Origin of the sequence: Waltera sp. (assembly GCF_046969025.1) — a bacterium.
GTDB classification, from domain to species: Bacteria; Bacillota; Clostridia; order Lachnospirales; family Lachnospiraceae; genus Acetatifactor; species Acetatifactor acetigignens.
Window position 1 is genome coordinate 1 of the sequence record NZ_JBKVQF010000017.1, and the last position, 57,671, is coordinate 57,671.

A 57,671-nucleotide genomic window follows, 5' to 3' on the forward strand; every position below is an offset into this window, starting at 1 on the left:
TTGCCAAGGGCTACGGGGATTTGATAGCATTTCTTTACTAACTTTCCAGTTAATTCATAATTGCTTGCATCCTGCATATACATATAACACCAATGGCAGGAGGTATTTTTATGGACTATGCAGTGAATACATACGATCTGTATCGGGATATACAACAAAGGACGGGAGGGGAAATCTACATAGGGGTACTGGGACCGGTGAGGACCGGAAAGTCTACATTTATCAAGCGCTTTATGGATGAAATGGTGCTGCCCTATATGGAGGATGAACATGCCAGAATGCGGGCGCAGGATGAACTGCCTCAGAGCGCGGGAGGTAAGACCATTACCACTACGGAGCCAAAGTTTATTCCCAACGAAGCGGCAAAGGTGCGACTGAACGATGATATTGAAGTATCGGTACGGCTGATCGACTGTGTGGGATATATGATCGACGGTGCGGCGGGACACATGGAAGAAGATGCGGAGCGCATGGTGAAGACTCCCTGGTCGGAGGAAGAGATTCCGTTTACCCAGGCGGCAGAGATCGGCACGGATAAAGTCATGCGGGATCATTCCACCATCGGTCTTGTGATCACTACGGACGGCAGTATCGGGGAACTTCCCAGAAGCAATTATCTGGGAGCGGAAGAGAAGACGATCCTGGCGCTGAAAAAGTCCGGAAAACCCTTCCTTGTGCTGGTGAACAGCCAGAAACCTTATTCCGAGGAGACCAGACAGGTAGCGGAGGAAATCGGTAAGAAATACGATGTGGCCGTGATGCCGGTGAACTGCGAGCAACTGAAAAAGGAAGATATTAATCGCCTTCTGGAAAAAATCCTGTATGAATTTCCTTTGACAGCAGTGGAATTTTATTTCCCGAAATGGATGGATATGCTTCCGGTGGATCATGCGGTAAAACAGGACCTGTTAAGACAGATCCGGGAATTGATGAACAGCTATGACCGGATTCGGGATGTGGCGGGACACCCTGTGGAATTGCAGGGAGATTATATTCAAAGCTGCAAGATGGAGCCGGTGCAGTTGTGGAACGGTATTGTTCCGGTACAGGTAGGAATCGACGACAGGTATTATTACGAAATGCTTTCCGGAATGTTAGGAGAGAACGTAGAGGATGAATACCAACTGTTGAATAAACTAAAAGAGTTGGCAGAAATGAAAAAGGAATATATGAAGGTGCAGGATGCATTGTCCATGGTGAAGATCAAAGGCTATGGCGTTGTGACTCCGGACAGAGAAGACATTGCACTGGAGAAGCCGGAATTGATCCGCCATGGCAACAAGTTTGGTGTCAAAATCAAGGCCAGCAGCCCCTCCATACATATGATCCGCGCAAATATCGAGACAGAGATCGCTCCCATCGTGGGCACAGAACAGCAGGCTCAGGATCTGATCCATTTTATCGATCAGGCGGAGGCGGAGCACGGTATCTGGGAGACTAATATCTTCGGCAAGACTGTGGAACAGCTGGTGGATGACGGCATCACCACGAAAGTTGCTTCCATCGGAGAAGAGAGCCAGTTGAAACTCCAGGATACCATGCAGAAGATCGTCAACGACAGCAACGGTGGCATGGTTTGTATTATTATATGATTCCATAACCCACCAATGGAAAGTCTGCGAGACTGCCTGCAGGCAAAGCAGACTTTCTATGAGGGGAGTAAACACACATGAGCAGGGAGGACGATAGTCCGAAATGCGAATGTGGGATAGTCCGAAATGCGAATGTGGGTTACAATTTCGAGAGTGCGAAGCACGGAGAAATTGTATGGAATGTTAGCTTTCCATTGCTTTTTTCCCGTGCATTTTGTATAATACCTTTGTTGACTTTGCTTTATTTTTCTGAAAAACAGGAAGAATATTTGCTAAATTGCATGAAAATACGGCTAAACGGAGGATATAGATGAATCAGGTATATGCAAAATTACAGAACTGTTATGAGTGTGTGAGAAAAAAGACGGATTTTGTACCTAAGGTGGCGATCGTTTTGGGATCGGGCCTGGGCGATTATGCGGAACAGATCCGTGTGGTGACAGAGATCCCTTATGCGGAGATCAAGGGATTTCCTGTTTCCACCGTACCGGGGCATGCCGGTAAATTTATCTTCGGTTATCTCGATGAGATTCCTGTGGTGTGCATGAAGGGAAGAGTACATTACTACGAAGGTTATGATGTGACGGATGTGGTACTGCCCACCAGACTGATGAAACTGTTAGGCGCTGAGATTCTGTTTCTGACCAATGCGGCAGGCGGTGTGAATACTTCTTTCCATGCCGGTGACCTGATGCTGATCAGAGATCATATTTCCGTGTTTGCCCCCAATCCTCTGATCGGTGCCAACATGGATGAACTGGGACTGCGTTTCCCGGATATGAGCCATGTGTATGACAAGGACTTACAGCAGATCATCCGTGAGACCGCGAAGGAGAACGGTATCTATTTACAGGAGGGTATTTATACCCAGCTGACCGGCCCGTCCTTCGAATCTCCGGCAGAGATCCGTATGCTCCGGACACTTGGCTGTGACGCGGTAGGCATGAGTACAGTGGTGGAAGCAATTGCTGCCAACCACATGGGAATGCGGATCTGTGGCATCTCCTGTATCAGTAATCTGGCGGCGGGAATGACAGATCAGCCTCTGAATCATGAGGAAGTACAGGAAGCTGCGGATATGGCAGCTCCCAGATTCAAGAAGCTGGTAACGGAATCTGTGAAGAAATTTGTATAGACACAGAGAAAAAGGAGATGCGGATGATCCAGGAGACAGAAGAAAAGGCATTGGTCAGCCAGGCATTGGAAGCCAGAAAACTGGCATATGCTCCTTATTCCGGTTATACGGTGGGAGCGGCACTACTGACTGCGGATGGACACAGATACCTTGGCGGTAATATTGAAAACGCTTCTTACGGAGCTACGAACTGTGCGGAGCGTACCGCCTTTTTCAAGGCGGTCAGCGAGGGAGAACGGGAATTTACAGCCATTGCCATTGCCGGAGGAATATCCGGAGAGGCACCGGTGGAATATGCGTATCCATGCGGTATCTGCAGACAGGTGATGCAGGAATTTTGCAGGGATGATTTTGTGATCTACGTGGTAAATAGTGAACAGGATTATCAACGATATACCTTAAAAGAATTACTTCCCTTTGGATTTGGAGGAGATGCAATCAGATGAATATCAGATTATATAATGCACGAATTCTCACCATGGAACCCGGCAGAGAAGTCTTCTATGGTGAAGTATGGGTAAAAAACGACAAGATCGCCTATGTGGCGGAACAGAAAGAACTTGCGGAGGAATGGGACAAATCCCAGTTCCCCAGAATTGCGTGGGATATCGAACTGGATTGCAAGGGAAACCTTCTGATGCCCGGATTTAAAAATGCACATACACATTCCGGTATGACTTTCCTGCGCTCCATGGCAGATGACCTGCCTCTGGATCAGTGGCTGAACAAGCAGGTATTTCCTCTGGAAGCAAAACTGACAGGTGAGGACATCTATGAACTGACCAGACTGGCAGTGCTGGAATACTTGACCTCAGGAGTGACTTCCATTTTCGATATGTACCTGACACCGGATACTATTGCTGAGGCCTGTCTGGACACCGGAATGCGTTGTGTACTGGTATCCGGACTGAACAATTTCAGCTCTTCTCCAAAACAGGTAGAAGAGGAGTTTTTAAAATGGAATAAGAAGAATTCCCTGATCAGTTACCAGCTGGGATTTCATGCGGAATATACCTGTTCCAAGGAATTGCTCTGGAAAGTGTCGGAAATGGCACATCATTACCGGACACCGGTATATGCCCATATCTCCGAGACGGAGAAGGAAGTGGAAGAGTGTAAGGCTCGCTACGGAATGACACCGCCCATGTTCTTAGACTCTCTGGGAATGTTTGATTTTGGCGGAGGAGGTTTCCACTGCGTTCATGTGACGGAACAGGATATGGATGTCTTCCGCAGACATCGGATGTATGTGATCACGAATCCCGGCTCCAACACGAAACTGGCCAGCGGCATTGCACCCATTGCCGACTATGTGCGGCACAAGATCCCGGTAGCCATTGGAACCGATGGACCGGCCAGCAATAACTGTCTGGACATGTTCCGGGAGATGTTCTTAGTCACCGGCTTAAGCAAACTGTTAGAGAAGGATGCGTCCAGCATGGATGCCGTGGAGGTACTGAAGATGGCAACGGTGAACGGTGCCAAGGCAATGCGCCTGAACCGCGCAGATGTTCTTGCAAAGGGAAAATATGCAGATCTTATTATGATCGATCTGCACCAGCCCAATATGCATCCCATTCACAACATCCCCAAGAATCTGGTTTACAGCGGCAGCAAGTCCAATGTCTGCATGACCATGATCGGCGGCAAGATTTTGTATCGTAACGGAGAATTTAATGTGGGAGAGAATCCGGAACGTATTTACACAAAATGCGAGAAGATCGTAAAGAGACTGTTGACTGAGTAAGAAAAATAACTCAGAAGACATAGAACGGAGTTCCCCGCATGGCTCCCAGAATACTTAGGAGGGAAAAGATGTTAGAAAAAATCTTCAAACTGAAGGAAAACAACACCACCGCAAGGACAGAGATCATTGCCGGACTGACCACGTTCATGACCATGGCTTATATCATAGCCCTGAATCCGAACCTGCTGACCGGTTTTGGCAAGGATACCATGCCGGAGCTGTGGAACGGTGTTTTCCTGGCAACCTGTATTGCATCCGCCATCGGTACCATCGTAATGGCATTTCTGGCAAACAAGCCTTTTGCCATGGCACCCGGCATGGGACTGAACAGCTTTTTTGCAGTCGTAGTAACCAATATCGTAGCCCTGACCGGCATGACCTATGTGGCATCCTTCCAGGCTGCCCTGTGTATTGTTCTGGTGGAAGGTATTGTATTCCTGATCCTCTCCGTGCTGAATATCCGTGAGAAGATCGTGGATGCCATTCCTTTGGGCGTACGTCTCGGTATCGCACCGGCCATCGGTCTGATGCTGTTAAACATCGGCGTCGGTTCCAATGCAGGAATCTATTCCGAGAACGGCGGACCTTTCTATGCTATGAGAGACTTCTTCGGTGCACTGACTCCTTCACTGGCTAAGACCAATATGGGATCCGGATATTCCGCAATGGTGTTGTCGGTTGTTACCATGTTCGTAGGTCTGTTTGCCATTGTTGTTCTGGCACAGAGAGGTGTCAAGGGTGCTGTTTTACTGGGGATGCTGATCGCCAGCATCATCTACTGGGCAGGAGAGGCCATTTTCCTGGGAACCAATCCCTTTGCTTCTCTGGCAACTGCATCCTTCGTACCGGCCTTCGGAGATATGGCGTCCACTACACTGTTTAAGTTTAACTTCCAGGGATTTGCACAGATTGGCTGGTTTACTGCAATTACTCTGATCGTTACATTCTGTATCATTGATATGTTTGATACTATCGGTACTCTGGTAGGAACCGCAAGCCGTGCGGGAATGCTGGATAAGGATGGAAAAATGCCTAACATGAAGCAGGCACTTTTGTCTGATGCAGTAGGCACTCTGGCAGGTTCCGTAACCGGTACTTCCACCGTTACCACCTTCGTAGAGTCTGCCTCCGGTGTGGAAGCAGGCGGACGCACCGGTCTGACCGCACTGACCACCGGTATTATGTTCCTTGCATGTATCTTCATCGCACCCATCGCCGGTATCATTCCTGCGGCAGCTACTTCTTCCGCATTGATCTATGTGGGTGTCCTTATGGTAGCAGGTCTTAAGAATGTAGATTTTGATGACATCTGCCAGGCGCTTCCCGTGGCTCTGATGATGATCGCCATGCCGATCTCCGGATCTATCGGACATGCCATCGGTATCGGTCTGATCACCTATACCGTTATCAAGGTATTTACCGGTAAAGCTAAGGACGTATCCGTACTTACCTATGTATTATCCTTGATCTTCCTGTTAAAGTTCTTTATTGTCGCATAAAGAATTTTACAAATAAGAAATATAAAAAACAGGTCAGAATATGGGGGCGGGCACTGCACAGCGCGGTGCCTGCCTTCTTATATCCGGAAAAGTGAGAAAAAATATGGAATTTGTTGTATTTGCGGGCGTATTGCTTTTGCTTTTTATATTTATGATAGTGCAGGAGCTGATACAGACGAAAAATCAGGAAAAACTTTTCAAGAAGTATCTTCGTGAAAATTACGGAAAAGAACCACCGAAGGAATATTCACTGGAGAGGTTTGCAAGACTGGGCAGCTATCTGGAACGGCATAAGGAAGAGAAGCAGCTGGATGATATCACATGGAACGATCTGGGAATGGACGAGGTCTTTCGCCGGATCGACCGGACCTATTCTGCGGCGGGAGAGGAATATCTGTACTATACGCTCCGGAATATTTCCTGCGGGAGAGAGGCACTGGAACATCTGGAAGAAGTGGTTAACTGGCTGCAGGAGCAGGAGAATATAAAAGTAAGGATCCAGCTGTTGATGAAACGGCTGGGACATCTGGGAAAATATTCTCTCTACGATTATCTGGATAACCTGGATTATCTGGGGGAGCGTTCCAACCGTAAGATTGTGCTGGGAAATCTGCTGTACCTTCCATTTCTCCTGTTATTGTTCGTACAGCCTGCGATGGGTACCATAGGAATCGTCTTGTGTATGCTCTGGCATATCATGACATATTTTCGGGAGAAAAAAGTGATCGAACCGTATATTATCAGCTTCGCTTATGTATTACGGCTGATCGATGTATGTGAAGAACTGGAGAAGCAGAAAATACCGGCATACAGGAGAGAACTGGATGAACTTCGGGAGGCACTGAAGAGCCTGCGGGAGTTGAGGCGGGGAGCCTATTGGGTCATGGCTGGAAATCAGGGAAAGATTGGTGGAAATCCTCTGGATATCCTTGCGGATTATCTGCGGATGATATTGCATCTGGATATCTTTCAGTTTAACCGGATGCTGGAAAAGCTGCGGAAAAAGACCGGACAAGTGGAAAACATGCTTGCAATCACCGGGTACCTGGATATGGCCATATCCGTAGGCGGATTTCGGAAATCTCTGGAAGGGTACTGTATTCCGGAACTGGAAGAAGATACGGAGAAAGCTTTTCTGCATATGAAGAAGGGTTGGCATCCGCTGTTGTCACAGCCGGTGAAAAACAGTATCCGGGCGGACAGAGGAATTCTGCTTACGGGGTCCAATGCTTCCGGTAAATCCACGTTCTTAAAAATGGTGGCGGTGAATGCCGTTCTGGCACAGACGATCCATACCTGCGCGGCGGAAAGTTATCATGCACCGATATTTCAGATCTTTTCCTCCATGGCCCTGCGGGACAGCATGGAAAACGGGGAGAGCTATTATATTGTGGAGATCCGGTCATTGAAACGAATCCTGGATGCGGCCGGGGAACGGAGAACTCCGGTGCTTTGTTTTGTGGATGAGGTGCTTCGGGGAACCAATACGGTGGAGCGGATCGCCGCGGCAACGCAGATCCTGATCCGTCTGGCGGAGAGCGGAACGCTTGGTTTTGCCGCTACCCATGATATTGAAATGACGGAGCTTTTGAAGGAATACTATGACAACTATCATTTTGAGGAAGTGATCCGGGACGGTGATATCCTGTTCCCCTATCAGCTACTGCCGGGAAAAGCATCCACCAGAAATGCGATCCGTCTGCTTCAGATGATGGGGTATGAGGAACAGATCATAAAGAAGGCTTCCGGACAGGCGGAAAATTTTCTTAAGACAGGAAAATGGATAAATACACCGGCGGCCATATCCGAAGGGAACACTTGACGATACGGGGATTTCGTTGGTATACTTCTAATACATGCAATAGTTTCGGGATACAAAGATATCGGGAAAAGGAGAAGACATTATGGCAGTAAGCTTTTTGAATTCATTTTTATCTTATCTGGTAGTACTGGTAGTCATTGCGGTTGTAGGTGCAGTGGCCATTACGTTGGGAATCACTCTGCGCAAGAAAAAGAATGCAGCAGAGGAAAAGAAACAGACAGAAGAATAATCCATGGCAAAATCTTCGGGACAGAAATTAAAACTTTTATATCTGATCAAGATGCTGCGGGAGAACACGGATGAAAACCATCCAATGAGCACACCGGATATCATCAAATATCTGGAAAATCAGGGAATCCATGCAGAGCGCAAGAGTATCTACAACGATATGGAATGTCTTGCGGATTTCGGCTATGATGTGGTGCAGGTGCAGAGCAGACTGGGAGGCGGATATTATCTGGGCAGCCGGGAGTTTGAACTTCCGGAATTAAAGCTGCTGGTGGACGCGGTACAGTCTTCCCGGTTTATCACCACGAAAAAATCCAGAGAACTGATCCGGAAGCTGGAGCAGATCGCCGGGAAAAACGATGCCGGTAAACTGCAGCGACAGGTCTATGTGGCCGGAAGAGTCAAGACGGAGAATGAGAGCATTTATTACAGCATTGATGCGATCCACCGGGCTATTCAGGAAAATAAGCAGATCTCTTTCGTCTACCTGGACTGGAATCTTAAAAAGCAGCTGGTGCCCAGACCAAACGGCAACAAATGCGTCAGTCCCTGGGCCCTGATCTGGCGGGAGGAAAATTATTATCTGGCCGCCTACGACAGTGAAGACAGAGTGATCAAGCATTACCGTGTGGACAAGATGGGACAGGCGGAAGTGACGGATCTGCCCAGAGAAGGAGTGGAACAGTTTTCACAGATCGATGTGACCTCCTATACGAACCAGACCTTCGGCATGTTTGCCGGAGAGGAGAGCGTGGTGACCATGGAGTTTCCGGTGCGCCTGACCGGCGTGGTACTGGACCGCTTCGGAAGGGAGACGGATATCCGTCCCATGTCGGAGGAAGTGTTCCGGATCCGGGCAAAGGTGGCGGTCAGCGGACAGTTCTTCGGATGGCTGGCCGGTATCGGACAGGGGGCCCGTATCGTAGCGCCGGAAGCGGTACAAAAGCGCTATGTACAGTGGCTTTCAGATATTTTACGGGAACAGTCACAGGAGGCGGAATAAAAAGTTACCCAAAATTTGAAAATCTTTTTTGTATAGTTTTCTAAGAGATCCCTCGTTGACAAGCCAGGGATTCTTTTTTATACTGGTACATAGTACCCACAATATATTGCTTTTTGATGACTACAGATACCATATATGGTATCTACAAACGTTATCGTAAGTGAGGGGAATACAGTAAATCCGGGCAACAGCCGGGGATTATCGGATGAAGGGAAGAGAAAGATGAGCAGTAATTTTGAACATGCCCATGAAGAAAATGAAGATTATGGCAAAAAGTTCAGACCGGACAGAGAGATCTACGTCGTTAAAAAGGACGGGAGCAAAGAGCTTTTTAATGTACAGAAGGTGATCAGCGCTGTAGGCAAGAGTGCGTACCGTGCCCTGACAAAATTCACCAGAGAAGAAAAAGAGCAGATCTGCCGGCATGTGGTAGAAAAAGTAAATGAACTGGAAGTGGATGAAGTACCCATTCCCATTATGCACAATATTGTGGAAAGTGCCTTAGAGCAGGTAAAACCGGTCGTTGCAAAAAGCTACCGCGATTATCGTAACTATAAGCAGGATTTTGTACGGATGCTGGATGATGTCTACAAAAAGAGCCAGTCCATCATGTACATCGGAGACAAGGAAAATGCCAACACGGATTCCGCACTGGTATCCACCAAGCGCAGCCTGATCTTCAATCAGCTGAACAAGGAATTGTACCAGAAGTTCTTCCTGACCACGGAAGAGATCCAGGCCTGCCGGGACGGTTATATTTATGTCCATGACATGTCCGCCAGAAGAGATACCATGAATTGTTGTCTGTTCGACGTGCAGAGTGTACTGACCGGCGGATTTGAGATGGGCAATATCTGGTACAATGAGCCGAAGACACTGGATGTGGCGTTTGATGTTATCGGCGATATCGTTTTAAGTGCAGCCAGCCAGCAGTACGGCGGATTCACCGTACCCAGCGTGGATCTGATCCTGGAGCCGTATGCGGAGAAGTCTTATAACAGAGCGCTGGCAAAATATGAGCGTCTGGGTATTGCCGCAGATGTGGCGGAAGCAGAGGCACTGGCAGATGTCCAGAAAGAATTTGAACAGGGTTTCCAGGGGTGGGAGTACAAGTTCAATACTGTGGCCAGCAGCCGTGGTGATTATCCGTTTATTACCGTGACCGCAGGAACCGGCACCGGTAAATTTGCAAAGATGGCGACTATTACCATGCTGGATGTCCGCAGAAAGGGACAGGGCAAAAAGGACCACAAGAAGCCTGTATTGTTCCCTAAGATCGTATTCTTATATGATGAGAATCTGCACGGCCCCGGAAAGCCGCTGGAGGATGTTTTCGAGGCAGGTGTGGAATGCTCTGCCAAGACCATGTATCCCGACTGGCTGAGTCTTACCGGCAAGGGCTATGTGGCAAGCATGTACAAGCAGTATGGCAAGATCGTATCTCCCATGGGATGCAGAGCATTTCTGTCTCCATGGTATGAGAGAGGCGGCATGCATCCTGCAGATGACAAGGACCAGCCGGTATTTGTGGGACGTTTCAATATCGGTGCGGTATCCCTGCATCTGCCTATGATTCTGGCCAAGGCAAGAAAAGAAAGCAAAGACTTTTATGAAGTGCTGGATTATTATCTGGAACTGATCCGTCAGCTGCATATCCGGACCTATGCTTATCTGGGAGAAATGCGTGCGTCCACGAATCCTCTGGCATATTGCGAGGGCGGTTTCCTGGGTGGACATCTGAAGCTGACAGACAAGATCAAACCGTTACTGAAATCCGCTACGGCCAGCTTCGGCATTACGGCATTAAATGAACTGCAGGAACTGTACAACGGCAAATCACTGGTGGAAGACGGTGCATTTGCGGTAGAAGTTCTGGAGCATATCAACCAGAAGATCTCCGAGTACAAGGAAGAGGACGGCAATCTGTATGCCATCTACGGAACCCCAGCGGAGAATCTGTGCGGTCTTCAGGTCAAGCAGTTCCGTGAAAAATACGGTATTATCGAGGGTGTATCCGACCGAGAATATGTCAGCAACAGCTTCCATTGCCATGTGACAGAGGATATTACGCCGATCCAGAAACAGGATCTGGAGAACCGTTTCTGGGATCTGAGCAACGGCGGTAAGATCCAGTATGTAAAATATCCAATTGATTACAATACCGAAGCCATCAAGACACTGATCCACAGAGCCATGGATATGGGCTTCTACGAGGGTGTCAATCTGTCTCTGGCTTACTGCGACGACTGTGGCCATCAGGAACTGGAAATGGATGTATGTCCTGTCTGCGGCAGCCGGAATCTGACCAAGATCGACCGTATGAACGGCTATCTGTCTTACTCCAGAGTACATGGAGATACAAGACTGAACGATGCCAAGATGGCGGAGATCGCAGAGCGGAAAAGTATGTAGAGACAGGATGGACAGATAAATGAGATATCATAATATAACCAAGGACGATATGCTGAACGGCGATGGTCTGCGGGTCGTACTGTGGGTGGCAGGCTGCAACCATTGCTGCAAGGAATGCCAGAATCCTATTACCTGGGATCCTGACGGAGGACTCTTATTTGACGAAAGCGCAAAACAGGAGATCTTCGAACAGTTGGAAAAGCCGTACATTTCCGGTATTACCTTTTCCGGCGGAGATCCGATGCATCCCGTGAACCGGGCGGATGTCAGAGACCTCATGAGTGAAATCCGGGAAAAATATCCCACGAAAACGATCTGGATGTACACCGGGGACAGCTGGGAAGACATCTGTGATCTGCCGGTGATGCAGTATGTGGATGTGGTAGTAGACGGTGAATTCCATGTGGAGGAAAAAGATGTAAAGCTCCTGTGGAAGGGCAGTAAGAACCAGCGGGTGATCGATGTGAAGAAGACCCTGGCCAGTGACCATAGACGGGTGCCGGTATTGCACTGCGGGGATTACGCATAGGAAGCGGCTGGTTTCAACCGGTAATGTAAGAAGAAAAAGGAAAGAACAGACAATGCACAGAATAGCAAAATTTCATTTTGTAAGTCCGGGGCAGTTTTTGACTGCCATGCAGGAGGGATATCCTCAGTATACGGAAGCACAGATCAAGGAAATGTATGAAAATTTAAAACTTCCCAGGAGAGCCACGAAAGGAAGCGCAGGCTATGATTTCTTCGCACCGTTTGCCTTTACCCTGGCCCCGGGAGAGACCATCAAGATTCCTACCGGCATTCGTGCTGAAATGAAGGAGGACTGGGTATTACAGATTTATCCGAGAAGCGGACTGGGCTTTAAATACCGTTTGCAGATGAACAATACCGTGGGCATCATTGACAGTGACTATTTCTTTTCAGATAATGAAGGACATATCTTCATGAAGATTACCAATGATTCCAATGAAGGCAAGACCGTGGAGGTTCCTGCGGGAACCGGATTTGCACAGGGAATCTTTATGCAGTATGGCATCACGGAAGATGATGATGCGGAAGGAATCCGTAACGGCGGCTTCGGAAGCACCACGAAGTAACAGGTAAAACAACAAAATAGCAGAATAAAATCCCCCGAATGGGACATGATGAAATTTAGATCATAGACCCAAGGGGGATTTTTTATGCCACAGAACAAACAACCAAAGCTCGTCAGAATATCGGAAAAGCTTCAGCAGAATATGCAGTATGTGGATGAACTGATGGGACTGGAAACCAATTTCGATATTATTCACCGGGTGATTCGTCTCGGTGACACCGATGCCTGCATGTATCTGATCGATGGTTTCTGCAAGGACGAACTGATGCAGAAAATATTACAGTATCTGATGGATCTGAAGGCGGAGGACTTCCCAAAGGATGCCCATGAGATGTCCAAAATCGCGATTCCCTACGTGGAGGTGGATCTGGACGATACCTGGGAGAAAATACTGGGAGCTTTGCTGTCCGGCGTCTTTGTCCTGTTATTGGACGGTTATGAAAAGGCGGTGTTGATCGATGCCAGAACCTATCCCACCAGAGGGGTGGAGGAGCCGGACAAGGACAAGGTACTCCGGGGATCCAAGGACGGCTTCGTGGAGACAGTGGTATTCAATACAGCATTGATCCGCCGCAGGATCCGTAGTACGGATCTTCATATGGAAATGCTTAATGCCGGGGAGAATTCCAGAACAGATATCGTACTGTGTTATATGGAGAGCCGTGTGGATCCGAAACTTCTTACGCAGATCCGGGAACGGATCCGTTCCATTCAGGTGGATGCTCTGGCCATGAATCAGGAAAGCCTGGCGGAATGTCTGTACCAGCGGAAGTGGTACAATCCGTTTCCGAAGTTCAAATACACGGAGCGGCCGGATACGGCGGCAGCCCAGGTGCTGGAAGGCAATCTGGTGATCCTGGTGGACAATTCCCCTTCTGCCATGATCCTGCCCACCACGATCTTTGATGTGGTGGAAGAGGCGGATGATTATTACTTTCCGCCGGTCACCGGAACGTATCTGCGTCTGACCCGTTTCCTGATCGCACTGCTCACGTATTTCGTGACACCCACATATCTGCTCCTTATGAATCATCGGATGTGGATCCCAGAGAATCTGGAATTTATTATTCTGAAAGAGGATCCCAATGTGCCTCTGATCCTGCAGTTTTTACTGTTGGAGCTGGCCATTGACGGACTGCGGCTGGCGGCGGTCAACACACCGAATATGCTGAGTACTCCCTTGAGTGTCATGGCGGCGCTGGTGCTGGGAGAATTTTCGGTGGAGAGTGGGTGGTTCTCCAGTGAGGTTATGCTTGCCATGGCATTTGTGGCCATTGCTAATTACACGCAGGCTAATTATGAATTGGGTTATGCCTTGAAATTTATGCGGATCCTCAATCTGATTTTGACACAGCTTTTCGGAATATTGGGTTATATTGCCGGACTGATTATATTTGCGCTGGCGCTCCTTACGAATAAGACAATCTCCGGACAAAGCTATCTGTATCCGCTGATTCCTTTTGACAGAGCAAAAATGAGAAATCGTTTCTTCCGTGGAAGAATGCCAGGAACCAGAAAAATGTGACAAAATGTATCACTTTTGTCAGCGAAAATTGAAATGGGTGCCCTTTTGATGTATGCTTAGGAAAAATTGATAGCATCAGGAGGGTAACCAATGTTTAAAATCGTTACAGACAGTACTGCTGATCTGCCGGTAGAGTATCTGAAGGAACATGATCTTGGATGCATGAACCTTAGCTATATCATGGATGGTGTGACTTATGGACAAGGACAGGAACTTCCCGAAAAAGAATTCTATGCATTGATGAGACAGGGCAAGATGCCGACTACATCCCAGGTCAACCCTGAGGAGGCAAAGGCTCATTTTACGGAATATCTGAAAGAAAATAAAGAGATCCTCTGTATCGCTTTTTCCTCCGGACTGAGCGGTACTTACAACAGCATGCGGATCGCGGCGGATGAGATCATGGAGGAACAGCCCGATTGCAAGATCATCGTGATCGACAGTCTGTGCGCTTCTCTGGGAGAGGGACTGCTGGTCCACAAGGCAGTGACTTTGAGAGATCAGGGCAAATCCATGGAAGAAGTGGCAGAGTGGGTGAAGAATAATCGTCTGCATCTGGTACATGTATTTACCGTGGATGATCTGTATCACCTCTACCGCGGCGGACGTGTCAGCAAGGCTACGGCGTTTGTAGGAACACTGGCCGGTATCAAACCCAAGCTTCATGTAGATAACGATGGACATCTGATTGTCATCGGTAAGGTAAGAGGACGTAAGAAATCTCTGCATGCACTGGTGGATTACATGGAGGAGAAGATGGGATCCTACCGTGACCAGAACGATATTGTTTTCATCAGCCACGGTGATGATCTGCCTGCGGCGGAACTGGTGAGAGACTTGGTAAAGGCGCGTTTTGGCATGGACAGCTTCCTCATCAACTATGTGGGCCCCACCATTGGTTCTCATTCTGGCCCCGGAACACTGGCATTGTTCTTCATGGGTGAAGAGAGATAATACCTGGCGAAAAGAGATAATTCTGAAAATTGAAAAAAGGCTGCCAGTTTCGAAGCGGAAATTATAGGATTCGGAACCGGCAGCCTTTTCTAAATTGTTTTGATACAAAATTGGATTCTGGAAGCGTGCATGGTAAAAAAGTTATCAGGTCTCGCAGGAATCACAGCGGTCAAATCCGGGATTGAATGCATAGAAGTTCCTGGAGTTCAGGTGATCCTGGGCAATGCGCAAGGCTTCACCGAAGCGCTGGTAGTGGACGATCTCCCGGGCTCTGAGGAACTTGATGGGGTCACAGACATCCGGATCCTTGATCAGGCGCAGAATGTTGTCGTAGGTGGAGCGGGCTTTCTGTTCTGCAGCCATACTTTCGTGCAGATCTGTGATGATGTCTCCTTTTACCTGAAATTCACAGGCATTGAAGGGCACACCGCCTGCTGCCTGAGGCCAGACACCAATGGTGTGATCCACATAATAATTGGCAAATCCGCTTTTCTCGATCTCTTCCATGGAGAGGTCACGGGTCAGCTGGTGAACGATGGTGGCAACCATTTCCAAATGTCCAAGCTCTTCAGTTCCGATATCCGTCAACAGTCCTGCCACTTCCTTAAAGGGCATGGAATAACGCTGGGACAGATAACGCATGCTGGCACCCATTTCCCCGTCGGGGCCACCGTACTGGGAGATGATGACCTGGGCCAGTTTGGCATTGGGTTCCTTGATATTTACAGGGAACTGTAATCTTTTCTCATAACTCCACATCAGTTACATCCTCCTTCCCAGGGTAAGGGAGCGTTGCCCCAGCGCCACTCCTTGTTACTTTCTGCCAGATCTTTCCGCAGGGGGTAATATTCTCTGGAGAATTCCCGCTCCATCTGTGTCTTGATTCTGGCATAATGGTTGAAATACTCCATGGCATTCCGGTCTGTGGGGTGAGTGTCCAGATACAGCATCAGATCCGTCAGAACGAAGTCGGCAATGCCGATGTCGTGCAGCATTTTTTCTTCACTGTTCATTTTACGCATCTCCTTCCGGTAAAAGGTTTGTCAAGCTCCGGAAAAATGGTACCCGCCTGGTAGCCTTTTTCCAGATTCTCATACATTTTGGTGAAATGCTGCCAGGGAACATAGGCCATGGCCAGTGGATATTTTTCAAAATGTTCTTCAAAAGAATAGTCTTTCATAGCAATCCTTTCCAATAATTCATTTAATATATGGTATGATCGGACGAAAAAATAGTGCCAAATAAATAGATGATACAAATTGGATACAAAGATGAGATATGCTATAATAAACTCACCCATAGAAAGTCCACATGACTGCTTGCAGGCAAGGTGTACTTTCTATGAGGGGAGTAAACAGACATGAACAAGTAGGACGGTAGTCCGGATTGTGAATGTCTGTTACGATTTCGAGAGTGCGATAGCACGGAGAAATCGTATTATAAAACAAGCGGCTGCGAAGCAGGATGCAGAGTGCGATAGCACGAATTCGTGAGCTTGGGAAGCGTGGTCGAAGGACAGCGGATTGTGAATGTCTGTTACGATTTCGAGAGTGCGATAGCACGGAGAAATCGTATTATAAAACAAGCGGCTGCGAAGCAGGATGCAGAGTGCGATAGCACGAATTCGTGAGCTTATGAAATGTGGTCGAGGGACAGGGAAATGCTTAGAATATTAATTGCAGAAGATGAGGAGCCCATTGCCAATCTGATCCGGATCAATCTGACGAGAGCCGGGTACCAGTGCACCTGGGCACCGGACGGACAGACCGCAGCGGATCTTATGGAGCGGGAGAAATTCGATCTGGCACTTTTGGATATCATGCTGCCGGGAATCAATGGTTATGAACTGATGGATTATGCGAAAGCCTGTGAGCTTCCGGTGATCTTTCTGACAGCCTTGGGTTCTACGGAACATAAAGTAAAAGGGCTTCGCATGGGCGCAGATGATTATCTGCCGAAGCCTTTCGAGATCGTGGAGCTTCTGGCCAGAGTAGAGGCAGTGCTGCGCAGATATCATAAGACGGAGACGATGATACAGGTCAACAATGTAACTATAGATACGGCATCCCACAGAGTGACACTGGATGGAGAAGAAATCTATCTGACACCGAAGGAATTTGATCTTCTGTTATTGTTTGCAAGAAATAAAAACAGGGCTTTGTACCGGGAGACTATATACGAGACCGTATGGGGCGGTGAATATATGGGACAGAGCCGCACGGTGGACCTGCATGTACAGCGGCTGAAGAAAAAGCTACATTGGGAAAATATTATTATAGCGGTATATAAAGTGGGGTATCGGTTGAATGAAGTTCGCTCATAAATTGTTTTTTTCAGTGATTGCGCTTCTTACAGTGATTTTTCTGCTCTTTGGAACTTTCATGCTGTCTTCCTATTTTGACCGGATGCTGGAACGGGAGACAGAACAGGGAAAACGGGAAAATCTTTTGTTTCAGACCATATATGATATGGTGTATCAGAACATGGAAAAATACGGAGCGGAATTTGCTGGGATACAGGCAGGAAATTCCGCAACAGAACGGATGACCGGTCAGAGCGGTACGGAATGTATGATCCTTGAAACAGATGGCACGATCACTCTGGAGGGCAGCCTGAAGCTGCCGCAGGATGAGATCAGGAGGCTTGCGGAGGAAATGCTCCGGACTATGGATCCCGGTGCAGATCAGGTCTACGGTGTCCGCAAGGTAGGAACGTGTTATTATCTGCTCAGCATTATCACAGATCAGGCGACGGATTCGGCAGATACGGTATATCTAGGGATCCTGAAGGATCTGAGCGGCATTTATGAAGAACGGAGTAGTATGATGCGACAATATGGTATTGCGCTGGCAGGTCTGTTGGTGATCGGTGGTCTGGCAGCTTTTTTGCTGTCCAGATATCTGACCCGCCCCATAGAGCAGTTAAACCGCACTGCGGGAAGGATTGCAGGAGGGGATTTTGAGAAGAGAGCTGTCTATCAGGGCACAGATGAGATCGGAGAACTGTCCAGGAGCTTTAACCGGATGACGGACAGACTGGTACGTCAGATGGAAGAAAAAGAGCTGGAAGCGAAACAGAAGGAGGACTTTACAGCGGCATTTGCCCATGAACTGAAGACACCGCTGACCTCCATCATCGGCTATGCAGATATGTTGAATTCTTATGAACTGACGGAACAGGAACGGGGGGAGGCCACGTATTATATTTTCAGTCAGGGGAAACGTCTGGAGAGTCTGTCCCATAAATTACTGGAGCTGGTAGGAATGGACAGACAGGAGATGGAATTTAAAAGAATACTTACCAGGGATCTGGAAGAAAATATCCGGGATACTATGCGGATTCCTTTTGAGCGGAAAGGAATTCGTGGGAAGATCAATCTGGAAAAAGGAGTGATCTGGGGAGACCGGGATCTGTTACTGTCACTGTTATATAATCTGTTGGACAATGCCGTGAAGGCAGTGGAAGAGGGCGGATTTATTCTTATGAAGGGAAGAAAACTTCCACAAGGGTATGAAATAAAAGTTGTGGACAACGGAAGAGGAATTCCGCAGGAAGAGATCGCACGGATCACGGAAGCTTTCTATATGGTAGATAAGTCCAGGTCCCGCAAAGAAGGCGGCGCCGGAATCGGAATGGCTCTCTGCCAGAAAATCATTACCCTGCATCAGGGGGAACTTAAAATCGACAGCAAGCTTGGAGAAGGCACGGTAATACGGTTATATTTTCCCGGGAAAATGCAGGCTGTAAAAAATAAAAGCAACAGGGGAGCAAAAGGCGGAATATGAAAAAACAGGAGAATAAGAACCGGCGCAATTTCCTACTATGTATGGGTGGACTGTTTGTGCTGATCGTATTTGCATTCGCAGGACCGGAAGGGCTGTTACGATTGCAGGATAAAAGCAGGCTGACCAGGTCAGTCAGTATATCAAATACAGGAACGGATTATACCGTCTGGAAGGAAGAGTATGAGACAGACACTGTGCGCAGACTTCAAAATCTGGCAGACGGTATCGCTTTGGGAAAACAGTACTATATCTCTGAACAGGATTATGAAGCTGCAACGGATGGTGAAATATATAGTCTGATCGATGAATATATTTTAAATACGGAATGGAATTACACTTTTCAGGATATGGGTGTGATCCCGGAGGATTATTTTTTCAAAAATATGGATACAGATCATATTTCCATCAAACGATATATTTTGTATGATGAAAAGCTGTCGGACGGAGTCGCGATCATGGCCTATGACATATGTATGCGCATGAAGGAAGAGGAGGTTACGGGAGTCAGTATAGAGTGTGTCGTGGATTCCGAGACCGGAACACTCTATGCTATGAAGGTTGTGCTGGAAGATGAGACAGAACCTGTCACCTGGGATGATATCGGTGCGGATGCCCCTTATTATTTTATCACCGATTATATGCAGTCTTATCTGCATGATTATGATTCCGGGACCTATATTGAAATCGAAGGAGAGGCGCCTTATGATACCAATGCACAGATCATGTGGGATAAAAAGGCTGAAATAGAAGCGAAGGAGCAGACAACCATGGGAAACGACAACGGTAAGTATACGTGTGAGCTGGAATACGGAGAGCATAAGCTGCATCTGACCGCAACACTGCTCAATGCTTCCGAGGGACAACTGGAGAAAGGCATCGGATATCTGTTCGGGATCCGTGAGATCGCAGAAAAGATACCGGGTTTTCTGCCGGATATCCAGTAAATACATTCCGGAAAATACAGGAATCCGGAAAAGCAGCCGGACAGTGATAGCAACGGTATAAAATAGAAAAATAAAGAATATATTTTAGAAAATAAGTCGGGGAGACAGACTTTTTATGATCACAGAGGTAACAGGCTTTTTACAGCAGACAGACCGGATCGTATGGGGACCCTGGCTTATTTTTTTATTATTAGGCTGTGGCTGCTATCTGATGATAAGTCTGTTCTTTCTTCCTCTGAGAAATCTGTTGGCGGCACTTGGGCTGGTGTTTCATCCTAAGAGCCGGAAAGGCACAGATGGGGAAGGGGTTTCTCCTTTTTCAGCTCTGACTACAGAACTGGCGGCAACAATAGGCACGGGAAATATCGTAGGCGTGGCTACTGCCATGGTGCTGGGAGGACCGGGAGCATTGTTCTGGATGCTTTTGTCCGGGATCATTGGGCTGTCGACCAAACTGGTGGAAAGTACGCTGTGTGTCAGATATCGTGTAAGAGATCACAAAGGAAAACCGGTGGGTGGTCCCATGTATGTTCTTCAAAATGCATTTCCGTATAGACGTATGGGGCGGATCCTTGCGGTACTGTTTGCCATATTCGCAGTACTAGCCTCCTTTGGCATGGGGAATATGACGCAGGGGAATTCTATTGCGGAGGCACTGGCAGTGACTTTTGGAGTCGACCGGACAGTGACAGGACTGGTGATTGGTATCTTTACAATTCTGGTGATCCTTGGAGGAATCGATAAAATAGCAAGGGTCACGGAATATCTGGTGCCCTGCATGGCAGTATTTTATCTGTTCGGAACAGGCATGGTGATCTTTACGCATTTACATAATCTACCGGCAGGAATTCTGCAGATTTTATGCGGTGCTTTCTGCCCGAAAGCTATGGCAGGAGGGAGCATTGGATTCTTATGTTCCGGCAGGCAGGCCATGCGCTATGGTGTCTCCCGTGGAGTATTTTCCAACGAAGCGGGACTCGGAGCAGCCGGAATCAGTGCGGCTTGTGCAGATACACCGGATGCGGTGCGGCAAGGCTATATCAGCATGACGGGAGTTTTTATCGATACCATTGTGATCTGTTCCCTGACAGGGCTTGCCATAGCATCCAGTGGTATGCTGGGGCAGAGGGATGCGCAGGGGGAGCTTTTGAACGGAACAGCGCTTATGATCGCTGTATTTTCCGCCACATTTGGCAGGGCGGGGGAATGGATGCTTGCACTATCTATCGCATTGTTTGCGTTTGCTACAATTATTGCCTGGGAATATCAGGGAGAGAAAGCCTTTGAATATCTGGCTGGAAATAGTCGCCGGACAGGGTGGTATCGTCTGTGCTATGGAATGTTTGCCTTTTTGGGGGCGGTCTGTTCGCTGGAAGCGGTATGGGATTTCTCGGATATCTGTAACGGTCTGATGGCGGTGCCGAATCTACTGGCGGTAGTGATGCTGTCGAAGGGAATCTGCCGGGAAATAAGAACCTATAAGCTCTGAACGATCACACCGAAATTACCTTTTAAATAAAATTAAATATTGAAGCGATGCGGCCACCATGATATGATGAATAAAATATGGCTATTCGAATTTGAGAGTAGAACATGCCCGGATAAGTTGTATTTGTGTAGAAACGTTAGGAGTGAGATTATGACTAAGACGATAGAGAATTTTTTGCGATATGTGAAGATCGATACCCAGTCCAGTGAAGAGAGCACCACGACCCCCAGCACCATGAAGCAGCATGACCTGGCAGGTCTGCTTGTCAGTGAGCTGGAAGCTATGGGCGCCACAGAGATCACTTATGATAAGGAGCACTGCTATGTCTATGCTACCGTTCCTGCATCCGCAGGCTACGAGAATGCACCGGTACTTGGATTTATCGCCCATATGGATACATCGCCTGCGGTGACGGATACCAATGTGAAGCCCCGGATCGTAGAGCATTATGACGGAAAAGATATCGTACTGAATACAGCAGAGAATATCGTTATGAAGACAGCGGATTTTCCGGAACTGTTAAATTATGTGGGGAAAGATCTGATCGTGACCGATGGGACGACTCTGCTTGGCGCGGATGACAAGGCAGGAGTGGCTGAGATCATGACTATGGCAGAAGACTTGTTAAAACATCCTGAGAAAAAGCACGGCAAGATCCGCATTGGTTTCACCCCGGATGAGGAAGTCGGTGCCGGAGCGGATCATTTTGACGTAAAACTGTTCGGTGCAGATTATGCGTATACCGTAGACGGTGGTGCGCTGGGTGAACTGGAATATGAGAATTTTAATGCCGCCGGGGCAAAGCTTCATGTATATGGCAGAAGTGTGCATCCCGGTTCCGCCAAAGGCAAAATGAAAAATGCCATTCTCATCGCGCAGGAGTTCCAGAAGCTGCTGCCGGTAGAGCAGAATCCAATGTATACCGAAGGATATGAGGGCTTCTTCCATCTGGATGCTATAAGCGGCAATGTGGAGGAAGTTACTGCGGACTATATTATCCGTGATCATAACAGACAGCTGTTTGAACAGAAAAAAGAGTTGTTCTTGTCCTGTGCGGATTTCCTGAACCGGAAGTATGGGGAAGGTACCGCTATAGTGGATATGAAAGATTCTTATTATAACATGCGGGAGATCATGGAGCAGCATATGCATCTGATCGACAATGCGAAAGCTGCCATGGAAGAGCTGGGAATCGAGCCCAAGGTATCGCCCATCCGCGGCGGTACCGACGGCGCCAGACTGTCCTTCATGGGGCTGCCCTGCCCGAACCTGTGCACCGGCGGAGAAAATTATCACGGCAGATATGAGTATGCTTGTGTACAGTCCATGGAGAAGACTACGGAACTGCTGATCGCCATTGCAGCAAAATATGCGAATCGATAAGATGAGAACAAAAACTGATTTGGAAAGGCAACATTTTTTTATATGACGAATGTAACACAAATGAACGAAACGGAGAGACAGTATTATTTTATGGAGAAAGCCTCCGGTCATGTGGCAAAGCTTGGAGAAAAGCTGGGCAGAAAGCCGACCTGCTGTGTGACGACTTTCGGGTGTCAGATGAACGCCAGGGATTCCGAGAAACTGGTGGGAATTCTGGAGAAAGTGGGCTATGAGATCATTGAGGACGAAAATGCGGATTTCGTGATCTACAATACCTGTACGGTCAGAGACAATGCAAATCAGCGCGTTTACGGAAGACTGGGGGTACTGAACGGTTACAAGAAGAAAAATCCCCATATGAAGATCGCCCTGTGCGGCTGCATGATGCAGGAACCTTCCGTGATCGAAAAGATCAAGACCAGTTATCGTTTTGTTGATTTGATCTTCGGAACGCATAATATTTTCAAATTTGCCGAATTGTTGTGTTCTCTGTTTGAAAATGAAGGAATAGTCATCGATATCTGGAAGGATACGGACAAGATCGTGGAGGATCTTCCGGTGGAGAGAAAATATCCCTTCAAATCCGGTATCAATATCATGTTCGGATGCAACAATTTCTGCAGTTATTGTATCGTGCCTTATGTCCGCGGCAGAGAACGAAGCCGTAATCCGAAGGATATCATTCGGGAGATCGAAGGCCTGGTGGCGGACGGTGTGGTGGAGATCATGCTGCTCGGACAGAATGTGAATTCCTACGGCAAGAATCTGGAGGAACCCATTACCTTTGCGCAGCTTCTGCAGGAAGTGGAGAAGATCGAAGGCCTGGAGCGGATCCGATTCATGACTTCCCATCCCAAGGATCTGTCGGAGGAACTCATTGAGGTGATGAAGCATTCGAAAAAGATCTGCAGACATCTACATCTGCCCTTACAGTCCGGTTCCACGAAGATTTTAAAAGCCATGAACCGTCGTTATACCAAGGAACAGTATCTGGAGCTGGCGGAGAAGATCCGCAGGGAGATCCCGGATATGGCTATTACCACGGATATTATCGTAGGCTTTCCGGGAGAGACGAAAGAAGACGTGGATGAGACCATTGATGTGATCCGCCGCGTAAAATACGACAATGCCTTTACCTTTATCTATTCCAAACGAACAGGAACACCGGCGGCAGCCATGGAACAGGTGCCAGAGGAGCAGGTGAAGGAACAGTTTGACCGGGTGCTTAAGACTGTGCAGGAGACAGCCAGGGAACAGGTATCCAGGTATCAGGGACAGACCTGCGATGTGCTGGTAGAAGAGATCAATGAAAATGACAATTCTTTAGTGACCGGAAGAATGTCAAATAATACGCTGGTACATTTTCCGGGAGATGCATCGCTGGTGGGAAAGCTTGTGAATGTTTCGCTGGATGAATGCCATGGATTTTATTATATGGGACATATGGTTCAGTCATGAATATGACAGACGAATAAATTGTAAAAGGGAATCGAAATGGAAGAACAAGAGAAGAAAAAGAGAATAGAACTGGAACAGGACATGTCCTGGAAAATGTATCAGATCCTGACGATAACGGCGTGTACTGCAAATCTGATCGGAACAATCTGCAATTTCTGCATTCACGGTACGAAACTACCGACCATACTCTGCGGGATATGCCTGCTGATGATCGTGACCATCGGCATTGCCGGATGGACTACGAAAAAGGTGCAAATACCGGCGGTCTTGATCATATTAATACTTGTATGGTTTGAATTTCCTTATTTGTATTATTGCTACGGTGATGCCTCTATCGTATATCTGATCCTGGGGGTTGTTGGACTTGCGATATTTTTTCCGAGAAATGTGGTGATCGTTTCTTTTGCGGTTACACTGCTGGAATATCTGGTGATTATGATGAACAGCTTTGAACGGCCTTCCGTATGGAGAAATATGGATGCGGCAGGTAAAATAGGAACTACGCTTGGGTCCTTTGTTATTGTGGGAGTGTCTGTATTTGCCATGATATTTGAATTGCTCAGAAGTTACGAGGAACAACGAAAGCAATTGCTGAGTCTGAGTGAGGATCTGAACTTTGCAGCGAACCATGATCCTCTGACCAGACTGTATAATCGGCGCTATCTTGTAAATCAGGTGAATGAATGGATATGCAAGCCGGAGAGGAGCTTCTGGATCGTATTGATGGATGTAGATGAATTCAAGGCAGTCAATGATACCTATGGGCATGGATACGGTGATGATGTACTGCGGGAAGCCGGCAGACTGATGCTGGAAGAAATGATGGGAAAAGGAATCGCAGCCCGGTTCGGCGGCGAGGAGTTTATGCTGGTGTTTGAACAGGATGATCGGGATCAGGTGTTAAATTCATTCCGGAATATCCAGGAAGGCTTAAGGAGATATTCCCAGAATACCAGACAGACGGATATTACCATCAGCGGTGGAATGGAACGTTATGAGGCTGATAAACAGCTGGATCTATTGTTTACTTCTGTGGACCGAAAATTATATATTGCCAAAAATAACGGTAAAAACCGTATTGTGGAATAGTTTTAAAATAATAAAAAATGCTTGCAAAGCTTAAAAAATAGAGCTATGATAAGACCCGTGTGATTTTATAAAAATTTTATAATTTCACCCGGGTCTTTTTACTGAGGAGATTATATTGAGGAGAATGTTATGGAAAAATTGAAACCGAAGCTTTTCTCCGTGATGAAAAGCTACACGAAAGAACAGTTTGTAAAAGATGTGATCGCAGGTATCATCGTGGCGATCATTGCCCTGCCCTTATCCATTGCACTGGCACTGGCTTCCGGAGTAACACCGGAAAAGGGTATCTATACAGCAATCACCGCAGGCTTTGTGATCTCTTTCCTGGGTGGCAGCCGCGTACAGATCGCAGGTCCTACTGCGGCATTTGCCACTATCGTAGCCGGTATTGTGGCGAAGAACGGCATGGACGGTCTGATCATCGCGACATTGTTAGCGGGTGTGATCCTGATACTGATGGGATTATTCCGATTGGGTAATCTGATCAAGTTCATCCCTTATACCATTACCACGGGCTTTACCTCAGGTATTGCCGTGACAATTCTGATCGGACAGATCAAGGACTTCCTGGGACTGACCATTGTCAGTGAAGAGCCGCTGGTCGAGACCATGGACAAATTAAAAGCGGTATTTCAGTTTATATCCACCACCAATCTGCAGGCCCTTCTGGTGGGTGTGATCAGTCTGCTGATCCTGATCGTATGGCAGTATCTGCCGGGCTTCTGCAAGAAGATTCCCCCTTCACTGATTGCAGTACTGGTGGGAAGTGCCATGGTAGCACTGCTTAATATGAATGTAAACACCATCGGAGATCTGTATGAGATCTCCAATAAGCTCCCGACAATTTCTCTGCCGTCCTTCAGCCTGAAGACCGTACAGAATGTCCTGCCGGATGCTTTCACCATCGCTATTCTGGCGGCTATCGAGTCTCTGCTTTCCTGTGTGGTGGCAGACAGCATGGTGAATAGTAGACACCGCTCCAACATGGAATTGATCGCCCAGGGTGCCGGCAACATTACTTCCGCATTGTTCGGAGGAATTCCGGCTACCGGAGCCATTGCCAGAACCGCAGCCAACGTGAAAAACGGCGGACGTACCCCCATTGCAGGTATGGTACATTCTGTGACACTGCTGTTAATACTGGTGGTGCTGATGCCTTATGCGGCACTGATCCCCATGCCTACCATCGCAGCGATCCTGTTCATGGTGGCATACAATATGTGTGACTGGCGGAAGTTCGTAGGACTCTGCAAGACTGCACCCAAGAGCGATATCATCGTTCTGGTGACCACGTTTGTACTGACCGTTGTGTTTGATCTGGTGGTAGCCATTGAGGTAGGTATCCTGCTGGCAGCCATTCTGTTCATGAAACGTATGAGCGATGTGACGGAAGTGGAAGGCTGGAAATATGTGGACGATGAGGATGATGCGGACAGCCTGTCCTTAAGAGTCGTACCGCACAACACTATGGTTTATGAGGTCAGCGGCCCTCTGTTCTTCGGCGCAGCGGACAAGATCCTCAAGATCACGCTGGATGAGAAGATGAATTGTCTGGTACTGCGTATGCGCAGCGTGAGCGCTATCGATGCCACAGCTATGCATAATCTGGAACAGCTATATACAGACTGCAAGAAGAAAAATATCCAGATCATTCTGTCCCATGTAGGGGAACAGCCCATGCACGTCATGGAGAAGAGCGGTTTTCTGGACAAGGTCGGCAGAGAGAATGTGTGTGCACATATTGATGATGCACTGGAGCGCGCCGCACGGTTGGGATAAGGGGCAAAAACTATCATTTGTGGACGGGTTCTTTAATTTACAACCTCAATATTTTGTGCTAAGATAGATGCGGATACGCAAGCTTTTGCGTGTCCGCTTTGTCGTGTATTCTTTTACAGAACAGGAGAAAATCATGGCTGAATTGACACCAATGATGCAAAAATATATGGAGACCAAGGAGCAGTATAAGGACTGCATCCTTTTTTATCGCCTGGGAGACTTTTATGAAATGTTCTTTGACGATGCTATAGTAGCATCCAAAGAGCTGGAAATTGCACTGACCGGAAAAAGCTGTGGACTGGAGGAACGTGCTCCTATGTGTGGCATTCCCTATCATGCGGTGGAGACATATCTGGCCAGACTGGTCAGCAGGGGCTATAAAGTAGCCATCTGCGAACAGGTGGAGGACCCAAAGCTGGCAAAGGGACTGGTGAAGAGAGAGGTTATCCGTGTGGTGACCCCGGGGACCAACCTGGATGTCCAGTCGTTGGAAGCCAGCAAGAACAATTACCTGATGTGCATTGCCTATACCTCGGATGGAATCGGCATTTCCGCAGCGGATGTCACTACCGGAGATTATTATGTGACAGAGGTAGAAGACCTGCGGAAACTGAAGGACGAACTGATGAAATATGAGCCCTCGGAGATCATCTGCAATGAGGCCTTTCTGGTCAGCGGATATGATGTGGAGGACTTGAAGTCCCGGTTACATATGTCGGTCAGCTCACTGGAGTCTCACATGTTCGATGATGACGGCTGCCGGCGGATCCTTATGAGACATTTTAAGGTGAATACTCTGATCGGCCTCGGTGTTGAGGAATTTCCTACAGGAATTCTGGCAGCAGGAGCATTACTGCAATATTTATATGATACCCAGAAGACGGATCTGGAACATTTTACTCATATTTCTCCCTATCTTACCAGCAAATACATGCTGTTGGACAGTTCCACCAGAAGAAATCTGGAACTGACAGAGACACTGCGGGAAAAGCAGAAGAGAGGGTCTCTGTTGTGGGTACTGGACAAGACGAAGACGGCCATGGGCGGCAGATTGCTGCGAAACTATATTGAGCAGCCTCTGATTGATAAGGAAGAAATGGAGAAACGTCTGGATGCAATCCAGGAACTGAATCAGGATTCCATCTCCCGGGACGAGATCAGAGAGTACCTGAATCCGGTTTACGATCTGGAACGACTGCTCAGCAAAGTAACTTATAAGACGGCAAACCCCAGAGATCTGATCGCTTTTCGTAACTCTCTGCAGATGCTGCCGCCTATCAAGACGGTGTTGGCGGGCTTCCAGAAAGAGGAGCTGGCAGCCATCCGGGAAGAAATCGATGGACTGGAGGACATTTATCAGCTGATTGACGAGGCGATCGTTGAGGAACCGCCCATATCTATTCGTGAAGGCGGAATGATCAAGGATCAGTTCGATGAGACTATAGATCATCTGCGTGCAGCCAAACATGACGGCAAACAATGGCTGGTCCAGCTGGAAGAAGAGGACAGAGAACGTACCGGGATCAAGAATCTCAAAATCAAAAAAAATAATGTGTTCGGCTACTTCTTTGAGGTGACCAATTCCTACAAGGATCTGGTGCCGGAGGATTATATCCGCAAGCAGACCCTTGCCAATGCGGAGCGGTATACCACACCGAGATTAAAAGAACTGGAAGATACGATCTTAAATGCGGAGGACAAGCTTCAGACACTGGAGTATGATATTTTCTGCAGAATCCGGGATACCATCGCACAGGAACTGGTACGTATCCAGAATACTGCCAAGGCGCTTGCAAAGCTGGATGTTTATGCATCCCTGTCCCTGGTGTCTGAGCGCAATCACTATGTACGCCCGAAGTTAAATGAAAAAGGTGTCATTGATATCAAGGATGGCAGACATCCTGTGGTGGAACAGATGATCACTAATGACATGTTCATTGCCAACGACACCTATCTGGATAATGGAAGTCATTGTATCAGCATCATCACCGGTCCGAATATGGCGGGAAAATCCACATATATGCGTCAGACGGCACTGATCGTGCTGATGGCACAGATCGGTTGTTTCGTGCCTGCCAGAAGTGCCAACATCGGCATTGTAGACAGAATCTTTACCCGTGTGGGTGCGTCGGATGACCTGGCCAGCGGGCAGTCCACGTTCATGGTGGAGATGAATGAGGTGGCGAATATTTTACGGAATGCCACATCCAAAAGTCTCCTGATCCTGGATGAGATCGGAAGAGGCACGTCCACCTTTGATGGCCTGAGCATTGCCTGGGCAGTGATCGAACATATCAGTAATCGAAAGCTTTTGGGAGCGAAGACACTGTTTGCCACCCATTATCATGAGCTGACCGAGCTGGAAGGCAAAATGAACAATGTCAACAACTACTGCATCGCAGTCAAGGAATGCGGAGACGATATTGTATTCCTGCGTAAGATCGTAAAGGGCGGTGCAGACAAGAGCTACGGTATCCAGGTGGCCAAACTGGCCGGTGTGCCGGATATGGTCATTGACCGTGCAAAAGAGATCGTGGAACAGCTGTCCGACAATGATATCACCGAAAAGGTGCAGAGTATCGCCATTGATAATAAGGGCGAGGGGAAAGCAAAAAAACAGCCAAAATATGATGAAGTGGATCTGGCACAGATGTCTCTGTTTGATACGGTGACGGACGAGGATGTGCTGAAGGAACTGATGGAGATCGAAGTAACGACTCTGACACCGCTGGATGCACTGAATACTTTGTACCGCCTGCAGAATAAGTTAAAGAACCGCTGGAACGGCTAGAAAGCATAAGGGAGGAGATTTATGGGAATACATGTACTGGACTCCCGGACGATCGACAGGATCGCTGCCGGTGAGGTGGTGGAGAGACCAGCCAGTGTGGTAAAGGAACTGGTGGAGAATGCCATTGATGCCGGATCTACAGCAATCACGGTGGAGGCAAAGGAAGGCGGCATTGAATTCATCCGCGTGACGGATAACGGCTGCGGTATCGAGAGAGATCAGCTTCCTACCGCGTTCCTGCGCCATGCCACCAGTAAAATAGAGGATGCGGATGATCTGAACCATATTGCGAGTCTGGGATTCCGTGGTGAGGCTTTATCCAGTATCGCGGCAGTTTCCCGGGTGGAGATCATTACCAAGCGAAAGGAAAATCTCACGGGTACCCGCATGGTACTGGAAGGGGCGCGGGAGCAATCCATTGATGAAATCGGTGCACCGGACGGCACAACGTTCCTCATGCGGAACCTGTTTTTTAATACGCCGGTACGCCGGAAGTTCTTAAAACAGCCTGCCACAGAGGGCAGTTATATCACGGATCTGATGGAACATCTGGCGTTGTCGAGACCGGATATTTCGTTTAAATTCGTACTGGGAAACCAGACCAGATTCCATACCTCCGGAAACGGTGACCTGCGGGAGGTAATTTACCGGATCTACGGCAGGGAGATCGCCGCAGAGCTGGTGCCTATCCAGATCGAAGAGAACGGCATCAAAGTCGAAGGATATCTGGGCAAACCGGTACTGGTGCGTTCCAATCGTAACTTCGAGATCTATTTTATCAACGGTCGTTTTATCCGCAGCGGTGTGATCGCCAAGGCTATCGAGGAAGGCTACAAGCAGTATCTGATGCAGCATAAGTTTCCACTGTGCGTACTGCATATCACCATGGATACGGAGACGGTGGATGTGAACGTACATCCTTCCAAAATGGATGTGCGGTTCTCTGACGGCATGGCATTTGCCAGAATGCTCAGTGAGAAGATCGCCATCACTTTGCGGAACCGGGAGATGATCCCGGATGCTTCTCTGGAGGATGAAAAGGCAATCCAGAAGAAAGAACAGGAAGAGAGAAGAGCTTCCTGGAAAGAACACACACCGGAAGTATTTGAAAAAAAGAGAGAAGAAAGCTATCGTGTCATGGAGGCAGCAAAATATGAAGCGGCTTCCAGGGACCGGAGAGAATTTATACAGAAACCTGTCTGGCAGGAAAATCATGCCGGGGTACAGACCAGTATCCGCAAGCCGGAGCTAATAGAGAACTCCACAGTGGGTGTTGCAGGAACTGTGACGGTGAAAAAAACGCAGGCCGTCCTGTACGGTAATACACCAGAAGTTTCCAAAGCAGTCAGCACCACAGCCGTACCGCAGGAAGATGATTTCTTCGTGGAGGCAGTGCCGCCGGAAGACAGGAAGAACCCGGTACAGGAACAGATGGCCACAACAACTGCTTCCGGACAGCCCACGGCATCGTCGCAGGATGCAGCTGCCGCCCCGGAACCGGAGATCAAAAATACCCAGCAGTTGAATCTGTTCGAGGAAAAACTGTTGTCCATGCAGAATCGCAGCCGTTACCGGATTATCGGTCAGGTCTTTGATACTTACTGGCTGATCCAGTTTGAAGACAAATTGTTCATCATTGACCAGCATGCGGCTCATGAAAAGGTAAAATATGAACGCCTGATGAAACAGTTTTATGAAAAGAGTGTGGTGTCCCAACGTCTGATGCCGGCGATTATTGTCAGCCTGACAGGGCAGGAGGAAAGCATTCTGCACACCTATGAGGATGCTTTTGCACAGCTGGGATTTGAGATTGATGCTTTCGGAGGCAACGAATATGCCCTCCGTAGTGTGCCAGTGGATCTCTACGGATGCAGTGAGAGGGAACTGTTCTTGGCAGTGCTGGATGAACTGTCCCAGGAGACCGGCAATCGCGGAAGTTTTCAGGTCATTGAGGAAAAGATTGCATCCATGTCCTGCAAGGCGGCGGTCAAAGGCAATAACCGTCTGAGCTTTCAGGAGGCGGAGAAATTGATCGACGAACTTCTGACCCTGGATAATCCCTACAACTGTCCCCACGGCAGACCCACTATTATTACCATGACGGAGACAGATCTGGAGAAGAAATTTAAGAGGATAGTATAATGCGTTTACTGATCAAACAGAGAGTGTTTTCCTGGACAGATTCCTATGATGTCTATGATGAAAATGAAAATCCAAAATATTTTGTAAAAGCGGAGTTTTTCTCCCTGGGACACCAGCTGCATGTATACGACAGAAATAACCATGAACTGGGAGTGATCAGACAGCGGCTGCTTACCTTTCTTCCGGCCTTTGAAATCGAGATCGGTGGCCGGGTTCGTGGTGAAATCCGCAAACAGTTTTCTTTTTTCAAGCCCAGATATGAGATCGACTATAACGGCTGGTGCGTGGAGGGAGATTTTCTGGGATGGGATTATGATGTATACAATGGATGCAGCAGTATCATCCATATCTCTAAAGAACTGTTTCACTGGGGAGATACGTATACTATTAATTTCTCCGATCCACAGGATGAACTGGAGGGTCTGATGCTGGTCATCGCCATCGATGCAGCAAACTGTACCCAGAACAACGGATAGCAGGATAAAAAGAGTAAGGAAAAAATAATGTCGGTAATACAGAATAAAAAGAAACCACTGGTGGTCCTGACCGGGCCGACAGCGGTGGGAAAGACAAAACTGTCCATCGCGCTGGCAAAAGCCATAAACGGAGAAATCCTGTCGGCAGATTCCATGCAGGTATATAAACATATGGATATCGGTTCTGCCAAGATCCGTCAGGAGGAGATGGAGGGGGTGCCCCATCATCTGATCGATATTCTGGAGCCCTGGGAAGAATTCAATGTAGTAGTGTTCCAGAAACATTGTCTGGAATGTATGGAGCAGATATATGACAGGAGCCATATCCCTATTCTGGTGGGAGGCACTGGATTTTACATTCAGGCGGTGCTTCGGGGCATTGATTTTACGGAAAACGAAGAGAACACCGAATATCGAAAAAAACTGGAACTTCTGGCAGAAGAACAGGGACCGGAGAGTCTGCATGAGATGCTGAAGAAGGTCGATCCCGTATCGGCGGAGAATATTCATGCCAATAATATCAAGAGAACCATCCGTGCTTTAGAATATTATGAACTGACAGGAGAACCGATCTCTGTACACAACGAGAGGGAAAAAGAACGGACAAGTCCCTATAATTTCAGCTATTTTGTGCTGACGGACGACCGGGAAAAGCTGTATGCACGGATCGAGGACAGAATCGATGAAATGATGTCACAGGGTCTGGTGGATGAGGTAAGACAACTGAAGGATATGGGATGCCGTAAGGGCATGACGTCCATGCAGGGACTGGGCTACAAGGAGATTCTGGAATATCTGGATGGAGAATGCAGCCTGGAAGATGCGGTCTATACCTTGAAACGGGATACCAGGCATTTTGCCAAGAGACAGCTGACATGGTTTCGCAGAGAGAGTGAAGTCACCTGGATCGACAAGGGCCGGTTTGATTATAACGAAGAGAAAATATTGGAATACATGATCAGAGAATTAGGAGAAAAAGAGATTTATGAGAAGCAGTAATGAAGAGATCTACCTGTCTATGGGAATCAGCAAGACCGTATATGATTACGGCTGCACCATTGAGAAAAGTTTAAGAGACCGCTTTGATGAAGTGGATAGTAACGCGGAATACAATCAGTTAAAGGTGGTAAATGCCATGCAGCAGCATCAGGTCAGTGAGGCCTGCCTGTTGGGCACTACCGGTTACGGCTACAACGATCTTGGAAGAGATACCCTGGAGGCTGTCTATGCAGCGACTTTCCATACGGAGGATGCACTGGTGCGCCCTCAGATCACCTGCGGCACGCATGCACTGGCATTGGCTCTGATGAGCAATTTAAGACCTGGAGACGAACTGTTGTCCCCGGTAGGCAAACCCTATGATACGCTGGAAGAAGTCATCGGTATCCGCCCGTCGAAGGGATCGTTGGCAGAATACGGTGTGACTTATCGCCAGGTGGATCTGCTGCCGGACGGAAGCTTTGATTACGATAAAATCCGTGAGAATATCAATGAGAAAACTCATCTGGTAACGATTCAGCGATCCAAGGGCTACCAGACCAGACCCACCCTGTCCGTACAGCGGATCGGCGAACTGATCGCCTTCATTAAAGGTATTAAGCCGGACGTGATCTGCATGGTGGATAACTGCTACGGAGAATTCGTGGAGACCATAGAACCTTCCGACGTGGGTGCGGATATGATCGTAGGATCTCTCATCAAGAACCCCGGAGGCGGACTGGCTCCTATCGGCGGATATATTGCTGGAAAGAAAGAATGTGTGGAAAATGCGGCATACCGTCTGACCTCTCCGGGGCTGGGCAAGGAAGTCGGCGCTTCCCTTGGCATTTTGAAAGATTTTTATCAGGGATTTTTCCTGGCTCCCACGGTGACGGCGGGAGCACTGAAGGGTGCGATCTTTGCAGCCAATGTCTATGAAAAATTAGGTTTTGCGGTAGTACCGAACGGCAGTGAGAGCCGACACGATATCATTCAGGCAGTGACCTTCGGTCAGCCTGAGGGGGTTATCGGCTTCTGCCAGGGAATTCAGGCGGCGGCACCGGTAGACAGTCATGTGACACCGGAACCCTGGGATATGCCGGGATATGATGCACAGGTCATTATGGCAGCGGGAGCATTTGTTTCCGGTTCCTCCATTGAGCTGTCTGCGGACGGCCCCATCAAGCCTCCGTATGCAGTGTATTTCCAGGGCGGACTGACCTGGCAGCATGCCAAATTCGGTATTCTGAAATCCCTGCAGGTACTGGTACAAAAAGGTCTTGTGACGGAAGAACAGATCCGGAAAGCAATGTAGAACTACATTGAAAAATACGAATCCTGTAGAAAAAGCGCAAAATAAAATCTACTAAATTTGTGTACAGAAGAAGCTTTTTGTGATAGTATAAAAAGACGTATGGAAGACAGGCTCACGGGGAGACTGTTCAGCCATGGAGAGTACACAGAAGAAAGAAGAGGAACTACCTTGAAGAGAATTAATTGGGTTTTGATCGTCCTGGTACTGATCGGATTTGTGATCGGCAGATTTATAGGGACTTATTTCGACGGTACTTTTCTGAATTACGGACAGAATTTCGGCCTCAGCAGTCCAGTGGAACTGAATCTCGGTTTCATTATTCTGACTTTCGGGCTGGAGTTTAACATCACGATCGCCAGTGTGATCGGTGTGATCATAGCGTTCGTGGTATACCGTTTCATCCGTTAGGCAGCATACGTCGGAGCAGGCAGAAGGAGACTTATGCCCGAGAAGAATGTACAGGTAAATACAGACCGGGGACTTCCCTATGAGAGATTTCTGCAGTTCGGACCGGAGAATCTTACGGAGGCGGAATTGCTTGCGGTGATTCTGCGAACCGGGACGAAGGAGGATTCCGCGGTGGCGCTGGCTGAGAAGGTACTGGCACTGGCCACCTATCCGAGAGAAGGACTGCTGGGTCTGCATGATGTGAGTGTGGAAGAACTGATGGAGATCCGGGGCATCGGCATGGTGAAAGCGGTGAAACTAAAATGCATCGCCGAACTGTCCAACAGGATGAGCCGGGCCAAAGCCAGAGAGGGGATCTGCTTCACCAGAGCGGATCATGTGGCGGAATATTTTATGGAAAAGCTCAGACACAGGGATACCGAATGTGTGTATCTGCTCTGTCTGGATGCCAAAGGACAGCTGATCCGTGAGAAGAAATTGTCGGACGGCAGCGTCAATATGGCACTGATCTCTCCCAGAGAGATATTTTTGGAGGCGTTAAAGGACAAGGCAGTCAGTCTTATCCTCGTGCACAATCATCCCAGCGGAGATCCCACTCCCAGCAGATCCGACAGGGAGCTGACGGAAAATGTGGCAAAGGTGGGAAACCAGATGGACATTCCGCTGTTAGACCACATTATTATTGGCGATAACAGGTATACTAGCTTCAGAGAGCAAAAATTTTTGATATAAGAAAGGGATAACGACAGTGGCAAACAATGCATTTGGTATCGACCTTGGTACCAACAATATAAAGATCTATAACCGCAATGATGACAATATCATGATCGAAAAAAATATGATTGCCATCGAGAATAAGAATACTTTATTTGCTTATGGTAACTCTGCATTTGAAATGTATGAGAAAGCTCCCAGCAATATTCATATTTCTTATCCGCTTTCCAATGGTGTGATCGCGGATATCAAAAATATGGAGACGCTGGTAAAGTATTTTATCGGTGATCTGCAGAAGGGCAATACCAAGCCTTCTGATTTCTTCATTGCAGTGCCTACGGATGTTACCGAGGTGGAAAAAAGAGCATTCTATGATCTGATCAAAGGAGCTAACGTAAAGGCCAAGAAGATCATGGTAGTGGAGAAGGCCGTGGCAGACGGTCTGGGTCTGGATATCGATGTAAAAAATTCCCAGGGCGTCCTGGTGGTGAATGTCGGCTATGAGACCACGGAAATCTCCATCCTGTCACTGGGCGGTATCGTACTGAGCCGTCTGATCAAGGTGGGCGGCATGAAATTTGATGATGCCATCCGTGCGGCAGTCAGAAGAGAATTCTCTCTGATCATCGGTGGCAAGACGGCGGAGAATGTGAAGATTGCCCTGAAGGAACTGGAAGAAGAAGGAAAGGGTGCTGTAGTATACGGCAGAGACATTGTCACCGGTCTGCCGGTGGAGCGTGAGATTCCCACAAGAATGGTGGACGAGTCTCTGGAAGAGCACTTTAATACCATTATTGATAATGTAAAGGTGATACTGGAGAGAACACCCCCTGAACTGGCAGCGGATATTTACCGTCACGGTATTTATCTGACCGGAGGAGCATCCCAGGTAAGTCATCTGGCAGAGAGACTGGCAACCGGTACCGGACTGCATGTGAATGTGGCTGAGAATCCGCTGACCAGCGTGGCAACAGGACTTGCCAAGATCATCAAGGATGATAACTATAAAACGGTAGCTTATGCAATTGAAGGGATGAGTAAATGAGCCCAGTCGTAAAAAGAAAAGGGGAGAGGTTTACTTTACCGAGTAAATATCTCCTTTTTATTTTAACTATCCTCTGCACCATCATGATGCTGGTGACCTTTGGAACCAATGTATTTAACCGACCGTTCAACAGAGTGGTGGGATATGTGATCGTACCCTTTGAACAGGGGATCGCCAAGGCCGGAGAATGGCTGGCAAATCGTTCCGATGAACTGGTGCAGATCCGGACGCTTTTAGCGGAGAACAGTGCCCTGAAGGAGCAGGTGGCTTCCTTGACGGAAGAGAACACTCTGCTGCAGCAGGACAAATATGAACTGAATGAACTGAGAGGGTTGCTGGAGCTTGATGAAGAATACGGGGACTACAATAAGATCGGTGCCCGGATCATCAGCAGAGATTCTGGCAACTGGTATTCTTCTTTTGTCATTGACAAAGGCTCTAATGATGGGCTGGCGGATGATATGAATGTGATCGCCGGAGGCGGTCTGGTGGGACGCATTACGTCCGTAGGACCGAACTGGTCCCGGGTGACTTCCATTATTTCCGACAATTCTAATGTCAGCGGTATGACACTTGCCACGGGTGACAATCTGATCGTATCCGGAGATCTGCAGATGATGGCCCAGGGAGTGATTCCTTTCAGCAAGCTGGTGGACAGCCAGGATGCAGTGGCAGAGGGAGATAAGGTAGTTACATCCGATATCAGTGATAAATATCTTCCCAATATCCTGATCGGCTATATCAGTACCATCAATAAAGATACCAACAATCTGACGAAATCCGGATACCTGACTCCGGTGGTGGATTTCGAGCATCTGAGTGAGGTGCTGGTGATCACGGACAAGAAACAGCAGGTTCCGGGAGGAGGCGCAGATGGAGAATAACAGCAGCTTCCTGCGCAAGATTGTAGTGGTTCTTCTGATCCTTTTATTTTTTGTCTTGCAGTGCAGTGTATTTAACAGCCTGGCAATGGGCGGAATCATTCCCAATCTGATGATCATTCTGACTTCTTCCTTCGGATTTATGAGAGGGGAGAAGGAGGGACTGCTGATCGGATTTTCCTGCGGGCTTTTATGTGATATTTTTTTCGGAAGTTTCCTGGGATTTTATGCCATGGTCATGATGTACATAGGCTTTGTTAACGGGAAATTCAGCCGGATCTTTTATCCGGAGGATATCAAGCTGCCGTTGGCGCTTATTATTGTCAGCGACATTTCTTATGGATTGATTTGTTACATTCTGATGTTTCTTTTGAGAGGGCGTTTTCATTTCCCGTATTATTTTACAAGTGTGATCCTGCCGGAGGCACTTTACACCATCGTTGTTACGATTATTTTGTATCCTCTGATCCTGAAGATTAATCAGAAACTGGAGGAGAAGGAAAAAAGGAGCGCACAGAAATTTGTTTCGTGAAATTAGAGATCACATTATTAATATTGTGACCAGCAGACTGACAGTACTTATGATACTGTTTGCTTTTTTTGCCGGTGTTCTGCTTTACCGCTGTTTCAACCTGCAGATCGTAAACGGAGAAGAGTATCTGAACGACTTTATCCTTCAGATCGAGAAGACCAGGGATATATCCAGTACCAGAGGACGGATCCTGGACAGGAACGGCAATGTACTGGCGGAAAATGAACTGGCTTATTCTGTGAAGATCGAGGATGTGTTTGAGTCCAGCCGGAATAAGAACGAAAAGGTCAATGACGTTGTCTATCGGCTGATAAAGCTGATCGAGAAAAACGGTGACAGTGTGATCACGGATTTTAAGATCATTATTGATGAAGACGGCGATTATGCCTATTCCGTGGATGGCACGGCGCTGCTTCGTTTTCAGGCGGATGTGCTTGGATACAGAACCATAGACGAGCTTAGTGAAGAAGAAAAAGCCATGACAGCCCAGGAACTGATAGAGTACTTAAGCCGTGCCAAGGGCTTTGCTATCGGTCAGTACGAAGATCCCGAGAACACCAAGACCCCCTTCGTGCCGGGGAAGGGTTATACCAAAGAGGAGTGGCTGCAGATGGTAACCATCCGGTATGCCATGAATCTGACCTCCTTCCGGAAATATGTGGGAACCACTGTGGCTACCAATGTCAGTGCGGAGACAGTGGCGGTGATCATGGAGAATTCCGACCAGCTGGACGGTGTGTCCATCGTAGAGGATACGGTGCGCCACTACATAGACAGCAAATATTTCGCCCATGTGCTGGGATATACCGGCAAAATCTCTTCCGATGAACTGGCAGAGTTAAATGACCAGGTGGTGACGGAAGGCGGCCTGGAGGATACCTATACCATCAATGATGTGGTAGGTAAGAGTGGTATTGAGGCATATATGGAGACTACCCTGCAGGGTACCAAGGGCAGTGAAAAAGTGGTGGTGAACAATACCGGTAAGGTGATCACTATTTTAGAGCGGAAAGAGGCACAGCCGGGAGCGGATGTCTACCTGACCATCGATAAGGATCTTACGGAGGCGGTATATAATATCATCGAACAGAAGCTGGCCGGTCTGGTGGCAAGCAAGATCATCAACGCCAAAGAATTCAATCTGCCGGAGAATGCCAAAAGCTCGTCCATTAAGATCCCGATCTATGACGTGTATTTTGCCATGATCAACAACAATATCCTGGACAGAAAACATTTCGAGGCAGAAGATGCCGGAGAGACGGAAAAGGCAGTCTATGCCGCTTATCTGGAGTATAAGCAGGGTGTTTACGACAGACTGACTTACGAACTTACAGAAGGGGCAACTCCCTATAGCAAGCTTTCCAAGGAATATCAGGTTTATCAGAGTAATATCGTAAGCCTCCTTCGGGAGGAAGGCGTGATCATGAAGGAACTGGTGGATGATAACGATGCTACGCAGACGGCCTGGGCGAAGGAGGAAGTGATCTCCTTAAAGGAGTATCTGCAGTATTGCATCGCCATGAACTGGATCGATGTCAGCAAGCTGGATCTGAATGACAAATATTCGGATTCTACAGAAGTTTATGACAAACTGTTGGAGTACACCATTAATGCCATCGACCATACCACGGAGTTCCAGAAACGTTTCTACAAGTATATGCTTTTAAATGACAAGATCACCGGGAAACAGATCTGTATGCTCCTGTGTGAACAGCAGGCGGTGGACATCCCGGCTGAGGATGAAGAAGCACTGTATTCCGGTAAATTGTCGGCATATCAGTTTATGATGAACCGGATCAATAATCTGGAGATCACACCGGCCCAACTGGCACTGGATCCCTGCAATGCCTCTGTAGTCATTACGGATGTCAATACGGGAGATGTGCTGGCTATGGTGTCTTATCCGGGATATGACAATAACAAAATGGCGAATACCGTGGATGCGGAGTATTATGCGCAGCTGAATGCGGACAAGTCCAGCCCACAGCTGAATTTTGCCACCCAGTATAAGGCAGCACCCGGTTCCACGTTCAAGATTGTATCCGCTACAGCGGGACTTCTGGAGAATGTGATTAATCTTCAGAGCCGCGTGAACTGTGTCGGTACTTTTACCGAGATCACACCATCCCCCAGATGCTGGAAAATTTCCGGACATGGCTATGAAAATGTGACATCTGCCATCAAGGATTCCTGTAACTACTTCTTCTACAATGTGGGCTACCAGCTGGCTACCAGAACCGGAAGCTATAATGAGGAAGCGGGTCTGGATACCCTGAGCAAATATGCGGATCTGTATGGACTGACAGATAAATCGGGAGTGGAGATCGGAGAATATGCACCGGATGTATCCACCAAGGATCCGGTACGTTCTGCCATCGGACAGGGCAGCAACAGCTACACTACCGTTGGACTGGCCAGATATGTCACTACCATTGCCAACAGTGGGACCTGCTATAATCTGACCCTGTTGGATAAGACAACAGATTCCCAGGGCAATCTGTTGAAAGAGTACTATGCAGAAGTGAGAAACCAGATTGACCTGCCGCAGGAATACTGGGATGCGTTCCATCTGGGAATGCGTCAGGTGGTGGAAAATAAAAAGTACTTTAGTGATCTGGCGGTAAATGCCGCAGGTAAGACCGGTACGGCAGAGCAGACAGCTTCCCGACCAAACCATGCGCTTTTTATCTGCTATGCGCCGTATGAGAATCCGGAGATCGCCATTGCCACAAGAATACCTTTCGGATATTCTTCAGACTATGCAGCCCAGTTCACCAGAGATATTATCAAGTATTATTACGGACTGGCGGAAGAGGATGATCTGATCACAGGTACTGCGGATACTCTCGACAATGCAGTATCCAATGAGATGTAACTATCCGGAGTCAGATAACACAGACAGATGAATGCCAAATGTGGGACTTCGGATATTAAGAAAATAAAAAGACAGGTATAAGAAAATGAAAGATGCAGTATTGATCAAAAGCTATCAGAGCGGGATCACTCTTCTGATGAGGGAGGATGCTTCCCTGGAAGAAATCCTGCAGGAACTGGCGGTGAAATTCACAGAGGCGAAAAACTTCTTCGGTACGTCCACCATGGCATTATCCATGGAGGGACGGGAGGTGACCGAAGTGGAAGAAATCCGCATTCTGGATACCATCCGGAAGAACAGCAATGTGAGGATCGCCTGTATCGTGGGCCATGATGAGACCACGAACAAGAACTTTATCAAAGCTCTGCAGCATATGGAGAAAAAGCTTTCCACCGGGGACGAGGGGCAGTTCTACAAGGGAACCCTCAAAAACCGGGAAGTCATAGAAACCGAGAACAGCATCGTGGTCCTGGGGGATGTCTACCCGGGCAGTGCGGTGATCTCCGCAGGCAACATCATCATTCTGGGAGGACTGTACGGGGAAGCTTATGCGGGCGGATCTGGCAGAGAAGATTGTTATATTGTAGCGCTTGAAATGGAGCCGGAAAGATTAAAAATCGGCGATTTCAAATATAAAACCAATGCGAAACAGTCGAAATGGGGCATTCGTCCCAAAGTACAACCGAAAATTGCACACCTGAAGAACGGGAAGATCGTATTTGATCCCCTTACAAAAGAATTACTGGGTACTTTTTAAAAGAATCCAGGGGACGACAAAATCAAACAGGAGGAATCCAAAATGGAACAAAACGTTTCCACGGAGAAGAAAAGCTCCGAAGTCATTGTCGTCACTTCAGGAAAAGGCGGTGTAGGTAAGACCACTACATCCGCAAACGTTGGAACAGGTCTTGCAAAAGCGGGCAGCAAAGTCTGCCTGATCGATACGGATATCGGTCTGCGTAACCTTGACGTGGTCATGGGACTGGAGAACCGTATCGTTTACAATCTGGTAGATGTGGTCGAAGGGAACTGCAGAATCAAACAGGCACTGATCCGGGACAAGAGACATCCGGGTCTGTATCTGATGCCGTCGGCACAGACCAGAGATAAATCGGCAGTCACCCCGGGACAGATGGTGAAGGTGATCGACCACTTGAGAGAACAATTTGATTACATCATTCTGGACTGCCCGGCGGGAATTGAACAGGGCTTCCAGAATGCTATTGCCGGGGCCGACAGGGCACTGGTGGTAACAACACCGGAGGTCTCGGCCATCAGAGATGCAGATCGTATTATCGGACTGCTGGAGGCCAACGGCTTCAAACAGATGGATCTGATCATCAACAGACTGCGCATGGATATGGTAAAGCGCGGAGATATGATGTCTGCGGATGATGTGGTGGATATTCTGGCGGTACCGCTCATCGGAATCGTTCCGGATGATGAGAATGTAGTCATCGCCACCAATCAGGGAGAACCATTAGTCGGAAGCGATACACCGGCGGGTAAGGCTTACCGCAATGTGGTGGATCGTGTGCTGGGAAAAGAAATTCCGTTCCTGGATTTCGAAAAAGGAGTATCTTTTTGGACAAAAGTAACCGGTATTTTTCGGAAAGCATAGGAAGGGGACGGGATGAATATGAAACATTTTTTTCGCAGGAAAAGTTCCTGCCAGGTGGCAAAGGACCGTCTGAAAATCCTGCTGATATCGGACCGGGTGAACTGTTCTCCGGAGATGATGGAACTGATCAAGGCGGATATTACAAAAGTGATTTCGAAATATATGCGGATCGATACGGATCATATGGAAATCGAGATACAGGCAAAGGGCAGTAAGGGCGGACGGAATAAGAGCCCCAGCCTGATTGCCAATATTCCCATTATTGATTTACAGAAGACTGCGAAAATGCCATAAGGAGCATAAAAAACAGAAAGGTCAAACGGATGTTTAAGAATTATAGATTACGGGATTATGACTTTAAACTGATCATACTGATACTTGCACTGTCCATCATCGGCATCATAACCATCGGCAGTGCGGAACCTGCCCAGCAGACCAAACAGATGGCGGGTGTAGTTGCGGGGCTTGTTATCATGATCGCCCTTTCTTTTTTTAATTATTCCGTGATCCTGAAGCTTTACTGGCTGATGTACATAGGCAATCTGGTACTGCTCGGACTGGTAATCCTGATGGGTGAAGAAGGCAACGGAGCCCAGAGGTGGCTTAAGATCGGTGGACTGCAATTTCAACCTTCAGAACTTGCAAAAATTTTATTGATTTTATTCTTTGCACAGTTTATTATGAAATATAAGGAGAAGCTGAATACTTTCCCTGTGATCGCATCGATTGCGGTACTTATGGGTGTTCCCTGGATCATGGTAAAGGAACAGCCGGCGCTGTCTACCAGCCTTGTGCTGATCTTTATTTTCTGCGTGATCCTGTATGCCGGAGGCATCAGTTATAAGCTGATCTTCGGAGCATTGGCGGTGGCAATTCCTGCAGTGATCATACTGGTATCTCTGGCAATGCAGCCGGACAGTACCATATTGGAGACTTACCAGAAAAATCGTATCCTTGCCTTCGTCAATCCTGAGGAATATTCCACAGATCTGGCTTACCAGCAGTTGAACTCTGTAATGGCCATAGGCTCTGGAGAACTGGACGGCAAGGGCTATAAAAACAATGAGATCACATCGGTAAAGAATGGCAATTTCCTGTCTGAAGCGGAAACCGATTTCATATTCGCTGTTATCGGTGAAGAGTTTGGTTTTAAGGGAAGTATCGTAGTGATCATACTGCTGATGCTGATGGCAATGGAGTGCGTTTCTATCGCGGGAAAGGCGAAAGATACCGCGGGGACGATCATAGCGGCGTCAATGGGGGGACTGATCGCTTTCCAGAGCTTTGTGAACATCGGAGTGGCTACGTTTATTTTACCGAATACAGGACTTCCGCTGCCTTTTGTAAGCTATGGCCTGACCTCGCTGATGAGTCTGTATATTGGAATGGGTGTTGTACTGAACGTACGATTACAGGCGAAGAGAAGCTAGACAAAAGAAATCATACATTACACAGAGAAGGGGTATGGACTATATGAACATTGCACTGATCGCACATGATGCCAAAAAGAAACTGATGCAGAATTTCTGCATTGCATATCGCGGAATTTTAAGTAAAAATGAATTATATGCCACAGGAACTACCGGCAGGCTGATCGAAGAGGTCACCAACCTGAATATACACAAATATCTTGCTGGACATCTGGGAGGAGAACAGCAGATCGGTGCACAGATCGAACACAACGAGATCGATCTGGTGATCTTTTTGCGGGATCCACTGGCACCCAAGGCCCATGAGCCGGATGTAAGCAATGTAATGCGCTTGTGTGATATGCATAATATTCCGTTGGCAACGAATCTCGCCAGCGCGGAACTGTTGATTAAGTCCTTAGACAGAGGAGATTTAGAGTGGCGTGAAATGTACAAATAAAGTTCGTCGGATCTGCTTCTGCATGTCCTTGATCCTCTGCATGAGTCTGCTTACCGGATGCGGTAATGTGGCGTATACATTTCCGTACGATGTCAATTCCAGTGTCAGCAGTTTCAATGTGCTGGCAGGAACCGGAGCGGGCAGGGCAGAGCCCTTTGCTGCGGATCTGTGTGTGGTGACGGAGGACCAGACGGGGGATGGCAGCGTAGACATGTCACAGGCCTCGGCCGCTGTACTGTTCGACGTAAACAATAAAAAGGTATTATATTCCAAAAATGCACATGAAAGATTGTATCCGGCCAGCCTGACCAAGGTAATGACGGCACTGGTGGCATTACAGAATGCGTCACCGGATACTGTGCTGACAGCTACGGATAGCGTAAAGATCACGGAATCCGGTGCACAGCTGTGCGGATTAAAAGCCGGAGATACCATGACATTGGATCAGGCATTACATATTCTGCTGATGTATTCCGCCAACGACGCAGCAATGCTGATCGCGGAGAATATCGGCGGCAGTGTAGATCATTTTGTGGAGATGATGAATGAGGAAGCACAGAGACTGGGGGCTACAAATACCAGTTTTGCCAATCCTCATGGTCTGTCGGATGACAATCATTATACTTCAGCCTATGACCTGTATCTGATCTTTAATGAAGCAATCAAATATGATTCCTTTAATGAGATCATTCACATGACAAGCTACCAAACCGCATATTATGACAAGGACGGAAAAGCCAAGGAACTTACGGTGAACAGCACAAACCGTTTTTTACGGGGAGATTTTCAGGCACCGGAGAACATTACAGTCATCGGCGGCAAGACAGGTACGACCAACGCGGCGGGACATTGTCTGATCCTTTTATCCAGAGACACAAGCGGAGCTCCTTATATATCGGTAATTCTGAATTCCTCAGCCAGTGATGTGCTGTACCCGGAAATGGTACAACTCCTGGAGCAAATCAATAAATAACTGTTGTTTTTTGAGGGGTTATAAACTATAATAAAGTAAATAGGTTGCGTGAAGTTCCTATAAATTTTACGACAGGAGGGTTACACCAATGGTTCAGTTGATTGTAGGCAAAAAGGGCAAGGGCAAGACAAAACAGCTGTTGGACAAAGTCAACAGCGAGGTAAAGGATATTGCGGGAAGTATCGTATATCTGGACAAAAGTACGAAACATATGTATGAACTGAACAACAAGGTGCGTCTGATCGACGTTTCCCGTTATATGATCGAGAATGAAAGCGAATTTCTGGGATTCGTATGCGGTATCATTTCTCAGGATCATGATCTGGAGCAGATGTATTTTGACAGCTTTCTGAAAATCGCAGCACTGGAAGACAAAGACATTTCCGCAGTTGTTGAAAAACTGGAGAGAATGAGTGATTTCTTCCAGGTGGATTTTATCCTCAGTGTATCCAGGGACGAATCCGAATTACCGGAGTCTGTGAAGGATAAGATCATTGTATCTTTGTAAGAAGAACGAATTATAATTTTCACGTATGAGAAGCCTCGGATGCCAACCGGGGCTTCTCAAACGTAAGGGAGAGGAAAGGAGGTTTTCCAATGGCAGAACAACCGAGAAAAATAAAAAAATACAGAAAACCTTTGAACCTCAATATCGGTATGCTCATCTTCGGAGCTATTTTTATTTATGTAATCATTTGTGTGATACTGTATTTTCAGACAGACCACATCGTGCGTTATGAAGTAACGGAAGGATCACTGGCTACCAATAATATTTACCGTGGAGTGTCAATCCGCACAGAGGAAGTTGTAAGTACGGATACTGCCGGATATGTGAATTTTTATGCAAGAGAAGGCGAACGGGTGGCCAAGGGAGACACTGTTTACATCGTGGACGAGACGGGCCGGCTGACGGAAGAACTGGAGGATGCCAGCCTTGGAGAAAATACCCTGAGTGACCAGGAACTTTCGGAATTCCGTAATGAAATCGTGAATTTTATGCATGGGTATGATGACAAAAATTACGAGAGTACCTATGATTTTAAATATTCTTTGAAGAACACGGTGCTGAAACTGGCCAATGTAAATATGCTGCAAAGCATTGAAAACGGAAATAACGGTTCGGCTGCAAATATTGTAAATTTCTGTTATGCGCCCACCACCGGTATCGTGGCTTACTGGACGGACGGTTATGAAAATCTGACCGTGGAAGGTGTTACCCAGGAAGTATTTGATAACAAAAATTATGAGAAGAAACAGATGCTCGGTAATGAACTGATGGCTGTGGGAGATCCGGTGTACAAGCTTTCCACGGAGGAAAACTGGTCGGTGGTCATTCCCATCGATGCAGAGCGAGGCGCAGAGATCCAACAGGAGGATTATGTCAAAGTACGTTTTCTGAAGAATCAGTATGAGTCCTGGGGGCAGGCAAAGCTGTTTACCGGCAGTGATGGCAATACATTTCTGTCACTTACCTTTACAAATTCCATGGTTACGTTTGTATCCGACAGATTTCTGGATATCGAGCTGATATTGAATGATGAGACCGGACTGAAGATTCCAAATTCTTCCATTGTGGAGAAGGAATTTTTCCTGATCGATGAAGATTTTGTCACGACCAATGAAAATACGGGAACCCAGGGTGTGATCAGACAGTGCTACCGGGATAACGGGGACATTTCCAGTGAATTTGTGGAGGCCGGTGTGTACAGCTACGATGAAAATGAAGGCGTGTACTACATGGATACTTCGGTGCTGAAGGCCGGAGATGTCCTGTACAAGACAGACAGCCAGGAGACCTATACGGTAAGCAAGCGTGCAACACTGATCGGTGTGTATAATGTGAATAAGGGATATGCTGACTTCAAGCAGATCAATATTCTGTATCAGAATGACGAGTATTCCATCGTAAAAGCCAATACGACCTATGGCCTGAATGTATATGACTATATTGTACTGGACGGTTCTTCGGTATCGGATGATCAGATCATCACCAATATCAAGAAAACAGATACCGGCAGGACGGATATTCCTACAGACAGTGTAGAACCGGGAGTAAGCGACAATATACCGGAGAGCACAGAGCCACTTCCAGCGGAGACCAGAGAGGAACCGACGCAGGAGACCACACAGGAAGCAACACAGGAAAGTCAGACACCGGAAAGCTAGAAAGGATGGCGGATACTATGGAAGAGACCATACAGAGCATGGAACTGGCACAAAATTACAAAACGGTAAAAGAGAACGTCACAAAAGCCTGTGAGCAGGCGGGCAGATCGGAGCAGGAAGTGACGCTGCTTGCAGTCAGCAAGACCAAACCGGTGGATATGCTGATGGATGTCTACCGTGCGGGAGCCAGAGATTTCGGGGAGAACAAGGTTCAGGAACTGGTGGACAAGATCCCTCAGATGCCTTCGGATGTCAGATGGCATATGATCGGCCATCTGCAGCGCAATAAGGTAAAATATATTGTAGATAAGGTTTACCTGATCCACAGCGTGGACAGCCTCCGGCTGGCGGAAGAGATCAGCAGAGAAGCCGTGAAGAAGCAGGTGGAAGTCAATATCCTGATCGAGGTAAATGTGGCACAGGAGGAAAGCAAGTTCGGAACTACGGTAGAAGAAACTGCAACACTGATCCGTGAGATTGCAACGCTTCCGGGAATACATATCAGAGGATTGATGACGATCGCCCCTTTTGTGGAGGATCCGGAAGAAAACAGGGGCTATTTTCAGAAACTTCGGCAATTAGCTGTTGACATCGGAAATAAAAACATTGATAATATTTCTATGAATATTCTTTCCATGGGAATGACCGGCGATTATATGGTGGCCACGCAGGAAGGAGCCACGATCGTCAGAGTCGGAACTGGTATTTTCGGAGAAAGAGATTATAGTAATACGATCTAGAAAGAGATTGAATAATAAAGGAGACACACAACAATGGGTGTAATGGATAAGTTCCTGAATTATATGAAACTGAACGATGAAGAGGATGAAGGTTTCTATGATGACGATTATCTGGATGATGAGGAAGAAGTAGAACCGGTAAAGAAATTCAGCCCGGCCAAGAGCAGACAGCAGGCGCAGGAGGATGACGAACCGGAAGAGAAGAGTAAGCGTTCCTCACAGCCTAAGGTAACACCGATCCACCGCACCGTGACCAAGAAAATGCCTGGAACCGGCATGGAGGTCTGTGTGATCAAGCCTACTTCCGTAGAGGATGCAAGAGAGATCACGGAGACACTGCTGGCCAACCGGACAGTGGTACTTAATCTGGAAGGCCTGGACGTGGATATCGCCCAGCGTATCATTGACTTTACTTCCGGATCCTGTTTCGCAATATCGGGTAATTTACAGAAAATATCCCATTATATTTTCATTATTACGCCGGCCAGCGTAGATATCTCCGGTGATTTTCAGGATATTTTCGGCGGCGCCGGATCTTTTGAAATGCCGATCAACAATGGAATGTCATAAAATGTCAAATGCCATTAAAATGTCATATGAAGATAACTTCCTGTAGGCAACTGCAGGAAGTTTTTTAAAAACAGATATAAATTATACAAGAAAGAACAGTTTATAAGGAACTGAAGGGTGAACAACATGGCACAGAGATTACCGGTGCTTTATAACAAAAAGCCTTGCTACGATATTGTATTCCAGCAGTCTTTTGACGGCCTGTGGGAAGAACTGGCAGAGCTTGGCGCAGCAGACAAGAGATTATGCATTGTGACGGATTCCACCGTAGACGGACTGTATGCGGCACAGATTCTTAAGTTTCTGGAGGGAAAATGCCGTAAGGCTGTGAAATATGTGTTCCCCGCAGGAGAAGAACACAAGAATCTGGATACCGTGAGGGATGTGTACCGTTTCCTGATTGAAGAGGGTTTTGACAGAAAAGATATGCTGCTGGCACTGGGCGGCGGCGTCTGCGGTGATCTGACCGGATTTGTGGCGGCTACTTATTTAAGAGGCATTGATTTTGTACAGATTCCAACTACATTGCTGGCACAGGCAGACAGCTCTATTGGCGGTAAGACAGGTGTGGATTTTGACAGCTATAAGAACATGGTAGGCGCATTTAAGATGCCCAGACTGGTATATATGAACCTGTCCGTATTAAAAACGCTGGAAGAGAGACAGTTTTATTCCGGATTTGCGGAAGTAATGAAATCCGCACTGATCAAGGATGCGCCCTTCTATGAGTGGCTGATCGAGAACATGTATGAGATCTGCGAGCGGGATCTGAATACCCTGGAAGAAATGGTGATCCGTACCTGCTCCATCAAGAAAATGGTGGTGGAAAAGGATCCTACCGAGCAGGGAGACCGTGCTCTCTTAAATCTTGGACACACGATCGGACATGCTATCGAGAAATACAAGAATTTTGAATTGTATCATGGAGAGTGTGTGGCACTGGGTACGGTAGCTGCAGCATATATTTCCTGGAAAAAAGAAATGCTGAGCATGGAAGAATTTTATGAGATCCGTGATATGTTTGTACCGTTTTATCTGCCAATCTCCGTGGACGATATCGATCCGCAGGAGATCTTGAAACTTACAAAATCCGATAAGAAGATGGAAGCCGGTACGATCAAATTTATTCTGTTAAAGAAGATCGGAAAGGCAGTTATCGACAGAACCGTTACGGATGAGGAAATTCTGGCTGCCATCGAAGAAATCAATTTTAGTGAAGAGGATGCTCATGAATAAGGAAAAGAAAAGTAGTCGAGTTGTTATGCTGATCATAGATGCCCTGATTGCAGCCGTACTTCTGGTACTGGATCAGTTTACCAAGCATCTGGCGGTGGTACATCTGAAGAACCAGCCGGCCTATGTGATCATTGACGGAGTTCTGGAATTGCAATATCTGGAGAACAGAGGATCCGCATTCGGTATGCTGCAGAACCAGAAGGTATTTATTTTGTTTGTGGGAATCGTATTTCTTGCGGTGCTGTTGTTTTTCCTTTTCAAACTTCCGGAACAGAAGAAATTCCGAATCGTGCATGTACTGCTGGCAGTGATCGTTGCCGGAGGCATCGGCAACATGATCGACAGATTCCGACTGGATTATGTAGTGGATTTTATCTCCTTCGTACTGATCAATTATCCGATCTTTAATGTGGCGGATATTTATGTGGTAGTGGCTACCATTGGCCTGTTTATTCTGTTTTTGTTCGTATACAAGGAAAAGGATCTGGAATTCCTCAACTTTAAGCAGAATCGTTATCGGGAGATGAAATAATGGAAGAACTCCGATTTCAGATAACAGATGAGATGGAAGACGAACGGATTGACAAATGTATGAGTCTGCTTGTGGAGAATCTGTCCCGTTCTTTTATCCAAAAGCTGATCAAAGACGGAAATGTGCTGGTAAACGGTACGCCGGTAAAGGGAAGTTGTCGTGTCAAATGTGATGATGAAGTAGTCTTCTCCGTGCCGGAATCTGTGGAACCGGATATTGAACCGGAGAACATCCCTCTGGATATCCTGTATGAGGATGCGGATCTGATCGTGGTGAATAAGCCGAAGGGGATGGTGGTGCATCCGGCGGCGGGACATTACAGCGGCACTCTGGTTAATGCACTGATGTATCACTGTGGCAGGGATTTGTCCGGGATCAACGGAGTACTGCGCCCCGGTATTGTACATCGTATCGACAAGGATACCACTGGATCTGTCATTGCCTGCAAAAATGACAAAGCACACCGGTGCATTGCAGAACAGTTGAAGGAACATTCCATCAACAGAAGATACCGTGCCATCTGTTTCGGAGAGCTGAATCAGGAGGAAGGCACCATCGACCAGCCCATCGGCAGGCATCCGAATGACCGTAAAAAAATGGCGGTGAACCACCAGAACGGAAAACGTGCCGTGACCCATTACCGGGTATTACAGAGATTTCAGGGATATACTTATATAGAGTGTGTGTTGGAGACCGGAAGGACGCACCAGATCCGTGTGCATATGGCAAGCATCGGGCATCCGCTTCTGGGGGATGAAGTCTACTCCAACCGGAAAAGTCCTTTCAAATTACAGGGGCAGACACTTCATGCCAAGACACTGGGATTTATTCATCCCACTACCGGAGAATATCTGGAGATCGATGCTCCGCTGCCGGAATATTTTGAACATCTTCTGACAGTGTTGGAGAAATAAAACTTATAGCTTATGTTTCGTACAGAAATGAGGCGACTATGAATCTGTTTGATATTTTAGGACCTGTAATGGTCGGCCCCAGCAGTTCTCATACTGCGGGAGCGGTCCGGATCGGTTATATTTCAGGAAAATTACTTCAGGACCATGTGGTGAAGGCGGAAATCCTTCTGCATGGTTCCTTTGCTACTACGGGCATCGGACATGGCACGGATAAGGCGCTGATCGCAGGCCTTTTGGGAATGCGGCCGGATGATATCCGGATTCCGGACAGCTTTTTCCTGGCGAAAAAGGACGGAATGGAATTCTCTTTTTCCACCATTACCCTGAAAGATGCCCATCCCAATACGGCGGTTCTGCGGCTGACCGGAGAACATGGGCGGAAAATAGAAGTGCAGGCGGCTTCCATTGGCGGCGGCCGGATCCTGATCGCAAAACTGGATGGAATCGAAGTAAATTTCTCTGCGGAAAAGCCGACTTTGATTGTACACAATGTGGATCAGCCGGGACATGTGGCACAGGTGACCTCCATGCTGGCTGAAAAGCAGGTGAATATTGCAACTCTGCAACTCTACAGGGACAAGCGGGGCGGCTACGCCGTTATGGTCATAGAGACAGATCAGGAAGTGCCGGAGGAATCGGTGGCCTGGCTGGAACAGCTGGACGGCATCATTAAGGTGACCTATATCAATGTGGAGGAGTAACTATGTCCTATCAGTCATTTGAACAGATATTACAGAAATGTCATACGGAAGGAAAAGAATTCTGGCAGGTGATTCTGGAAGATGATATGGCGGAGCGGAATGTGTCAAAGCAGGACAGTATGGAGCATATGCGGACTACCTGGGATGCCATGCTGCTGGCAGCGGCTACTTATGAAGGAGATATTAAGTCCTCCAGCGGACTTGTCGGCGGTGATGGCCAACGGATGGAGGAATACACACACAATACCGGTAAGGAGTCACTATGCGGGGAATATGTAGACGAATGTATTGCAGGAGCGTTACAGATGGGAGAATCCAATGCCTGTATGAAACGGATCGTGGCAGCACCTACCGCTGGAGCCTGTGGGGTATTGCCTGCGGTGCTGGTTCCCTATTTTCAAAAACGGTGCAGGGATACCGACAAAATTCTGAAAGCCATGTATGTAGCGGCGGGGATTGGACAGATCATAGCCACCCGTTCTTCCATCAGCGGGGCTGCGGGAGGATGCCAGGCGGAGATCGGGTCCGCCAGTTCCATGGCGGCCGGAGCTCTGACATATCTGCAGGGAGGCAACTGCGAACAGATTGCTACAGCGGCTGCCATGGCTATGAAGAATCTGCTGGGACTGGTATGCGACCCGGTAGCGGGACTGGTGGAGGTTCCATGCGTGAAACGAAATGTGATCGGTACTGTGAATGCCATGGCCTGTGCGGATATGGCAATGGCGGGGATCGTAAGCCGGATTCCACCGGATCAGGTTATGGATGCCATGAAAGAAGTCGGGGATAAAATGGATGCTTCCCTGAGGGAAACGGCGTTAGGAGGCCTGGCACAGACGGAAGAAGGCATGAAAATAGCAGAAAAAATGCATGCATCATATGAAAATTAGTAATAAACGACTGAAAAAACTGATAATTGGTTGATTTTTTGTTAAATATCACGTATAATGAAAATACAAAAAATGCTAGTTATCAAGTACAGCAGAAAGTGGGTGTGTGTATGAATACGATTATTACCATTGGACGTCAGTTTGGTTCTGCAGGCCGTGAAATCGGGGAAAAGGTTGCAGAGTATTTCGGAATCAAATGCTATGATAAGGAACTTCTTATCAGAGCGGCACAGGAAAGTGGTTTCTGTGAGGAAATGATCCAGAACCATGATGAGAGACCTACCAATTCTTTCCTGTATAATCTGGTGATGGATACTTATTCTTTCGGCTACAATGCATCCTCTTTTGTAGATATGCCTATCAGCCACAAAGTATTTCTTGCACAGTTCGATACGATCAAGAAGATCGCCGATGAAGGCCCTTGCGTTATTGTAGGCCGTTGTGCAGATTATGCTCTGGCAGATTACAAGAACTGCATCAATCTGTTCATCTTCGGCGATGACGATGTGAAGACCAAACGTATCATGGCCAGATATGATCTGACGGAAGCCAAGGCAAAGGAAATGATCACGAAGAAGGATAAGCAGCGTCAGAGTTACTACAACTATTATTCTTCCAAGAAGTGGGGCAGAGCTGATAGTTACGATCTGTGCATCAACAGCAGCATCCTCGGCATCGAAGGAACCGTAAAGCTGATCATTCAGTATGTGGAAGACTTCGAGAAGAAAAATAATGCAGATATTCTGGAAAAGTAGATATCTGAAATATTTTTCAAAAAAATAAAATTATATCTTGACGATTAGGGCGCCTCATGTTATTATACTACGGTATGCCGCATAACTAGGTATAAGTGTGTCGGATTTTAGAATCCTTTACCACCAAAGTTAGCGAGTAAATAATAGGAGGTGCCTTATTATGTACGCAATTATTGCAACAGGTGGAAAGCAGTACAAAGTTTCTGAAGGTGATGTGATCAAAGTTGAGAAGATCGATGCAGAAGCTGGTAACACTGTTACTTTTGACCAGGTGATCGCAGTAAGTGACAATACCCTCAAGGTTGGTGCTGACGTTGCTAACGCAACTGTTACCGCAACCGTTATGGAGCAGGGTAGAGGTAAGAAGGTTATTGTATACAAGTACAAGAGAAAAACCGGTTACCACAAGAAGAATGGTCATAGACAAGCATACACTCAGGTTAAGATCGAAAAGATTAACGCGTAATCGTTATGACAACTATTATCATTCGTAAGAACCATGAAGGGATCTATCGTGGATTCTACTGCATGGGGCATGCGGAATATGCGAAGAAGAGATTGTTCGGTAAGGAACCGGATATCCTCTGTGCAGCGATTTCCGTGACCGTACAGAGTACGATCATGGCGTTGGACGAGATGGTCGACGAAAAAATGCAGCTGACGCAGAATGAGGAGACGGGATTTATCAAATGTGATTTCGAGAATTCCATTCCGCAGGACAAGACCGTATTTCTGATGGACTTTATGGTGTTTTCACTGCAGAAGCTCAGCAGACAGTACGGGGAACAGTATTTGCAAGTAAAAATCGAGGAGGTGTAGACCATGTTTAACTTTAACCTTCAATTTTTTGCACATAAAAAGGGAGTTGGTTCTACCAAGAACGGTAGAGATTCCGAATCCAAGAGATTAGGTGCGAAGAGAGCTGATGGCCAGTTTGTAAAAGCTGGAAATATTCTTTACAGACAGCGCGGTACTAAGATCCATCCCGGTGTCAATGTTGGTATCGGTGGAGATGATACTCTGTTTGCTTTAGTTGATGGCGTTCTCCGTTTTGAGAGAAAGGGCAGAGACAAGAAGCAGGCTTCCGTATATCCTGTAGAGAAATAAGTTGATTTAACCAGGGCTTCAAACATACTGATTGTTTGAAGCCCTTTTAGTCCGTAAAGAGTTTTATGTCGGAAAGGAGAACAAAATGTTTGCTGACAGAGCTAAAATTTACGTAAGAAGCGGTAAAGGCGGAGATGGTCATGTGTCCTTTCGCCGCGAAAAATATGTTCCCAGTGGCGGCCCTGACGGTGGCGATGGTGGTCACGGCGGTGACGTGATCTTTGTTGTAGATGAGGGACTGAATACCCTGATCGATTTCCGGCACATCCGTAAGTACAAGGCCGGAGACGGGGAAGAGGGCGGCAAGAAAAACTGCCGCGGCAAGGACGGAGAAGACATCATTATCAAAGTCCCTGCGGGAACCGTGATCAAAGAAGCACAGAGCGGGCAGGTAATTACGGATATGTCGGGGGACAACAAACGGGTTGTTCTCTTAAAAGGCGGCAAGGGCGGTAACGGTAACCAGCATTATGCTACCAGTACCATGCAGGCACCCAAGTATGCACAGCCGGGACAGGCTGCACAGGAACTGGAACTTCTGCTGGAACTGAAGGTGATCGCTGATGTCGGACTGGTAGGATTTCCCAATGTTGGTAAATCCACGTTCCTGTCCAGAGTGACCAATGCCAGACCCAAGATTGCCAACTATCATTTCACGACCCTGAATCCGAATCTGGGTGTAGTGGATCTGGAAGGAACCGGTGGTTTCGTCATTGCGGATATTCCGGGACTGATCGAGGGAGCTTCCGAGGGAATCGGTCTGGGACACGAATTCCTGCGCCACATCGAACGTACCAAGGTGATCATCCATATCGTGGATGCGGCCGGTACGGAGGGAAGAGATCCCATTCAGGATATCTATGCCATCAATAAAGAACTGGAAGCCTATAATCCGGAGATTGCAGCCAGACCTCAGGTGATCGCGGCGAATAAGATTGACGCTATCTATACGGAGGATGGATCCGATCCGGTAGCTGCAATCCGGGCAGAGTTTGAATCGAAGGGCATCAAGGTGTTCCCTATGTCTGCAGTAACCGGTCAGGGCGTAAAGGAACTGTTATACGAAGTGAACGATATGCTTGCTAACATCGGAGAAGAGACCACTGTCTTTGCGCAGGAGTACTTCCCGGAGAGTATGACAGGATCTGTGGATGATGCTTACACCGTAACCTATGATGAAGAAGAGGACGAGTACGTAGTAGAAGGACCCAAGATCGAGAAGATGCTGGGATACACCAATCTGGACAGTGAGAAGGGATTTACCTTCTTTCAGAATTTCCTGAAGGATACCGGTATTTTAGAGGAACTGGAAGCACTGGGTATCCAGGAGGGCGATACGGTACGCATGTACGGTCTGTCCTTTGATTACTATAAGTAAGTTTGTGAAAGGAAAAGATAGATTATGACAAGCAAACAGAGAGCTTATTTAATGAGTCTGGCCAGCAATCTGAATCCCATTTTTCAGGTGGGTAAATCCAGCCTGACTCCGGAACTCACCGCAGCTATTGGTGAATCCTTTAATAATAATGAACTGATCAAGATCGGTGTTCTGAAGAACTGTTTTGACGACCCCAGAGCTATTGCGGAGATGGTGGCGGAGCGTACCCATTCCCAGGTCGTACAGGTGATCGGCAAGAAGATCGTATTGTACAAGCCCGACAAGGACAAGCCGAAGATCGAACTGCCCAGATAAGGTCAGAGCATAGCCGACGAGAACCAATCAAGAATGATAACTGCGTGCAAAGGGATGAGGAAGCATGAGCAGAATAGGTATTATGGGAGGCACCTTTAATCCGATTCATACAGGACATTTGCTGTTGGCAGAGCATGTGCTGGAGATGGTGGGACTGGATCAGGTCTGGCTGATCCCCACAGGATGTTCCTATCTGAAAAGAAAAGAAGGGATCACTGTGTTATCGGCGGAGGACCGGTACCGGATGGTCAATCTGGCCATTGCGGACAACGACAGATTCCGCTGTCTGGACATGGAGATCCGCCGCCCGGGAAATTCCTACAGCTACGAGACCATGGAACAGCTGCAAAAGGAATATCCGGAGGATCGGTTCTTTTTTATCTGTGGAGCGGACTGTCTGTATACCATAGAATACTGGAAATGTGCGGACCGTCTGTTTGCCGCATGTACAGTTCTTGCCGCTGTACGGGGAGATGCTGATATTGCAGATATGCAGGAAAAAATCGATGCGCTGGAAAAGAAATTCGGTGCACAGATCAGACTGCTTCCTTTCCGACGCATCGAGATCTCATCTTCCGAAATACGTGAAAGAAGGCGCAAGGGGCTATCCGTACGATATCTTGTGCCGGATGCGGTGAGAGTATATATGGAAGAAAAGGGGCTTTACCAGGATGAGTGATGTTTTGAAAAAACTGACCAGAGAAATGGAAAAAGTACAGGAACCAAAACGTTTTGTTCATACACAGGGCGTGGAATATACTGCGGCGGCGCTGGCCATGCGTTATGGTGAGGACGTGGAACGGGCACAGG

General features: G+C 47.5%; 58 protein-coding genes (1 of these 58 running past the window's edge). 55 read left to right on the forward strand and 3 right to left on the reverse strand.

The window, feature by feature from the left end:
- Positions 1-122: 122 nt before the first annotated feature.
- The 13 genes from spoIVA to ACLTOH_RS10290 all read left to right on the forward strand — a co-directional run bounded on the left by spoIVA (position 123) and on the right by ACLTOH_RS10290 (position 15,010).
- On the forward strand, positions 123-1,592 hold the full coding sequence (gene spoIVA / locus ACLTOH_RS10230; RefSeq protein WP_337631461.1) for a stage IV sporulation protein A: 1,470 nt from the start codon (positions 123-125) through the stop codon (positions 1,590-1,592).
- Positions 1,593-1,902: 310 nt separating this feature from the next.
- Complete coding sequence (locus ACLTOH_RS10235; RefSeq protein ID WP_118669339.1) at positions 1,903-2,727, forward strand: purine-nucleoside phosphorylase; 825 nt, start codon at positions 1,903-1,905, stop codon at positions 2,725-2,727.
- A 23-nt stretch (positions 2,728-2,750) separates the two neighbouring features.
- Positions 2,751-3,173, forward strand: a complete 423-nt coding sequence (gene cdd / locus ACLTOH_RS10240) for a cytidine deaminase (RefSeq protein ID WP_022312466.1) — start codon at positions 2,751-2,753, stop codon at positions 3,171-3,173.
- Positions 3,170-4,474 carry an amidohydrolase gene (locus tag ACLTOH_RS10245; protein WP_022312467.1) on the forward strand — a complete coding sequence of 435 codons (1,305 nt, stop codon included), beginning with the start codon at positions 3,170-3,172 and terminating at the stop codon, positions 4,472-4,474. The genes cdd and ACLTOH_RS10245 overlap by 4 nt, the downstream gene beginning before the upstream one ends.
- A gap of 68 nt (positions 4,475-4,542) precedes the next feature.
- Positions 4,543-5,973 (forward strand): NCS2 family permease, encoded by a 1,431-nt coding sequence (locus ACLTOH_RS10250; RefSeq protein ID WP_118503923.1) that lies wholly within the window; start codon positions 4,543-4,545, stop codon positions 5,971-5,973.
- A 103-nt stretch (positions 5,974-6,076) separates the two neighbouring features.
- A complete protein-coding gene (locus ACLTOH_RS10255; protein WP_412224079.1) occupies positions 6,077-7,795 on the forward strand; it encodes a MutS-related protein in 1,719 nt (572 codons plus the stop codon).
- Between the two features lie 82 nt (positions 7,796-7,877).
- The gene (locus ACLTOH_RS10260; RefSeq protein ID WP_022312470.1) at positions 7,878-8,024 is read left to right on the forward strand and encodes a hypothetical protein; all 147 of its coding nucleotides are present in this window, start codon (positions 7,878-7,880) and stop codon (positions 8,022-8,024) included.
- Between the two features lie 3 nt (positions 8,025-8,027).
- A complete protein-coding gene (locus tag ACLTOH_RS10265) occupies positions 8,028-9,026 on the forward strand; it encodes a helix-turn-helix transcriptional regulator (RefSeq protein WP_022312471.1) in 999 nt (332 codons plus the stop codon).
- A gap of 222 nt (positions 9,027-9,248) precedes the next feature.
- Positions 9,249-11,438, forward strand: coding sequence for an anaerobic ribonucleoside-triphosphate reductase (nrdD, locus tag ACLTOH_RS10270; protein WP_262594691.1), 2,190 nt, complete (start codon positions 9,249-9,251; stop codon positions 11,436-11,438).
- Positions 11,439-11,457: 19 nt separating this feature from the next.
- The gene (gene nrdG / locus ACLTOH_RS10275) at positions 11,458-11,967 is read left to right on the forward strand and encodes an anaerobic ribonucleoside-triphosphate reductase activating protein (RefSeq protein WP_117465633.1); all 510 of its coding nucleotides are present in this window, start codon (positions 11,458-11,460) and stop codon (positions 11,965-11,967) included.
- Between the two features lie 52 nt (positions 11,968-12,019).
- A complete protein-coding gene (locus tag ACLTOH_RS10280) occupies positions 12,020-12,532 on the forward strand; it encodes a dUTP diphosphatase (RefSeq protein ID WP_022312474.1) in 513 nt (170 codons plus the stop codon).
- A gap of 84 nt (positions 12,533-12,616) precedes the next feature.
- Positions 12,617-14,056 carry a spore germination protein gene (locus tag ACLTOH_RS10285; RefSeq protein ID WP_117465634.1) on the forward strand — a complete coding sequence of 480 codons (1,440 nt, stop codon included), beginning with the start codon at positions 12,617-12,619 and terminating at the stop codon, positions 14,054-14,056.
- Between the two features lie 90 nt (positions 14,057-14,146).
- Complete coding sequence (locus ACLTOH_RS10290; RefSeq protein ID WP_022312476.1) at positions 14,147-15,010, forward strand: DegV family protein; 864 nt, start codon at positions 14,147-14,149, stop codon at positions 15,008-15,010.
- Between the two features lie 144 nt (positions 15,011-15,154).
- Here the strand turns inward: ACLTOH_RS10290 and ACLTOH_RS10295 are convergent, their stop codons facing one another.
- The 3 genes from ACLTOH_RS10295 to ACLTOH_RS10305 are packed head-to-tail and all read right to left on the reverse strand — an operon-like array spanning position 15,155 to position 16,190.
- Complete coding sequence (locus ACLTOH_RS10295) at positions 15,155-15,769, reverse strand: manganese catalase family protein (RefSeq protein ID WP_022312477.1); 615 nt, start codon at positions 15,767-15,769, stop codon at positions 15,155-15,157.
- Positions 15,769-16,023 (reverse strand): spore coat protein CotJB, encoded by a 255-nt coding sequence (locus ACLTOH_RS10300; RefSeq protein ID WP_227733133.1) that lies wholly within the window; start codon positions 16,021-16,023, stop codon positions 15,769-15,771. Before ACLTOH_RS10300 ends, ACLTOH_RS10295 begins: the two co-directional genes overlap by 1 nt.
- On the reverse strand, positions 16,020-16,190 hold the full coding sequence (locus tag ACLTOH_RS10305; RefSeq protein ID WP_022312479.1) for a spore coat associated protein CotJA: 171 nt from the start codon (positions 16,188-16,190) through the stop codon (positions 16,020-16,022). The genes ACLTOH_RS10300 and ACLTOH_RS10305 overlap by 4 nt, the downstream gene beginning before the upstream one ends.
- A 480-nt stretch (positions 16,191-16,670) precedes the next feature.
- Between ACLTOH_RS10305 and ACLTOH_RS10310 the strand changes: the two genes are divergently transcribed.
- The 42 genes from ACLTOH_RS10310 to yqeK all read left to right on the forward strand — a co-directional run.
- The gene (locus tag ACLTOH_RS10310; protein ID WP_412224081.1) at positions 16,671-17,333 is read left to right on the forward strand and encodes a response regulator transcription factor; all 663 of its coding nucleotides are present in this window, start codon (positions 16,671-16,673) and stop codon (positions 17,331-17,333) included.
- A gap of 1 nt (position 17,334) precedes the next feature.
- A complete protein-coding gene (locus ACLTOH_RS10315; protein WP_412224083.1) occupies positions 17,335-18,795 on the forward strand; it encodes an ATP-binding protein in 1,461 nt (486 codons plus the stop codon).
- Positions 18,792-19,739 (forward strand): hypothetical protein, encoded by a 948-nt coding sequence (locus tag ACLTOH_RS10320; RefSeq protein WP_118503937.1) that lies wholly within the window; start codon positions 18,792-18,794, stop codon positions 19,737-19,739. The genes ACLTOH_RS10315 and ACLTOH_RS10320 overlap by 4 nt, the downstream gene beginning before the upstream one ends.
- Positions 19,740-19,854: 115 nt before the next feature.
- A complete protein-coding gene (locus ACLTOH_RS10325) occupies positions 19,855-21,228 on the forward strand; it encodes an alanine/glycine:cation symporter family protein (protein ID WP_118503939.1) in 1,374 nt (457 codons plus the stop codon).
- Positions 21,229-21,378: 150 nt separating this feature from the next.
- The gene (gene pepT, locus ACLTOH_RS10330) at positions 21,379-22,611 is read left to right on the forward strand and encodes a peptidase T (RefSeq protein WP_412224085.1); all 1,233 of its coding nucleotides are present in this window, start codon (positions 21,379-21,381) and stop codon (positions 22,609-22,611) included.
- 42 nt (positions 22,612-22,653) lie between these two features.
- Positions 22,654-24,069: a tRNA (N6-isopentenyl adenosine(37)-C2)-methylthiotransferase MiaB gene (gene miaB / locus ACLTOH_RS10335; RefSeq protein WP_412224087.1), complete on the forward strand. Its 1,416-nt coding sequence runs from the start codon at positions 22,654-22,656 to the stop codon at positions 24,067-24,069.
- A gap of 36 nt (positions 24,070-24,105) precedes the next feature.
- The gene (locus ACLTOH_RS10340) at positions 24,106-25,158 is read left to right on the forward strand and encodes a GGDEF domain-containing protein (RefSeq protein ID WP_412224089.1); all 1,053 of its coding nucleotides are present in this window, start codon (positions 24,106-24,108) and stop codon (positions 25,156-25,158) included.
- Positions 25,159-25,287: 129 nt separating this feature from the next.
- Positions 25,288-26,937: a SulP family inorganic anion transporter gene (locus tag ACLTOH_RS10345; protein WP_412224091.1), complete on the forward strand. Its 1,650-nt coding sequence runs from the start codon at positions 25,288-25,290 to the stop codon at positions 26,935-26,937.
- Between the two features lie 133 nt (positions 26,938-27,070).
- Complete coding sequence (gene mutS / locus ACLTOH_RS10350; RefSeq protein ID WP_118503947.1) at positions 27,071-29,728, forward strand: DNA mismatch repair protein MutS; 2,658 nt, start codon at positions 27,071-27,073, stop codon at positions 29,726-29,728.
- Between the two features lie 21 nt (positions 29,729-29,749).
- Positions 29,750-31,870 carry a DNA mismatch repair endonuclease MutL gene (mutL, locus tag ACLTOH_RS10355; protein WP_118503949.1) on the forward strand — a complete coding sequence of 707 codons (2,121 nt, stop codon included), beginning with the start codon at positions 29,750-29,752 and terminating at the stop codon, positions 31,868-31,870.
- Positions 31,870-32,346, forward strand: a complete 477-nt coding sequence (locus tag ACLTOH_RS10360; protein WP_412224093.1) for an LURP-one-related/scramblase family protein — start codon at positions 31,870-31,872, stop codon at positions 32,344-32,346. The genes mutL and ACLTOH_RS10360 overlap by 1 nt, the downstream gene beginning before the upstream one ends.
- A 27-nt stretch (positions 32,347-32,373) precedes the next feature.
- A complete protein-coding gene (gene miaA / locus ACLTOH_RS10365) occupies positions 32,374-33,345 on the forward strand; it encodes a tRNA (adenosine(37)-N6)-dimethylallyltransferase MiaA (protein ID WP_412224094.1) in 972 nt (323 codons plus the stop codon).
- A complete protein-coding gene (locus ACLTOH_RS10370; RefSeq protein ID WP_022312492.1) occupies positions 33,332-34,639 on the forward strand; it encodes an aminotransferase class I/II-fold pyridoxal phosphate-dependent enzyme in 1,308 nt (435 codons plus the stop codon). Before miaA ends, ACLTOH_RS10370 begins: the two co-directional genes overlap by 14 nt.
- A gap of 168 nt (positions 34,640-34,807) precedes the next feature.
- Positions 34,808-35,047 (forward strand): DUF4321 domain-containing protein, encoded by a 240-nt coding sequence (locus ACLTOH_RS10375; RefSeq protein WP_022312493.1) that lies wholly within the window; start codon positions 34,808-34,810, stop codon positions 35,045-35,047.
- Positions 35,048-35,080: 33 nt separating this feature from the next.
- The gene (gene radC, locus ACLTOH_RS10380) at positions 35,081-35,779 is read left to right on the forward strand and encodes a RadC family protein (RefSeq protein ID WP_022312494.1); all 699 of its coding nucleotides are present in this window, start codon (positions 35,081-35,083) and stop codon (positions 35,777-35,779) included.
- Positions 35,780-35,795: 16 nt separating this feature from the next.
- Entirely contained in the window at positions 35,796-36,806 is a 1,011-nt protein-coding gene (gene mreB / locus ACLTOH_RS10385; RefSeq protein WP_022312495.1) for a rod shape-determining protein, read from the forward strand.
- Positions 36,803-37,690: a rod shape-determining protein MreC gene (gene mreC, locus ACLTOH_RS10390; RefSeq protein ID WP_022312496.1), complete on the forward strand. Its 888-nt coding sequence runs from the start codon at positions 36,803-36,805 to the stop codon at positions 37,688-37,690. Before mreB ends, mreC begins: the two co-directional genes overlap by 4 nt.
- Positions 37,680-38,219, forward strand: a complete 540-nt coding sequence (mreD, locus tag ACLTOH_RS10395; RefSeq protein WP_022312497.1) for a rod shape-determining protein MreD — start codon at positions 37,680-37,682, stop codon at positions 38,217-38,219. The genes mreC and mreD overlap by 11 nt, the downstream gene beginning before the upstream one ends.
- Positions 38,209-41,094 carry a penicillin-binding transpeptidase domain-containing protein gene (locus ACLTOH_RS10400; RefSeq protein ID WP_412224095.1) on the forward strand — a complete coding sequence of 962 codons (2,886 nt, stop codon included), beginning with the start codon at positions 38,209-38,211 and terminating at the stop codon, positions 41,092-41,094. Before mreD ends, ACLTOH_RS10400 begins: the two co-directional genes overlap by 11 nt.
- Positions 41,095-41,179: 85 nt before the next feature.
- Positions 41,180-41,851 (forward strand): septum site-determining protein MinC, encoded by a 672-nt coding sequence (gene minC, locus ACLTOH_RS10405; RefSeq protein WP_022312499.1) that lies wholly within the window; start codon positions 41,180-41,182, stop codon positions 41,849-41,851.
- Positions 41,852-41,893: 42 nt separating this feature from the next.
- Entirely contained in the window at positions 41,894-42,715 is an 822-nt protein-coding gene (gene minD / locus ACLTOH_RS10410; protein WP_022312500.1) for a septum site-determining protein MinD, read from the forward strand.
- Positions 42,716-42,727: 12 nt separating this feature from the next.
- Positions 42,728-43,009 (forward strand): cell division topological specificity factor MinE, encoded by a 282-nt coding sequence (gene minE, locus ACLTOH_RS10415; protein ID WP_022312501.1) that lies wholly within the window; start codon positions 42,728-42,730, stop codon positions 43,007-43,009.
- A 29-nt stretch (positions 43,010-43,038) separates the two neighbouring features.
- The gene (locus ACLTOH_RS10420; RefSeq protein ID WP_117465653.1) at positions 43,039-44,145 is read left to right on the forward strand and encodes an FtsW/RodA/SpoVE family cell cycle protein; all 1,107 of its coding nucleotides are present in this window, start codon (positions 43,039-43,041) and stop codon (positions 44,143-44,145) included.
- A gap of 43 nt (positions 44,146-44,188) precedes the next feature.
- Positions 44,189-44,584 (forward strand): methylglyoxal synthase, encoded by a 396-nt coding sequence (mgsA, locus tag ACLTOH_RS10425; RefSeq protein ID WP_022312503.1) that lies wholly within the window; start codon positions 44,189-44,191, stop codon positions 44,582-44,584.
- Positions 44,568-45,557 (forward strand): D-alanyl-D-alanine carboxypeptidase family protein, encoded by a 990-nt coding sequence (locus tag ACLTOH_RS10430; protein WP_243026369.1) that lies wholly within the window; start codon positions 44,568-44,570, stop codon positions 45,555-45,557. Before mgsA ends, ACLTOH_RS10430 begins: the two co-directional genes overlap by 17 nt.
- 88 nt (positions 45,558-45,645) lie before the next feature.
- Positions 45,646-46,065 (forward strand): hypothetical protein, encoded by a 420-nt coding sequence (locus tag ACLTOH_RS10435; protein WP_022312505.1) that lies wholly within the window; start codon positions 45,646-45,648, stop codon positions 46,063-46,065.
- Between the two features lie 89 nt (positions 46,066-46,154).
- Positions 46,155-47,723, forward strand: a complete 1,569-nt coding sequence (locus ACLTOH_RS10440; RefSeq protein ID WP_182439166.1) for an HlyD family efflux transporter periplasmic adaptor subunit — start codon at positions 46,155-46,157, stop codon at positions 47,721-47,723.
- 5 nt (positions 47,724-47,728) lie between these two features.
- The gene (locus ACLTOH_RS10445; protein WP_337417294.1) at positions 47,729-48,463 is read left to right on the forward strand and encodes a YggS family pyridoxal phosphate-dependent enzyme; all 735 of its coding nucleotides are present in this window, start codon (positions 47,729-47,731) and stop codon (positions 48,461-48,463) included.
- Between the two features lie 33 nt (positions 48,464-48,496).
- Positions 48,497-49,033: a cell division protein SepF gene (locus tag ACLTOH_RS10450; RefSeq protein WP_227063228.1), complete on the forward strand. Its 537-nt coding sequence runs from the start codon at positions 48,497-48,499 to the stop codon at positions 49,031-49,033.
- Between the two features lie 126 nt (positions 49,034-49,159).
- The gene (gene aroB, locus ACLTOH_RS10455; RefSeq protein ID WP_022312509.1) at positions 49,160-50,269 is read left to right on the forward strand and encodes a 3-dehydroquinate synthase; all 1,110 of its coding nucleotides are present in this window, start codon (positions 49,160-49,162) and stop codon (positions 50,267-50,269) included.
- The gene (gene lspA / locus ACLTOH_RS10460) at positions 50,262-50,801 is read left to right on the forward strand and encodes a signal peptidase II (protein ID WP_117465656.1); all 540 of its coding nucleotides are present in this window, start codon (positions 50,262-50,264) and stop codon (positions 50,799-50,801) included. Before aroB ends, lspA begins: the two co-directional genes overlap by 8 nt.
- Positions 50,801-51,715 carry an RluA family pseudouridine synthase gene (locus tag ACLTOH_RS10465; RefSeq protein ID WP_227063225.1) on the forward strand — a complete coding sequence of 305 codons (915 nt, stop codon included), beginning with the start codon at positions 50,801-50,803 and terminating at the stop codon, positions 51,713-51,715. Before lspA ends, ACLTOH_RS10465 begins: the two co-directional genes overlap by 1 nt.
- Positions 51,716-51,753: 38 nt before the next feature.
- Complete coding sequence (gene sdaAB, locus ACLTOH_RS10470) at positions 51,754-52,416, forward strand: L-serine ammonia-lyase, iron-sulfur-dependent subunit beta (RefSeq protein WP_117465658.1); 663 nt, start codon at positions 51,754-51,756, stop codon at positions 52,414-52,416.
- A 2-nt stretch (positions 52,417-52,418) separates the two neighbouring features.
- Positions 52,419-53,306, forward strand: a complete 888-nt coding sequence (gene sdaAA, locus ACLTOH_RS10475; RefSeq protein WP_227733125.1) for an L-serine ammonia-lyase, iron-sulfur-dependent, subunit alpha — start codon at positions 52,419-52,421, stop codon at positions 53,304-53,306.
- Between the two features lie 110 nt (positions 53,307-53,416).
- Positions 53,417-54,061, forward strand: a complete 645-nt coding sequence (locus tag ACLTOH_RS10480) for an AAA family ATPase (RefSeq protein WP_262594669.1) — start codon at positions 53,417-53,419, stop codon at positions 54,059-54,061.
- Positions 54,062-54,221: 160 nt separating this feature from the next.
- Positions 54,222-54,527, forward strand: coding sequence for a 50S ribosomal protein L21 (rplU, locus tag ACLTOH_RS10485; RefSeq protein WP_022153044.1), 306 nt, complete (start codon positions 54,222-54,224; stop codon positions 54,525-54,527).
- 5 nt (positions 54,528-54,532) lie between these two features.
- Positions 54,533-54,880: a ribosomal-processing cysteine protease Prp gene (locus tag ACLTOH_RS10490; RefSeq protein WP_227063221.1), complete on the forward strand. Its 348-nt coding sequence runs from the start codon at positions 54,533-54,535 to the stop codon at positions 54,878-54,880.
- A 3-nt stretch (positions 54,881-54,883) separates the two neighbouring features.
- Positions 54,884-55,168: a 50S ribosomal protein L27 gene (gene rpmA / locus ACLTOH_RS10495; RefSeq protein ID WP_022153046.1), complete on the forward strand. Its 285-nt coding sequence runs from the start codon at positions 54,884-54,886 to the stop codon at positions 55,166-55,168.
- Between the two features lie 85 nt (positions 55,169-55,253).
- On the forward strand, positions 55,254-56,546 hold the full coding sequence (obgE, locus tag ACLTOH_RS10500) for an Obg family GTPase (RefSeq protein ID WP_412123391.1): 1,293 nt from the start codon (positions 55,254-55,256) through the stop codon (positions 56,544-56,546).
- Positions 56,547-56,570: 24 nt separating this feature from the next.
- The gene (gene yhbY, locus ACLTOH_RS10505; protein ID WP_022153048.1) at positions 56,571-56,861 is read left to right on the forward strand and encodes a ribosome assembly RNA-binding protein YhbY; all 291 of its coding nucleotides are present in this window, start codon (positions 56,571-56,573) and stop codon (positions 56,859-56,861) included.
- Positions 56,862-56,925: 64 nt separating this feature from the next.
- Complete coding sequence (gene nadD, locus ACLTOH_RS10510) at positions 56,926-57,540, forward strand: nicotinate-nucleotide adenylyltransferase (protein ID WP_227063220.1); 615 nt, start codon at positions 56,926-56,928, stop codon at positions 57,538-57,540.
- Positions 57,533-57,671: the 5' end (the start) of a bis(5'-nucleosyl)-tetraphosphatase (symmetrical) YqeK gene (yqeK, locus tag ACLTOH_RS10515; RefSeq protein WP_337414277.1), read on the forward strand. It continues 455 nt past the right edge of the window; the window shows 139 of its 594 coding nt (coding positions 1-139); its start codon is at positions 57,533-57,535; its stop codon lies off the right edge, out of view. The genes nadD and yqeK overlap by 8 nt, the downstream gene beginning before the upstream one ends.

Excerpts from the sequence above, each read along its gene's own strand:
- ACLTOH_RS10445 (WP_337417294.1), top strand. The coding sequence starts at position 47,729 with ATGGCGGATACTATGGAAGAGACCATACAGAGCATGGAACTGGCACAA.
- nrdD (WP_262594691.1), top strand. The coding sequence starts at position 9,249 with ATGAGCAGTAATTTTGAACATGCCCATGAAGAAAATGAAGATTATGGC.
- ACLTOH_RS10420 (WP_117465653.1), top strand. The coding sequence starts at position 43,039 with ATGTTTAAGAATTATAGATTACGGGATTATGACTTTAAACTGATCATA.
- ACLTOH_RS10290 (WP_022312476.1), top strand. The coding sequence starts at position 14,147 with ATGTTTAAAATCGTTACAGACAGTACTGCTGATCTGCCGGTAGAGTAT.
- miaA (WP_412224094.1), top strand. The coding sequence starts at position 32,374 with ATGTCGGTAATACAGAATAAAAAGAAACCACTGGTGGTCCTGACCGGG.
- mreD (WP_022312497.1), top strand. The coding sequence starts at position 37,680 with ATGGAGAATAACAGCAGCTTCCTGCGCAAGATTGTAGTGGTTCTTCTG.
- mgsA (WP_022312503.1), top strand. The coding sequence starts at position 44,189 with ATGAACATTGCACTGATCGCACATGATGCCAAAAAGAAACTGATGCAG.
- ACLTOH_RS10490 (WP_227063221.1), top strand. The coding sequence starts at position 54,533 with ATGACAACTATTATCATTCGTAAGAACCATGAAGGGATCTATCGTGGA.
- pepT (WP_412224085.1), top strand. The coding sequence starts at position 21,379 with ATGACTAAGACGATAGAGAATTTTTTGCGATATGTGAAGATCGATACC.
- ACLTOH_RS10480 (WP_262594669.1), top strand. The coding sequence starts at position 53,417 with ATGAATACGATTATTACCATTGGACGTCAGTTTGGTTCTGCAGGCCGT.
- mreC (WP_022312496.1), top strand. The coding sequence starts at position 36,803 with ATGAGCCCAGTCGTAAAAAGAAAAGGGGAGAGGTTTACTTTACCGAGT.
- rplU (WP_022153044.1), top strand. The coding sequence starts at position 54,222 with ATGTACGCAATTATTGCAACAGGTGGAAAGCAGTACAAAGTTTCTGAA.
- obgE (WP_412123391.1), top strand. The coding sequence starts at position 55,254 with ATGTTTGCTGACAGAGCTAAAATTTACGTAAGAAGCGGTAAAGGCGGA.
- ACLTOH_RS10245 (WP_022312467.1), top strand. The coding sequence starts at position 3,170 with ATGAATATCAGATTATATAATGCACGAATTCTCACCATGGAACCCGGC.
- ACLTOH_RS10345 (WP_412224091.1), top strand. The coding sequence starts at position 25,288 with ATGGAAAAATTGAAACCGAAGCTTTTCTCCGTGATGAAAAGCTACACG.
- sdaAB (WP_117465658.1), top strand. The coding sequence starts at position 51,754 with ATGAATCTGTTTGATATTTTAGGACCTGTAATGGTCGGCCCCAGCAGT.
- nrdG (WP_117465633.1), top strand. The coding sequence starts at position 11,458 with ATGAGATATCATAATATAACCAAGGACGATATGCTGAACGGCGATGGT.
- minC (WP_022312499.1), top strand. The coding sequence starts at position 41,180 with ATGAAAGATGCAGTATTGATCAAAAGCTATCAGAGCGGGATCACTCTT.
- ACLTOH_RS10265 (WP_022312471.1), top strand. The coding sequence starts at position 8,028 with ATGGCAAAATCTTCGGGACAGAAATTAAAACTTTTATATCTGATCAAG.
- miaB (WP_412224087.1), top strand. The coding sequence starts at position 22,654 with ATGACGAATGTAACACAAATGAACGAAACGGAGAGACAGTATTATTTT.
- radC (WP_022312494.1), top strand. The coding sequence starts at position 35,081 with ATGCCCGAGAAGAATGTACAGGTAAATACAGACCGGGGACTTCCCTAT.
- ACLTOH_RS10255 (WP_412224079.1), top strand. The coding sequence starts at position 6,077 with ATGGAATTTGTTGTATTTGCGGGCGTATTGCTTTTGCTTTTTATATTT.
- ACLTOH_RS10465 (WP_227063225.1), top strand. The coding sequence starts at position 50,801 with ATGGAAGAACTCCGATTTCAGATAACAGATGAGATGGAAGACGAACGG.
- ACLTOH_RS10235 (WP_118669339.1), top strand. The coding sequence starts at position 1,903 with ATGAATCAGGTATATGCAAAATTACAGAACTGTTATGAGTGTGTGAGA.
- ACLTOH_RS10450 (WP_227063228.1), top strand. The coding sequence starts at position 48,497 with ATGGGTGTAATGGATAAGTTCCTGAATTATATGAAACTGAACGATGAA.
- sdaAA (WP_227733125.1), top strand. The coding sequence starts at position 52,419 with ATGTCCTATCAGTCATTTGAACAGATATTACAGAAATGTCATACGGAA.
- ACLTOH_RS10440 (WP_182439166.1), top strand. The coding sequence starts at position 46,155 with ATGGCAGAACAACCGAGAAAAATAAAAAAATACAGAAAACCTTTGAAC.
- minD (WP_022312500.1), top strand. The coding sequence starts at position 41,894 with ATGGAACAAAACGTTTCCACGGAGAAGAAAAGCTCCGAAGTCATTGTC.
- ACLTOH_RS10260 (WP_022312470.1), top strand. The coding sequence starts at position 7,878 with ATGGCAGTAAGCTTTTTGAATTCATTTTTATCTTATCTGGTAGTACTG.
- rpmA (WP_022153046.1), top strand. The coding sequence starts at position 54,884 with ATGTTTAACTTTAACCTTCAATTTTTTGCACATAAAAAGGGAGTTGGT.
- ACLTOH_RS10360 (WP_412224093.1), top strand. The coding sequence starts at position 31,870 with ATGCGTTTACTGATCAAACAGAGAGTGTTTTCCTGGACAGATTCCTAT.
- mutS (WP_118503947.1), top strand. The coding sequence starts at position 27,071 with ATGGCTGAATTGACACCAATGATGCAAAAATATATGGAGACCAAGGAG.
- ACLTOH_RS10300 (WP_227733133.1), bottom strand. The coding sequence starts at position 16,023 with ATGAACAGTGAAGAAAAAATGCTGCACGACATCGGCATTGCCGACTTC.
- yhbY (WP_022153048.1), top strand. The coding sequence starts at position 56,571 with ATGACAAGCAAACAGAGAGCTTATTTAATGAGTCTGGCCAGCAATCTG.
- ACLTOH_RS10285 (WP_117465634.1), top strand. The coding sequence starts at position 12,617 with ATGCCACAGAACAAACAACCAAAGCTCGTCAGAATATCGGAAAAGCTT.
- minE (WP_022312501.1), top strand. The coding sequence starts at position 42,728 with ATGAATATGAAACATTTTTTTCGCAGGAAAAGTTCCTGCCAGGTGGCA.
- aroB (WP_022312509.1), top strand. The coding sequence starts at position 49,160 with ATGGCACAGAGATTACCGGTGCTTTATAACAAAAAGCCTTGCTACGAT.
- cdd (WP_022312466.1), top strand. The coding sequence starts at position 2,751 with ATGATCCAGGAGACAGAAGAAAAGGCATTGGTCAGCCAGGCATTGGAA.
- ACLTOH_RS10305 (WP_022312479.1), bottom strand. The coding sequence starts at position 16,190 with ATGAAAGACTATTCTTTTGAAGAACATTTTGAAAAATATCCACTGGCC.
- ACLTOH_RS10310 (WP_412224081.1), top strand. The coding sequence starts at position 16,671 with ATGCTTAGAATATTAATTGCAGAAGATGAGGAGCCCATTGCCAATCTG.
- ACLTOH_RS10435 (WP_022312505.1), top strand. The coding sequence starts at position 45,646 with ATGGTTCAGTTGATTGTAGGCAAAAAGGGCAAGGGCAAGACAAAACAG.
- ACLTOH_RS10340 (WP_412224089.1), top strand. The coding sequence starts at position 24,106 with ATGGAAGAACAAGAGAAGAAAAAGAGAATAGAACTGGAACAGGACATG.
- mutL (WP_118503949.1), top strand. The coding sequence starts at position 29,750 with ATGGGAATACATGTACTGGACTCCCGGACGATCGACAGGATCGCTGCC.
- nadD (WP_227063220.1), top strand. The coding sequence starts at position 56,926 with ATGAGCAGAATAGGTATTATGGGAGGCACCTTTAATCCGATTCATACA.
- ACLTOH_RS10295 (WP_022312477.1), bottom strand. The coding sequence starts at position 15,769 with ATGTGGAGTTATGAGAAAAGATTACAGTTCCCTGTAAATATCAAGGAA.
- ACLTOH_RS10370 (WP_022312492.1), top strand. The coding sequence starts at position 33,332 with ATGAGAAGCAGTAATGAAGAGATCTACCTGTCTATGGGAATCAGCAAG.
- ACLTOH_RS10280 (WP_022312474.1), top strand. The coding sequence starts at position 12,020 with ATGCACAGAATAGCAAAATTTCATTTTGTAAGTCCGGGGCAGTTTTTG.
- ACLTOH_RS10250 (WP_118503923.1), top strand. The coding sequence starts at position 4,543 with ATGTTAGAAAAAATCTTCAAACTGAAGGAAAACAACACCACCGCAAGG.
- lspA (WP_117465656.1), top strand. The coding sequence starts at position 50,262 with ATGAATAAGGAAAAGAAAAGTAGTCGAGTTGTTATGCTGATCATAGAT.
- ACLTOH_RS10320 (WP_118503937.1), top strand. The coding sequence starts at position 18,792 with ATGAAAAAACAGGAGAATAAGAACCGGCGCAATTTCCTACTATGTATG.
- ACLTOH_RS10325 (WP_118503939.1), top strand. The coding sequence starts at position 19,855 with ATGATCACAGAGGTAACAGGCTTTTTACAGCAGACAGACCGGATCGTA.